This is a genomic window from Cupriavidus sp. UBA2010, assembly GCF_002335265.1.
Lineage (GTDB): Bacteria > Pseudomonadota > Gammaproteobacteria > Burkholderiales > Burkholderiaceae > Cupriavidus > Cupriavidus metallidurans.
Genome location: NZ_DDCI01000013.1, coordinates 56,261 through 111,242 on the forward strand (window position 1 = coordinate 56,261; position 54,982 = coordinate 111,242).

General features: G+C 65.0%; 58 protein-coding genes (2 of these 58 cut by a window edge). 42 read left to right on the forward strand and 16 right to left on the reverse strand.

Going from position 1 to position 54,982, the window contains the following annotated elements; translation table 11 throughout:
* Together pcaD and B2246_RS08860 are read left to right on the forward strand one after the other, a co-directional pair.
* On the forward strand, window positions 1–195 hold the 3' end of the coding sequence (gene pcaD, locus B2246_RS08855; protein WP_035881239.1) for a 3-oxoadipate enol-lactonase. It extends 654 nt beyond the left edge of the window; only the last 195 of its 849 coding nucleotides appear in the window; the start codon falls outside the window, past its left edge; the stop codon is at window positions 193–195.
* 235 nt (window positions 196–430) lie between these two features.
* The gene (locus tag B2246_RS08860; RefSeq protein WP_008644526.1) at window positions 431–688 is read left to right on the forward strand and encodes a BTH_I0359 family protein; all 258 of its coding nucleotides are present in this window, start codon (window positions 431–433) and stop codon (window positions 686–688) included.
* Window positions 689–806: 118 nt separating this feature from the next.
* Here the strand turns inward: B2246_RS08860 and B2246_RS08865 are convergent, their stop codons facing one another.
* Window positions 807–1,199 carry a rhodanese-like domain-containing protein gene (locus B2246_RS08865; RefSeq protein ID WP_008644527.1) on the reverse strand — a complete coding sequence of 131 codons (393 nt, stop codon included), beginning with the start codon at window positions 1,197–1,199 and terminating at the stop codon, window positions 807–809.
* 223 nt (window positions 1,200–1,422) lie between these two features.
* Between B2246_RS08865 and B2246_RS08870 the strand changes: the two genes are divergently transcribed.
* The 5 genes from B2246_RS08870 (at window position 1,423) to B2246_RS08890 (ending at window position 7,404) form a co-directional block, all read left to right on the forward strand.
* Window positions 1,423–2,490 (forward strand): homocysteine S-methyltransferase family protein, encoded by a 1,068-nt coding sequence (locus B2246_RS08870; RefSeq protein WP_008644530.1) that lies wholly within the window; start codon window positions 1,423–1,425, stop codon window positions 2,488–2,490.
* Window positions 2,491–2,518: 28 nt separating this feature from the next.
* Window positions 2,519–5,266, forward strand: coding sequence for a methionine synthase (gene metH, locus B2246_RS08875; protein WP_008644531.1), 2,748 nt, complete (start codon window positions 2,519–2,521; stop codon window positions 5,264–5,266).
* Between the two features lie 306 nt (window positions 5,267–5,572).
* Window positions 5,573–5,911 (forward strand): hypothetical protein, encoded by a 339-nt coding sequence (locus B2246_RS08880; RefSeq protein WP_035881240.1) that lies wholly within the window; start codon window positions 5,573–5,575, stop codon window positions 5,909–5,911.
* A gap of 259 nt (window positions 5,912–6,170) precedes the next feature.
* Window positions 6,171–6,803 carry a response regulator gene (locus B2246_RS08885; RefSeq protein ID WP_008644536.1) on the forward strand — a complete coding sequence of 211 codons (633 nt, stop codon included), beginning with the start codon at window positions 6,171–6,173 and terminating at the stop codon, window positions 6,801–6,803.
* A gap of 193 nt (window positions 6,804–6,996) precedes the next feature.
* On the forward strand, window positions 6,997–7,404 hold the full coding sequence (locus B2246_RS08890; protein WP_011515012.1) for a response regulator: 408 nt from the start codon (window positions 6,997–6,999) through the stop codon (window positions 7,402–7,404).
* A 65-nt stretch (window positions 7,405–7,469) separates the two neighbouring features.
* Here the strand turns inward: B2246_RS08890 and B2246_RS08895 are convergent, their stop codons facing one another.
* A complete protein-coding gene (locus B2246_RS08895; RefSeq protein ID WP_286880075.1) occupies window positions 7,470–8,855 on the reverse strand; it encodes a CHASE3 domain-containing protein in 1,386 nt (461 codons plus the stop codon).
* Between the two features lie 281 nt (window positions 8,856–9,136).
* Here B2246_RS08895 and B2246_RS08900 point away from each other — a divergent pair, with 281 nt between their 5' ends.
* A complete protein-coding gene (locus B2246_RS08900; protein WP_008644540.1) occupies window positions 9,137–9,301 on the forward strand; it encodes a DUF1328 domain-containing protein in 165 nt (54 codons plus the stop codon).
* A gap of 30 nt (window positions 9,302–9,331) precedes the next feature.
* Complete coding sequence (locus B2246_RS08905; RefSeq protein ID WP_008644541.1) at window positions 9,332–9,766, forward strand: DUF883 family protein; 435 nt, start codon at window positions 9,332–9,334, stop codon at window positions 9,764–9,766.
* A gap of 377 nt (window positions 9,767–10,143) precedes the next feature.
* Here B2246_RS08905 and B2246_RS08910 read toward each other — a convergent pair whose 3' ends face one another.
* Window positions 10,144–10,464 (reverse strand): DUF1840 domain-containing protein, encoded by a 321-nt coding sequence (locus tag B2246_RS08910; RefSeq protein WP_008644542.1) that lies wholly within the window; start codon window positions 10,462–10,464, stop codon window positions 10,144–10,146.
* Window positions 10,465–10,641: 177 nt separating this feature from the next.
* Here B2246_RS08910 and argS point away from each other — a divergent pair, with 177 nt between their 5' ends.
* The 5 genes from argS (at window position 10,642) to B2246_RS08935 (ending at window position 15,848) form a co-directional block, all read left to right on the forward strand.
* Window positions 10,642–12,450, forward strand: a complete 1,809-nt coding sequence (gene argS / locus B2246_RS08915) for an arginine--tRNA ligase (protein WP_286880071.1) — start codon at window positions 10,642–10,644, stop codon at window positions 12,448–12,450.
* Between the two features lie 139 nt (window positions 12,451–12,589).
* Complete coding sequence (locus tag B2246_RS08920; protein ID WP_035881243.1) at window positions 12,590–13,333, forward strand: SPOR domain-containing protein; 744 nt, start codon at window positions 12,590–12,592, stop codon at window positions 13,331–13,333.
* A 145-nt stretch (window positions 13,334–13,478) separates the two neighbouring features.
* Window positions 13,479–14,117, forward strand: coding sequence for a thiol:disulfide interchange protein DsbA/DsbL (locus B2246_RS08925; RefSeq protein WP_008642890.1), 639 nt, complete (start codon window positions 13,479–13,481; stop codon window positions 14,115–14,117).
* 91 nt (window positions 14,118–14,208) lie between these two features.
* Complete coding sequence (locus tag B2246_RS08930) at window positions 14,209–15,006, forward strand: SDR family oxidoreductase (RefSeq protein ID WP_035881244.1); 798 nt, start codon at window positions 14,209–14,211, stop codon at window positions 15,004–15,006.
* Window positions 15,006–15,848, forward strand: coding sequence for a helical backbone metal receptor (locus B2246_RS08935; RefSeq protein WP_008642887.1), 843 nt, complete (start codon window positions 15,006–15,008; stop codon window positions 15,846–15,848). The genes B2246_RS08930 and B2246_RS08935 overlap by 1 nt, the downstream gene beginning before the upstream one ends.
* Here the strand turns inward: B2246_RS08935 and B2246_RS08940 are convergent, their stop codons facing one another.
* On the reverse strand, window positions 15,849–16,928 hold the full coding sequence (locus B2246_RS08940; protein WP_286880067.1) for an MBL fold metallo-hydrolase: 1,080 nt from the start codon (window positions 16,926–16,928) through the stop codon (window positions 15,849–15,851).
* 132 nt (window positions 16,929–17,060) lie between these two features.
* Here B2246_RS08940 and B2246_RS08945 point away from each other — a divergent pair, with 132 nt between their 5' ends.
* The 21 genes from B2246_RS08945 to B2246_RS09045 all read left to right on the forward strand — a co-directional run bounded on the left by B2246_RS08945 (window position 17,061) and on the right by B2246_RS09045 (window position 36,268).
* Window positions 17,061–17,495 carry a MerR family transcriptional regulator gene (locus B2246_RS08945; protein WP_286880176.1) on the forward strand — a complete coding sequence of 145 codons (435 nt, stop codon included), beginning with the start codon at window positions 17,061–17,063 and terminating at the stop codon, window positions 17,493–17,495.
* 113 nt (window positions 17,496–17,608) lie between these two features.
* Window positions 17,609–18,790, forward strand: a complete 1,182-nt coding sequence (locus tag B2246_RS08950; protein ID WP_286880066.1) for an isovaleryl-CoA dehydrogenase — start codon at window positions 17,609–17,611, stop codon at window positions 18,788–18,790.
* Between the two features lie 126 nt (window positions 18,791–18,916).
* Entirely contained in the window at window positions 18,917–20,740 is a 1,824-nt protein-coding gene (gene aceK / locus B2246_RS08955; RefSeq protein WP_186425520.1) for a bifunctional isocitrate dehydrogenase kinase/phosphatase, read from the forward strand.
* Window positions 20,737–21,408: a carbonate dehydratase gene (can, locus tag B2246_RS08960; RefSeq protein WP_008642880.1), complete on the forward strand. Its 672-nt coding sequence runs from the start codon at window positions 20,737–20,739 to the stop codon at window positions 21,406–21,408. Before aceK ends, can begins: the two co-directional genes overlap by 4 nt.
* A gap of 41 nt (window positions 21,409–21,449) precedes the next feature.
* Complete coding sequence (locus B2246_RS08965; RefSeq protein WP_008642878.1) at window positions 21,450–22,634, forward strand: acetyl-CoA C-acetyltransferase; 1,185 nt, start codon at window positions 21,450–21,452, stop codon at window positions 22,632–22,634.
* A gap of 49 nt (window positions 22,635–22,683) precedes the next feature.
* Entirely contained in the window at window positions 22,684–23,364 is a 681-nt protein-coding gene (locus tag B2246_RS08970) for an SDR family oxidoreductase (RefSeq protein ID WP_286880065.1), read from the forward strand.
* A 15-nt stretch (window positions 23,365–23,379) separates the two neighbouring features.
* Window positions 23,380–24,510: an acyl-CoA dehydrogenase family protein gene (locus tag B2246_RS08975; RefSeq protein ID WP_286880064.1), complete on the forward strand. Its 1,131-nt coding sequence runs from the start codon at window positions 23,380–23,382 to the stop codon at window positions 24,508–24,510.
* A 77-nt stretch (window positions 24,511–24,587) separates the two neighbouring features.
* On the forward strand, window positions 24,588–25,247 hold the full coding sequence (locus B2246_RS08980) for a 2-hydroxychromene-2-carboxylate isomerase (protein WP_008642872.1): 660 nt from the start codon (window positions 24,588–24,590) through the stop codon (window positions 25,245–25,247).
* Window positions 25,244–25,927 (forward strand): HAD family hydrolase, encoded by a 684-nt coding sequence (locus B2246_RS08985; RefSeq protein ID WP_008642870.1) that lies wholly within the window; start codon window positions 25,244–25,246, stop codon window positions 25,925–25,927. Before B2246_RS08980 ends, B2246_RS08985 begins: the two co-directional genes overlap by 4 nt.
* Complete coding sequence (locus tag B2246_RS08990) at window positions 25,924–26,349, forward strand: YchJ family protein (RefSeq protein ID WP_008642869.1); 426 nt, start codon at window positions 25,924–25,926, stop codon at window positions 26,347–26,349. The genes B2246_RS08985 and B2246_RS08990 overlap by 4 nt, the downstream gene beginning before the upstream one ends.
* A gap of 60 nt (window positions 26,350–26,409) precedes the next feature.
* Window positions 26,410–27,339: a dienelactone hydrolase family protein gene (locus B2246_RS08995; RefSeq protein ID WP_008642867.1), complete on the forward strand. Its 930-nt coding sequence runs from the start codon at window positions 26,410–26,412 to the stop codon at window positions 27,337–27,339.
* A 60-nt stretch (window positions 27,340–27,399) separates the two neighbouring features.
* On the forward strand, window positions 27,400–28,188 hold the full coding sequence (locus B2246_RS09000; RefSeq protein ID WP_008642865.1) for an enoyl-CoA hydratase/isomerase family protein: 789 nt from the start codon (window positions 27,400–27,402) through the stop codon (window positions 28,186–28,188).
* 279 nt (window positions 28,189–28,467) lie between these two features.
* On the forward strand, window positions 28,468–29,874 hold the full coding sequence (bioA, locus tag B2246_RS09005) for an adenosylmethionine--8-amino-7-oxononanoate transaminase (protein ID WP_286880062.1): 1,407 nt from the start codon (window positions 28,468–28,470) through the stop codon (window positions 29,872–29,874).
* Window positions 29,864–31,084 (forward strand): 8-amino-7-oxononanoate synthase, encoded by a 1,221-nt coding sequence (gene bioF, locus B2246_RS09010; RefSeq protein ID WP_286880061.1) that lies wholly within the window; start codon window positions 29,864–29,866, stop codon window positions 31,082–31,084. The genes bioA and bioF overlap by 11 nt, the downstream gene beginning before the upstream one ends.
* Window positions 31,081–31,836: a dethiobiotin synthase gene (gene bioD / locus B2246_RS09015; protein WP_035881250.1), complete on the forward strand. Its 756-nt coding sequence runs from the start codon at window positions 31,081–31,083 to the stop codon at window positions 31,834–31,836. Before bioF ends, bioD begins: the two co-directional genes overlap by 4 nt.
* Before the next feature lie 40 nt (window positions 31,837–31,876).
* Window positions 31,877–32,914, forward strand: a complete 1,038-nt coding sequence (bioB, locus tag B2246_RS09020; RefSeq protein WP_008642857.1) for a biotin synthase BioB — start codon at window positions 31,877–31,879, stop codon at window positions 32,912–32,914.
* Window positions 32,915–33,063: 149 nt separating this feature from the next.
* Window positions 33,064–34,005: a 2-hydroxyacid dehydrogenase gene (locus B2246_RS09025; RefSeq protein ID WP_286880060.1), complete on the forward strand. Its 942-nt coding sequence runs from the start codon at window positions 33,064–33,066 to the stop codon at window positions 34,003–34,005.
* A gap of 34 nt (window positions 34,006–34,039) precedes the next feature.
* Entirely contained in the window at window positions 34,040–34,537 is a 498-nt protein-coding gene (locus B2246_RS09030) for a YbaK/EbsC family protein (protein ID WP_008642855.1), read from the forward strand.
* Entirely contained in the window at window positions 34,534–34,788 is a 255-nt protein-coding gene (locus tag B2246_RS09035; RefSeq protein WP_286880059.1) for a DUF1289 domain-containing protein, read from the forward strand. Before B2246_RS09030 ends, B2246_RS09035 begins: the two co-directional genes overlap by 4 nt.
* A complete protein-coding gene (locus tag B2246_RS09040; RefSeq protein ID WP_286880058.1) occupies window positions 34,785–35,714 on the forward strand; it encodes an MBL fold metallo-hydrolase in 930 nt (309 codons plus the stop codon). The genes B2246_RS09035 and B2246_RS09040 overlap by 4 nt, the downstream gene beginning before the upstream one ends.
* A 2-nt stretch (window positions 35,715–35,716) precedes the next feature.
* Window positions 35,717–36,268, forward strand: coding sequence for a GNAT family N-acetyltransferase (locus B2246_RS09045; RefSeq protein WP_286880057.1), 552 nt, complete (start codon window positions 35,717–35,719; stop codon window positions 36,266–36,268).
* Between the two features lie 54 nt (window positions 36,269–36,322).
* Here the strand turns inward: B2246_RS09045 and B2246_RS09050 are convergent, their stop codons facing one another.
* The 6 genes from B2246_RS09050 to B2246_RS09075 form a co-directional block, all read right to left on the reverse strand.
* The gene (locus tag B2246_RS09050; protein WP_286880056.1) at window positions 36,323–38,470 is read right to left on the reverse strand and encodes a TonB-dependent receptor; all 2,148 of its coding nucleotides are present in this window, start codon (window positions 38,468–38,470) and stop codon (window positions 36,323–36,325) included.
* Between the two features lie 114 nt (window positions 38,471–38,584).
* A complete protein-coding gene (locus tag B2246_RS09055) occupies window positions 38,585–39,034 on the reverse strand; it encodes a hypothetical protein (RefSeq protein WP_080709638.1) in 450 nt (149 codons plus the stop codon).
* Window positions 38,973–40,148: a GTP-binding protein gene (locus B2246_RS09060; RefSeq protein WP_008642845.1), complete on the reverse strand. Its 1,176-nt coding sequence runs from the start codon at window positions 40,146–40,148 to the stop codon at window positions 38,973–38,975. Before B2246_RS09060 ends, B2246_RS09055 begins: the two co-directional genes overlap by 62 nt.
* A 192-nt stretch (window positions 40,149–40,340) precedes the next feature.
* Window positions 40,341–40,760, reverse strand: coding sequence for an RNA polymerase-binding protein DksA (gene dksA / locus B2246_RS09065; RefSeq protein WP_008642844.1), 420 nt, complete (start codon window positions 40,758–40,760; stop codon window positions 40,341–40,343).
* Window positions 40,761–41,348: 588 nt separating this feature from the next.
* Window positions 41,349–42,440 carry a CobW family GTP-binding protein gene (locus B2246_RS09070; protein ID WP_035881253.1) on the reverse strand — a complete coding sequence of 364 codons (1,092 nt, stop codon included), beginning with the start codon at window positions 42,438–42,440 and terminating at the stop codon, window positions 41,349–41,351.
* Window positions 42,441–42,490: 50 nt separating this feature from the next.
* Window positions 42,491–43,000, reverse strand: a complete 510-nt coding sequence (locus tag B2246_RS09075) for a Fur family transcriptional regulator (protein ID WP_040010895.1) — start codon at window positions 42,998–43,000, stop codon at window positions 42,491–42,493.
* A 132-nt stretch (window positions 43,001–43,132) separates the two neighbouring features.
* Between B2246_RS09075 and B2246_RS09080 the strand changes: the two genes are divergently transcribed.
* The 4 genes from B2246_RS09080 (at window position 43,133) to hslU (ending at window position 47,352) form a co-directional block, all read left to right on the forward strand.
* The gene (locus B2246_RS09080) at window positions 43,133–44,032 is read left to right on the forward strand and encodes an alpha/beta fold hydrolase (RefSeq protein WP_008642841.1); all 900 of its coding nucleotides are present in this window, start codon (window positions 43,133–43,135) and stop codon (window positions 44,030–44,032) included.
* Between the two features lie 251 nt (window positions 44,033–44,283).
* The gene (locus B2246_RS09085) at window positions 44,284–45,270 is read left to right on the forward strand and encodes a tripartite tricarboxylate transporter substrate-binding protein (protein WP_008642839.1); all 987 of its coding nucleotides are present in this window, start codon (window positions 44,284–44,286) and stop codon (window positions 45,268–45,270) included.
* A 195-nt stretch (window positions 45,271–45,465) separates the two neighbouring features.
* Window positions 45,466–46,002 (forward strand): ATP-dependent protease subunit HslV, encoded by a 537-nt coding sequence (gene hslV, locus B2246_RS09090; RefSeq protein WP_008642837.1) that lies wholly within the window; start codon window positions 45,466–45,468, stop codon window positions 46,000–46,002.
* 18 nt (window positions 46,003–46,020) lie between these two features.
* Window positions 46,021–47,352, forward strand: a complete 1,332-nt coding sequence (gene hslU, locus B2246_RS09095) for an ATP-dependent protease ATPase subunit HslU (RefSeq protein WP_008642835.1) — start codon at window positions 46,021–46,023, stop codon at window positions 47,350–47,352.
* A gap of 65 nt (window positions 47,353–47,417) precedes the next feature.
* Here hslU and B2246_RS09100 read toward each other — a convergent pair.
* Together B2246_RS09100 and B2246_RS09105 are read right to left on the reverse strand one after the other, a co-directional pair.
* Window positions 47,418–48,784 (reverse strand): IS3 family transposase gene (locus B2246_RS09100; protein WP_286880051.1). Its coding sequence is split into 2 segments (ribosomal slippage): window positions 47,418–48,307 and window positions 48,307–48,784, totalling 1,368 coding nucleotides; the frame shifts between segments, so codons are not numbered across the junction.
* A 97-nt stretch (window positions 48,785–48,881) separates the two neighbouring features.
* On the reverse strand, window positions 48,882–49,409 hold the full coding sequence (locus B2246_RS09105) for a YcnI family protein (RefSeq protein WP_286880049.1): 528 nt from the start codon (window positions 49,407–49,409) through the stop codon (window positions 48,882–48,884).
* Window positions 49,410–49,656: 247 nt separating this feature from the next.
* Between B2246_RS09105 and B2246_RS09110 the strand changes: the two genes are divergently transcribed.
* Entirely contained in the window at window positions 49,657–50,022 is a 366-nt protein-coding gene (locus tag B2246_RS09110) for a hypothetical protein (RefSeq protein WP_035881257.1), read from the forward strand.
* A gap of 41 nt (window positions 50,023–50,063) precedes the next feature.
* Here the strand turns inward: B2246_RS09110 and B2246_RS09115 are convergent, their stop codons facing one another.
* Window positions 50,064–50,657: a response regulator transcription factor gene (locus B2246_RS09115; protein WP_008642829.1), complete on the reverse strand. Its 594-nt coding sequence runs from the start codon at window positions 50,655–50,657 to the stop codon at window positions 50,064–50,066.
* On the reverse strand, window positions 50,657–52,036 hold the full coding sequence (locus B2246_RS09120; protein ID WP_411860081.1) for an ATP-binding protein: 1,380 nt from the start codon (window positions 52,034–52,036) through the stop codon (window positions 50,657–50,659). Before B2246_RS09120 ends, B2246_RS09115 begins: the two co-directional genes overlap by 1 nt.
* A 181-nt stretch (window positions 52,037–52,217) precedes the next feature.
* Between B2246_RS09120 and B2246_RS09125 the strand changes: the two genes are divergently transcribed.
* Window positions 52,218–52,706 (forward strand): copper chaperone PCu(A)C, encoded by a 489-nt coding sequence (locus B2246_RS09125; protein ID WP_008647229.1) that lies wholly within the window; start codon window positions 52,218–52,220, stop codon window positions 52,704–52,706.
* Window positions 52,707–52,793: 87 nt separating this feature from the next.
* On the opposite strand, the gene B2246_RS09130 is transcribed toward B2246_RS09125, so the two are convergent.
* Both B2246_RS09130 and B2246_RS09135 read right to left on the reverse strand, forming a co-directional pair.
* Window positions 52,794–53,729, reverse strand: coding sequence for a LysR substrate-binding domain-containing protein (locus tag B2246_RS09130; RefSeq protein ID WP_008647224.1), 936 nt, complete (start codon window positions 53,727–53,729; stop codon window positions 52,794–52,796).
* 54 nt (window positions 53,730–53,783) lie between these two features.
* Window positions 53,784–54,014 (reverse strand): cysteine-rich CWC family protein, encoded by a 231-nt coding sequence (locus tag B2246_RS09135; protein ID WP_008647222.1) that lies wholly within the window; start codon window positions 54,012–54,014, stop codon window positions 53,784–53,786.
* A 197-nt stretch (window positions 54,015–54,211) separates the two neighbouring features.
* Here B2246_RS09135 and argB point away from each other — a divergent pair, with 197 nt between their 5' ends.
* On the forward strand, window positions 54,212–54,982 hold the 5' portion of the coding sequence (gene argB / locus B2246_RS09140) for an acetylglutamate kinase (RefSeq protein ID WP_024569271.1). Its footprint extends 159 nt past the window's final position; 771 of the gene's 930 nt are visible here — the first part of the coding sequence; the start codon lies at window positions 54,212–54,214; its stop codon lies off the right edge, out of view.

Below are 54,982 nucleotides of genomic sequence, written 5' to 3' on the forward strand. Positions count from 1 at the left end.
GTGGTCGGCGACAAGGACGAGGGCTCGCCGGTGTCGATCGCCGAAGCCATCGCCAATGAGATTCACGGTTCAAGGCTGGAAGTGCTGCCGGACGCGGCGCACCTGTCATTCATCGAACAACCGGAACGCTTCCATGCGATCTTCGACGCGTTCCTGGGACACGCGGCTTGTGGCGGCCAGTGTGATATTCCGTAACGCCATTGGAAATATCGCAACACAGTAGTGCACGGCGCTCAAGAAACTTGCAGGCTGCGCCGATGCCCAATGTAAGAGGGCAGCAATGGCACGACAAGGTCCGCCCGGTCGTACAACTTGAATTACGGGCGACTACCCTCAGCTTGGAGAGGAAATCGCGTCAATTCCACAGGCCTTGTGCCGGGAGCGCAGCAATGCGCGGAGTTGCCGCTAACTATGCCAGGAGGAAAGTGCGATGCAAATGATCTACAACAGCGACAATTACTGCATTGTCGAGTTTGGAGCAGACGTCGAGCATGCGACCCTTGCCTCGGGCGGTTACGAGATCGTCGACAAGAATCTGAAACGCGAAATTTTCCTCGGTGGCCTGATGGCCGAGACCTTCCGCGCCGATGTGACGCGTTTGATCGAGAGCGAACCCTCCGTGGAAGAAGTCGACGAGTTTCTCGGCAAATTCGATACGGTGATGAACAACCCGCTGGTCATGCACTGACCACTGGCGCGTCGCATCACACCGGGAGGCGCGGCAGCGGTAGACCGTTTGTCCGCTTCCAAAAACAAACGCCCGCTTATGCGGGCGTTACTGTCTTCTCAGAAGTCGCGAAATCAGATCAATACTGTTCCCAGGGTAGCCCGTCGTGACGCCAGCCGTTGACCGTGTTGCGATGGCGCTGGGCGTCGAGGTCGCCTTCGAATCCATGCAGTACGCAGTAGATAGTGGCGAATCCGGCGCCTTCCAGCGCGCGAGCGGCTGCGGACGACCGGTTGCCGCTGCGGCAGATCAGCACGACCGGGCGGGCCGAGGCTTGCCCGGCCAGTTTTTTTACCGCCTGCACGAAGTGCGGATTGACTTCCCAGTCGGGGCCGTCGTTCCAGGGAACGTTGTGCGCCCCGCGGGGATGACCGACGAACAGGTATTCCATCTCGCTGCGGCAGTCGATGAACAGTGCATCGGGCTCGCCTTCGAGCAAGGTCCGGGCGTCGTTGGGGCTGAGGGTTTGCATGGTGCGGATAAGCGTGACGAATGCGTCTCTCAGTGTAGGCGCGCGGCCGGTTGCTGACAACTGGCCCAACACCCGGGCCGACACCCGGGCCGACACCCGGCCATCAAAGTGGCAGGGCAAGTCCCTGACCGCCGCAATGCCTTGATCTACCTGATAAAATCGCCGGTTCTGAATTGTCACAAACTGCGCGGCTCCGCCGTCGCATCGAAGATCGAGCCCCACCATGAGCGCCGCCCAATCCCAACCACGCCCCTACACCCGGGCCGCCAGCCTGCCGAAGCTGCTGCGCAACCGCATTCTGATTCTCGACGGCGCGATGGGCACGATGATCCAGCGTTACAAGCTCACGGAAGCTGACTATCGGGGCACGCGCTTCGCTGACCATCGGATCGACGTGAAGGGCAATAACGAATTGCTGCTCCTGACCCGTCCGCAGGTCATCACGGAGATTCACGAGCAGTACCTGGCCGCCGGTGCCGATCTGATCGAGACGAACACGTTCGGCGCCACGCGCGTGGCGCAGGAAGACTACAAGATGGCCGACCTCGCGTACGAGATGAACGTCGAGGCCGCCCGCCTGGCGCGCGCCGCGTGCGACAAGTACAGCACGCTGGACAAGCCGCGCTTCGTGGCCGGCGCGTTCGGTCCGACGCCGAAGACAGCCAGCATCAGCCCGGATGTCAACGACCCGGGCGCGCGCAACGTCACCTTCGAGGAACTGCGCGATTCGTACTACGAACAGGGCAAGGCCCTGCTCGAAGGCGGGGCCGATGTGTTTCTGGTCGAGACAATTTTCGACACGCTCAACGCCAAGGCCGCGCTGTTCGCGATCGACCAGTTGTTCGAGGACACCGGCGAGCGCGTGCCGGTGATGATCTCGGGCACCGTGACCGATGCCTCGGGCCGCATTCTCTCCGGTCAGACCGTGGAGGCGTTCTGGAACAGCCTGCGCCACGCGAAGCCCGTCACATTCGGCCTGAACTGCGCGCTTGGCGCTACGCTGATGCGCCCGTACATCGCCGAACTGGCCAAGGTGTGCGATGCCGCGGTGTCGTGCTACCCGAACGCCGGCCTGCCCAATCCGATGAGCGACACCGGCTTTGATGAAACGCCCGAGGTGACCTCCGCGCTGGTGGAGGAGTTCGCGGCATCCGGCCTGGTGAACCTGGTGGGCGGCTGCTGTGGCACCACGCCCGATCACATCGCTGCCATCGCCAAGAGCGTGGCCAACAAGACGCCACGCGCCTGGCCCGGCCAGTATCGCGAAGACACCGCACAATCGGCCGCCTGAAGCCATCGCACGCAAGAGAACAGAAATCATGAGCCAGCAAAACCTGCCCCCGCGTCCGATGCGCCTGTCCGGTCTGGAACCGTTCACGATCGACGACGACACGCTGTTCGTCAACGTTGGCGAGCGTACCAACGTCACCGGTTCGAAGGCATTCGCCCGCATGATCCTGAACGGCCAGTTCGACGAAGCCCTGGCGGTGGCCCGCCAGCAGGTGGAGAACGGCGCGCAGATCATCGACATCAACATGGACGAGGCGATGCTCGATTCGAAGGCGGCGATGGTGCGCTTCCTGAATCTGATCGCGTCTGAGCCGGACATCGCGCGCGTGCCGATCATGATCGATTCGTCGAAGTGGGACGTGATCGAGGCGGGCCTGCGCTGCGTGCAGGGCAAGGCCGTGGTGAACTCGATCTCGCTCAAGGAAGGCGAGGAGCAGTTCCGCCACCACGCCACGCAGATCCGCCGTTATGGCGCGGCCAGCGTGGTGATGGCATTCGACGAGAAGGGCCAGGCGGACACGTTCGAGCGCAAGACCGAGATCTGCAAGCGCAGCTACGACTTCCTCGTAAACGAAGTGGGCTTCCCGCCCGAGGACATCATCTTCGATCCGAACATCTTCGCGGTGGCCACCGGTATCGAGGAGCACAACAACTACGCGGTGGACTTCATCGAAGCCACGCGCTGGATCAAGCAGAACCTGCCGTACGCCAAGGTCAGCGGCGGGGTGTCGAACGTGTCGTTCTCGTTCCGCGGCAACGACGTGGTGCGCGAGGCGATCCACACCGTGTTCCTGTACCACGCGATCGCGGCGGGCATGGACATGGGCATCGTCAACGCTGGCCAGCTGGGCGTGTATGACCAGCTCGACCCGGAATTGCGCGAGCGTGTGGAAGACGTGGTGCTGAACCGTCGCGACGACGCCACCGATCGCCTGCTGGAGATCGCCGACCGCTTCAAGGGCGGTGGCACGAAGCGGGAAGAGAACCTGGCCTGGCGTGGCACGCCCGAGCAACCGGTGCCAGTGGGTGATCGCCTGGCGCATGCGCTGGTGCACGGCATCACCACGTTCATCGTCGAGGACACCGAGGAAGTGCGCCAGCAGATCGCGGCGCGCGGTGGCCGCCCCATCGAGGTGATCGAGGGGCCGCTGATGGATGGCATGAACATTGTTGGCGACCTGTTTGGCGCGGGCAAGATGTTCCTGCCGCAGGTGGTGAAGAGCGCCCGCGTGATGAAGCAGGCCGTGGCACATCTGCTGCCGTTCATCGAGGAAGAAAAGCGCCTGGTGGCCGAGGCCGGCGGCGACGTGCGCGCGCGCGGCAAGATCGTGATCGCCACCGTGAAGGGCGACGTGCACGACATCGGCAAGAACATCGTGTCGGTGGTGCTCCAGTGCAACAACTTCGAAGTGGTCAACATGGGCGTGATGGTGCCGTGCAACGAGATCCTGGCGCGCGCCAAGGTCGAGGGGGCGGACATCGTCGGGCTGTCCGGCCTGATCACACCGTCGCTCGAGGAAATGGCCTACGTTGCCTCGGAGATGCAGCGCGACGACTACTTCCGCGTGAAGAAGATTCCGCTGCTGATCGGCGGTGCCACTACATCGCGCGTGCATACCGCGGTCAAGATCGCGCCGAACTATGAAGGCCCGGTGGTCTATGTGCCCGATGCCTCGCGCTCGGTCAGCGTGGCGTCGAATCTCTTGTCTGACGAAGGCGCGGCGAAGTACCTGGACGAGCTGAAGTCCGACTACGACCGCATTCGCACGCAGCACGCCAACAAGAAGGCCACGCCGATGGTGTCGCTGGCGCAGGCGCGCGCCAACAAGACGCAGATCGACTGGAGCACCTATGTGCCGCCGAAGCCGAAGTTCATCGGCCGCCGCCTGTTCCGCAACTACGATCTGTCCGAACTGGCCAACTACATCGACTGGGGGCCGTTCTTCCAGACCTGGGATCTGGCCGGCAAATTCCCGGACATCCTCAACGACGAGATCGTCGGCGAATCGGCGCGACGCGTCTTCTCGGATGGCAAGAGCATGCTGGCTCGCCTGATCCAGGGACGCTGGCTGACGGCCAACGGCGTGATGGCGCTGCTGCCGGCCAATACGGTCAATGACGACGACATCGAGATCTATACCGACGAGTCGCGCAGCAAGGTCGCGCTGACCTGGAACAACCTGCGCCAGCAGAGCGAGCGTCCGGTGGTGGATGGCGTGCGTCGCCCGAACCGCTGCCTGGCCGATTTCATCGCGCCGAAGTCGAGCGGCGTGGCCGACTACATTGGCCTGTTCGCGGTCACGGCGGGGATTGGCGTGGACAAGAAGGAGGCGCAGTTCGAGGCCGACCACGACGACTACAGCGCCATCATGCTCAAGGCGCTGGCCGATCGTCTGGCCGAGGCGTTCGCCGAATGCCTGCACGAGCGCGTGCGCAAGGATCTCTGGGGCTACGACGCCGCGGAGTCGCTGAGCAATGATCAGCTCGTCGCCGAAGCGTATCGCGGTATTCGTCCGGCACCCGGCTATCCGGCTTGCCCGGAGCACACGGTCAAGGCGCCGATGTTCACGTTCCTCGATGCTGCCGATATCGGCATGGGCATCACCGAGGCGCTGGCCATGACGCCGGCGGCATCGGTGAGCGGCTTCTACCTGTCGCATCCGGACTCGACCTACTTCAGCATCGGCAAGATCGGTCAGGACCAGCTCGACGATATGGTGGCCCGTCGCGGTGAGGACCGTCTTACGCTCGAACGCGCACTGGCGCCGAACCTGTAGAAGCTGTAACCAGGTGCAAGAGCCGGGATGCCGCGCGCGCGTGGCATCCCGGCTTTTTTCATACTCGGCGTCAGCCGTTGATGGTTGGGGGCAGGCCCGCGATGCCCTCGCATGGCGCGCTGTGCCGAATCGCGTCGAATCGTGCCGATTTGTAGCGGCAATGTCCTCACCTCTGCTTACAGGGCATTACAAGTCCTCACAGAAGCGAGTGGAGCGAGTCCATAGACTGGGCCTCAGTTCACGTGACACCGCGTGAATGCCGCGGCGAATGTTTCGCTGCGGGGCATTCCAGTAAAGGAGTCTTCCATGAACAAGCTGCTGATCTCGCTGTCCGCCCTGTCGATTGCCGCCGCCTCGTCGCTTGCGATGGCGCAAGGCACTGGAGCCACCGCCGGAAGTGCCGGCACACAGGCCGGCGTCGGTGCCGCGGTGAACGCACCGTCCCTGCAAACCGGCACCGGCGCATCGGTCAACGCTTCCGGTGGTGCGGTGACGCCTGGGGCCTCGGCCGACGGCGGTACCGGCGCCCAGATGGACGTGCCGAAGGGCCATCAGGGCAAGCAAGCCAAGGGCAAATCCAAGAAGGGCGAAACCAGCGAATCCAGTGCCAGCGCGGGTGGTCAGGCCGGTACGAAGATGCAGTAATCCTGTCAGGTGCCGGGGCGGGCCCCTCCAGACTGCCCCAGCTCCCACTGTCGACAGACCGCGACAGACCTCGACAAACCGGCAACGGGCGCCTTGTGCGCCCGTTGTGCATTTCCGACAGCGCGCGTGGGGGCAGGTATCCTTCCGGACATGTCAGCCTGAGACTGACATATTTGGCCGCGCGGCAGCACTACAATGCAAAAAAGCCGGCCCGGTCCATCCATCCGAAGCCGGGCCATCCTTCACCGTGGAGACACAGATGATTCGCGTCCTGATCGCCGACGATCACGAGATCGTGCGTGCAGGTCTGCGCCAGTTCATTGCCGAGGAGCCTGACATCGAGGTGACGGGCGAAGCTGGCAGCGGCGACGAAGTGATGGCGCAGTTGCGCGACCGCGAGTTCGACGTGCTCGTGCTCGACATTTCCATGCCGGATCGGAATGGCATCGACGTGCTGAAGCTGATCCGACAGAGACTGCCTGCCTTGCCTGTGCTGATCCTGTCGACCTATCCGGAAGACCAGTACGCCATCAATCTGATACGTGCGGGAGCATCCGGTTACCTGACCAAGGAGTCGGCGCCGGACGACCTCGTCAAGGCGATCCGCACCGTTGCCCAGGGACGACGTTACGTGAGCCCGACCGTGGCCGACCTGCTGATCGGCGGACTGGACAAGCCCACCGATCAGCCCGTGCACCGCACGCTCTCCGAGCGCGAGTTCCAGATCTTCTGCAAGCTGTCGCGCGGGCAATCCGTCTCGGTCATCGCTGACGAACTGTTCCTGAGCGTCAAGACGGTGAGTACCTATCGTTCACGCATCCTGGAGAAGATGGGGATGAAGACTAATGCCGATCTGACGTACTACGCCATCAAGAACGGCCTGGTGGAGTAAAAGGCGCTATCAAAAAGATTCTGGCGTCGTTGCGGGGCGCGCATGTGCTTGCAGGCACATGCCGTTCTGCAGGCGGCTCGCATACGAGCCGAAACCCCTGCTTCACCCTGGCCAGAACCGCTTCGCTTCATTTTGATAGCGCCTCCAAGCAGGCTTCCATAAATCGCTCAATTCTCGGAACCATCATCGCACCATGCCGGAGCAGCCCACTGCCTCCATACCCCGACCACTGCGCGTCCTCCTGATCGAGGACTCGGCCGTGATTCGGAGCATGTTGATGGAGTACCTGACCGCGTTTCCGTTCGTGGAAGCCGTGGATTGGGCCGATACAGAAAGCAAGGCGGTGGGGCTGGCCGCAGCCGGGGCCTATCACGTGGCGATCGTCGATCTGCAACTGCGTCAGGGCAATGGCATCAATGTGCTGCGCGAGATGCAGAAGGCGCGGTTCCCGGGCATCCGCATCGTCTACACGAACCATGCGCAGGTATCGATGTACCGGCGCCAGTGCGCCGAAGCCGGCGCGGACTATTTCTTCGACAAGTCACTCGAAATGGAACAGGTGTTCCGGGTGATCGAGGACTACGCGATGTCGACGCCCTGACGTCGACGTTCATTCCTGCGTCACCTGTTCCGGTGCCCTTGGATCGGCGCCTTCATATCTTCCCCTCACTCGGCCGGCTCTTCCTGCGCCAGCACCGCCGCGGTCAGCGGCACCTCGATCCCGATCGTCACACCGTGTCCCGGCGAGGAATCCACCTGCATCGTGCCGCCCAGCGCCAGTACGCGCTGCTCCATGCCGAGCAGGCCGTGATGGCCGGCAATGCTGCCAGCGTCGAAATCGGGCGGCAGGCCACGGCCGTCGTCGCGCACGGTCAGCACCAGATGTTCGGTCGTGCACGCCAGGGTTACTGACACCTGCTTGGCCTCGGCGTACTTGCTGGCATTCGTCAGCGATTCCTGCACGATGCGGTACAGCGCGATGGCCGCAGGGTCATTCAGTCTTGGCAGCGTCTCGGGCAGGTCCAGCGCGGTATCCCACTGGTTGCGCGTGCCGACGTCCTCCACCAGCTGCACGATGGCCTCGCGCAGGCCCAGGTTCAGCAGCACGGTCGGACGCAGGTCCTCGATCAGTTGCCGCTTGATCTGAATGGCCTGGTCCGCGTGCTGCATCACGCGCGTCAGCTTGTCGCGCGCCTCCGGATGCGTGTCTTGCACGCGCATCCGCACCCAGTGCAGATCCAGCTTGATGGCGGTGAGGATGGCGCCGAGTTCGTCGTGCAGCTCGCGCGCCAGGCGCGTCTTCTCGTCTTCGGTCACGCGTTGCAGGTGAGCGGCCAGGGCGGACAACTGGCGCGTGCGGGCGCGCACCTTGCGGTCGAGCCGCGCGCTTTCCTCTTCCAGTTCGGCCCGGGTGGCATCGGCCATCGCCATGCGGCGCGCGTGGCCCATGCCGAGCGTCACCATCAATGCGATGTTGATGGCCGTGAGCAGCCCAATGCCGTAGCGCGACAGTTGCAGGTCATGCTCGGCCGCTTCGAGATTGTGCGTGACCGTGCCCGACTCGCGCACCTGCAGATGCTCGAGACCGCGCCGGGCATTCTCCATGGTCTGCTTGCCGAAGTCGGTGCGAACCATGTCGAGCGCCACGTCGAAGTCGCGCTTGCCGTAGACCAGCGTCAGTGCCATCTCGTTGAGTTTGCGCGTCACGAACTGGGATGCCTCGCCGAATTGACGCAGGCCTTCCGGATCGTCCGCGTAGTGCTGGCGGATGCGCGACATCAGTTCGTTGATGCGCGGCAGCGCCTTGTAGTACGGGTCGAGGTAGCTGTCTTTTCCGGTCAGCAGGAAGCCGCGCTGGCCGCCCTCGGCATTGACGAGTTCGCCGATCAGGTCGCCCAGGTCGTTCTGAAGCTGCTGCGAACGGATTGCCTCGGTGTATCCCTCGCGCAGGCGCTGGTTGCCGGTCTCGGATGCGATCAGTACGGCCAGCGTCAGCATGATGCCGCTGACCAGCAGCAGTGTGTTTCGCACGAGTAGGGAATGCTTGGCCATTGAGAATTACCGGTTAGAAGACCGTTTCCAGGTGCGCGGCGGCCCGATGGGCGACCATCGCATCACATTGAGGGGGCGGGGTCAATCGTAGCCGTGGCCCGGCCGGTCTCGCACCCGGTGTGGCGCGCGGTGCGCTGTAGGACTTGGCTGACATGGGAATCGGTCTGGATTCGGTGCCTGCTCTGGCGAGCGAACCCTACGATGAGGCTATGAGCTTGCGCGCCGTGGTGCAAGCCGGACGCGCCACTTTCGGCGTGCCCATCATCCGAGGGAGGCTGGACATGCTGTACTACGCACTCGTCTTCTTTATTGTTGCCCTGATCGCGGCGATCTTCGGATTCGGCGGCATTGCCGCCGGCGCGGTAGAAATTGCCAAGATCCTGTTCTTGATATTCCTGGTGGTGGCAATCGTAACGTTTGTAATGGGCCTGGTCCGCCGACGGTAAGTCGCCCCACGTCCGGAAACAGGAGATCCCATGCTCACGCAAAACCCCAAGGTTCGCAAGGAAATCAACCACCTGCACGACAGCGCTGACGCAGCGGTCCGGCAGATCCGCCATGCCGCGCGCGACACCCGCGACGCGGCACGCGATGCCGCCGGCCCGGTGTCGGAGGACGTCAAGGCATTGATCGGGCAGCTTCAGCAAACGATCGACGTGCTGGCGCGTGAGGGTTCGGCGGAAAGCCTGGCGGCGGGGCGCCGACTGCGTGACCGTGCGCAGGATCTGGCCGAACGGCTGCGCGAGCGTGGCCGGGACGGCGTGGACTGGGCGCGTGTGCATGTTGACGATGCCGTCGACCACGGCCGTCAGCGCGTGGTGGAATCCCCGCTGATGGCGGTGGGGATTGCCGCGCTGGTTGGCGCGTTCGTCGGCCTGCTGCTGGCCGGCGGCCGACGTAGCGACGACTAAGAAGCTGTTTCAAAGCGATTCTGGCGTCGTTCCGCAGGTGGCTCGCAAGCGAGCCGAAACTCCTGCTTCACCCTGGCCAGAACCGCTTCGCTTCATGTTGAAGCTGCTTCCAAGGAAACGAAGCCGGAAGGCGCGCGGCAGGCCGCTGCCGCGCGCTTTTCCGCAGTAACCCCCCTTCCCGGATACCAATCCCTGGTCCGGGTCGCCCGGTCGCCCTGCGGCAGCCGGGCGCTTTTTCGTGTGCGACGACCGGATGTCGCAGAACCTTTCAAACGGCTTTCTGGGGCAGGGCGTGTGGAGACCGGCGGCACGGTGTCGCCGGACGAAGGTGGAGCAGGGCGCCAGCGATGGTGGCGCCCCGAGGGGGCGTCAGTGGGTCAGACGCCCCACATCACATCCGCGCCTTCCTTGACGGACTCACGCAGCATGTCGAGGAACGGATAGGCGCGCTGGCCCAGATGGAGCGGTTCCTCTTCGCGCTCGTCATCCTTGCCGGGGTGGACGGTGGCTTCGGCCGGGTGGACTTTCTTGGCGTCCTGGACGGCGGCTTCGAGCTTTCGGATTGCCGCCGGCATTTCGTCGGCCTTGATCACCCCGCGCTCGCCCAGATGCTTGCCGATGATGCCAAGCAGCGTAATGGCAAGATCCTTCATCATGATCAGGTCTTGCGCCGCGTGGGATTTGAAGGTGATCAACATAGTGGTTCCTTTCACGAGTGGCGGTGTCTGGCGCAGGGCGTACAGGCCATCCGCATGATGTCAGCATAGCACCTGATAAAATTCCGCGTTTCCCGATTTCCACTGCCGGTCACGCGGCGCGGCGTTCACTTGCCGACGCATGGCCGGAAGCACCCCAGCCTCAGGGCCCAGATATCCATGCTGCCTGTTCAGACCTCCCAACTTGCCGCCGCGTTCACGGATGCCGTGCGTGCGCTCGCCCCCGCCGATGCCAACCTGCCCGCGGTGACATTCGAGCGACCCAAGGCGGCCGCCCACGGCGACCTGGCCTGCAACATCGCCATGCAGGTGGCCAAGTCGCTCAAGACCAATCCGCGCGAACTGGCGCAGAAGGTCGTCGACGCAGTCAAGGCCGATCCGCGCGCGACCGCGCTCGTGGCCGCGCTTGAGATCGCCGGCCCGGGCTTCATCAACCTGCGCCTGAGCCCCGAGGCCCGCGCGGAAGTCCTGCGTGCCGTGCTGGCCGATGGCGACCGCTACGGCGCGCGTCCGGTCGGCGAGCATGGCCAGGTGCTGGTGGAGTTCGTCTCGGCCAACCCGACCGGGCCGCTGCACGTGGGCCACGGCCGCCAGGCCGCGCTGGGCGATGCGCTGGCGAACCTGCTGGCCTGGCAGGGCTGGTCGGTCCATCGCGAGTTCTACTACAACGACGCCGGCGTGCAGATCCATACGCTGGCCATCTCGGTACAGGCCCGCGCGCGCGGCCTGAAGCCAGGTGACGCCGGCTGGCCCGAGTCCGCCTACAACGGTGACTACATCGCCGATATCGCGGCCGATTTCCTGGCCGGCAAGACCGTGTCCGCCTCGGACGGCGAGCCGGTGACTGCCTCGGGCAACATCGAGGATCTGGAGTCGATCCGCAAGTTCGCGGTGACCTACCTGCGCAATGAGCAGGACATCGACCTGCAGGCGTTTGGCGTCAAGTTCGACCGGTACTACCTGGAATCATCGCTGTACAGCGATGGCCGCGTGGAAGCCGCCGTGCAGTCGCTGATCGCCAAGGGCAAGACGTACGAGAGCGAAGGCGCGCTGTGGCTGCGCACCACCGACGACGGCGACGACAAGGACCGCGTCATGAAGAAGGGCGACGGCACGTACACGTACTTCGTGCCGGACGTGGCGTACCACACCACCAAGTGGGAACGCGGCTTCTCGAAGGTCATCAACGTGCAGGGCAGCGACCACCACGGCACCATCGCCCGCGTGCGTGCCGGCCTGCAGGGCCTGGACATCGGCATTCCGCAGGGCTACCCCGACTACGTGCTGCACAAGATGGTCACCGTCATGAAGAACGGCGAGGAGGTGAAGATCTCCAAGCGCGCTGGCTCGTACGTGACCGTGCGCGACCTGATCGAATGGAGCAACGGCGGCGAAGAGACGATCCGCGGTTGCCTGGAAGCAGGCGTGGCCGACTGGCCCGCGCACTTCACGCGCGGCCGCGACGCGGTGCGCTTCTTCCTGTTGTCGCGCAAGGCCGACACCGAGTTCGTGTTCGACGTGGACCTGGCGCTGAAGCAGAACGACGAGAACCCGGTGTACTACGTCCAGTACGCGCACGCCCGCATCTGCTCGATTTTCGAGGCCTGGGGCGGCGCGGACTGGGAAGCGCGGCTGGGCGAGCTGGCCAGCGTGGACCTGGCCGCCGTGACGGCTGCTGACGTGAGCCCGCAGGCGATCGCGCTGGGCCGCCGTCTGGCCGAGTTCCGCGACATGCTGGCCGCTGCCTCCAGCGAACTGGCCCCGCACGCCGTGGCCTTCTACCTGCGCGACCTGGCTGGCGATTTCCACGCGTTCTACAACGCCGACCGCGTTCTGGTGGACGACGAGACGGTCAAGCGCGCGCGGCTGGCGCTGCTGGCCGCCACGCGCCAGGTGCTCAAGAACGGCCTGGCGGTGATCGGTGTTTCGGCACCGCAGCGCATGGACCGCGAAGCGGCTCCGGCCTGATCGTGGTAGGGGTGGTGGGTTGACGCACCACCCGCCAGCCCATGGCATCGGCGGCCGGCAGTCGACAATTTGCGACGAATCTGAAGCCGTGCGTCATGGGTCTGGCTCTATAATCCCCGGCATCACCGAAGAGGACTTCATGCAACAGATTGCCAAGCGCGCCCCGCGCACCGTCCGCCATACCAAGACGCAGCGTGGCGGCACGTTCCTGGGCCTAGTGCTCGGGTTGATCGTCGGCCTGGCCATTGCCGTGGTGGTGGCGCTGTACATCACCAAGTCTCCTGCGCCGTTCCAGCAGAAGGGCGGCAGTAGTGCCCCGGCCCCGCGTCCCAGCGAGCCTGGCAATGTGGTCAGCACCTTGCCGAGCCCGACGCAACAGGCGCAGCAGCCCGAGGAGCCGTCGGACCCGAACCGGCCGCTCTGGAGCAAGACGCCGGCCAAGCCGGTGGGCCAGCCCGAACAGGCGCAGCCCGGCCAGCCCGCGCCGCAGCCCCCGGTGGCGACCACCCGTCCGGCCGATGCCGGCACCAGCGCCGCAGCCAGCTCCACCGTTGCCGGCAAGACCCCGGAGAAGCCTGCCGCGCGCCCGGCCGAGAAGCCGGTGGCCGACCCGATCGCGGAGATTGCCCAGGCCGATGCCAACAAGGTGGGATACCTGCTGCAGGTAGGGGCGTTCCGGTCGCAGGATGACGCCGATCGTCAGAAAGCCAACCTGGCCATGCAGGGTTTCGAGGCCAAGGTGACGGATCGCGATGTCAACGGCGTGAAGATGTATCGCGTTCGACTGGGACCGTTCAACCGCATCGACGACATGAACCGCGCACGTGACCGCCTGCAATCGGCCGGTTTCGAAGCCTCGGTGATCCGCTTTACCAAGCAGTAACAGGTTCGCGGCGGCAGGCGGTGAACCGCGCGCCGCCGCCGTGGTCATAGCCTGAGATCCGGGGCCCGGCCGGGCGCTGGACAACGCAATCCGCTGCTTCGCTGTACCCTTGCATACCCTCGATAAACCGGAAGGCCCTTCGAACATGAAGAAAATCGCCGCACTGCTTGCCACCGTTGCCGCTGTCAGCGGCCTGCTGATGACCGCGCCCGCCGCCATGGCCGCGCCGACGGAAGGCAAGGACTACACGGTCCTGAAATCGCCGCAGCCCGTGCCGGCCGGCAAGATCGAGGTGACCGAGTTCTTCTGGTACGGCTGCCCGCACTGCTACGACTTCGAGCCCGAGCTCGAGGCGTGGGTCAAGAAGCAGGGCAAGGACGTGGTGTTCAAGCGCGTGCCGGTGGCGTTCCGCGACGACCTGCTGCCCCACACGAAGATCTTCTATGCGCTGGAAGCCATGGGCAAGCTGGACGCGATGCACACCAAGGTGTTCGACGCGATCCACAAGCAGCGCAAGCGCATGCTGACCACCGACGAAATCGCCGATTTCATGGCCCAGAACGGCATCGACAAGAAGCAGTGGCTGGACACCTACAACTCGTTCTCGGTGACCACCAACTCGCAACGTGCCAACAAGATCGCCGACGCCTACAAGATCGACGGCGTGCCGACCGTGGTGGTGCAGGGCAAGTACGAGACCTCGCCTTCGATCGCAGGCACCAAGGCTGGCGCCATCCAGGCCATGGACTTCCTGGTCACGGGCGTGCGCGACAAGAAGCTCTGATCGCCGCGACTTGACCGACGACGGCCCGGCGTACCATGTGGTGCGCCGGGCCGTTCTGCTTTGGAATCTCCGACTTCGCTATATTGACGCGATGCAACCACAGAAAATCTTTATCACCGGCGCCTCCAGCGGCATTGGCCAGGCGCTGGCACGCGCGTACGCGGAGCAGGGCGCCACGCTTGGCCTGGTCGGCCGGCGCGAGGATGCGCTCAGGGCGTTCGCGGGCACGCTGCCCAATCCCGACGCCGTGCGCGTCTATGCCGTGGACGTTCGCGATGTCGACGCCATGGGGGCCGCGGCCGCCGATTTCCTTGCGAACGTGGGCTGTCCCGACGTCGTGATCGCCAACGCGGGCGTCTCGGTGGGTACGGTGGCCAGCGAGCGCGAGGATCTGGAGGTGTTCCGCACGGTCATGGACACCAACTGGTTCGGCACGCTGACTACGTTTCAGCCGTTCCTCGGGCCGATGCGCGAGCAGCCACCCGGACCCGACGGATGGCGTGGCACGCTGGTCGGCATCGCCAGCGTGGCCGGGGTGCGGGGATTGCCCGGCGGCGGGGCCTACAGTGCATCGAAATCGGCGGTGATCAAGCTGCTGGAGAGCCTGCGACTCGAACAGGCGCACGAGAAGATTCGCGTGGTGACGATTGCACCGGGTTACATCCGCACGCCAATGACGTCGCACAACCCGTACCGGATGCCATTCCTGATGGATGCCGAGGTGTTCGCCCAAAAAGCTGTGCGGCGAATTGCCGCAGGCAGCCGCTTCGCGGTGATCCCCTGGCAGATGGGTGTTGTGGCTTCGCTGCTGCACCTGATGCCGCGCTGGCTTTACGACGCGCTGTTCGCGCGCGCGCCGCGCAAGCCGCGCCGCCCCCGGGACGCATGATGTGGACCGACGCAGGCGGGCAGGTACATGAGGCGGCATCCGGCGATGTCCGTATCGCATCGCTCGTGCCATCGATCACCGAACTGCTGTTCGATCTCGGCTTGGCTGACCAGCTTGTGGCGCGTACCGGCTTCTGCATTCATCCGGAGCCGGCAGTGCGCGCCGTTGCCAAGGTCGGCGGCACCAAGGATGTGAAGCTCGATCGCCTGCGCGCACGGGCTCCGACGCACGTGGTGGTCAATATCGATGAAAACCGTCGGGAGACCGTCGACGAAATCCGCACCTTCGTGCCGCACGTGATCGTCACCCATCCGTGTGCGCCAGAAGACAACTTCGCGCTTTACCGGCTGCTGGGCGGCATCTTCGGCCGCCGGCCGCAAGCCGAAGCGCTGGTGGGGCAGTTACGCGGTGAACTCGATGCCATCCAGGCGCAAACCTGGCCGGCCCGGCGCGTGCTCTATGCGATCTGGCAAGACCCCTGGATGACGGTGTCGCGCGCGACCTATATCAGCCGGATGCTGGCGCTGGTGAACTGGGCGACGTGGCCCGATGACGCAGATACGTCGGACACGCCGGCCGCCTGCGTTGACGGCGACTGCAGCCGCCCGAACGCGCCGGGCGAGCGCTATCCGACCTTCCGCTGGAGCGACGCGCTAGTGCGCGAGCTGGATGCCGTGCTGTTGTCGACCGAACCCTATCGCTTTACCGAGGATCATGCCGATGCGCTGGAGCGGCAGATCGGCAAGCCGGTATTGCTGGTCGATGGAGAGATGCTGTCGTGGTACGGCAGCCGCGCCGTGGCCGGCGCGCGCTACCTCAGGTCATTGGCCCAGGGCTTCTGATCAGCCCGCCTTCTTGAACCGGATCACCCCGTCGTCACCTACCACGCGCACCAGCTCGCCGCGGTGCCACAGCGCGTGCAGGTGGGCCAGCGCCTCGCCGATCGCAAACGTGAGCTGGTGAATGTCGAACTGGCGACGGAAGATCACGCTGACGATGTCGTGCGCGTTGCAGGGCTTTTCCGCGCACGCGGCCAGCGTTTCGGCCAGACGATCGACGTGGTGTTCGCGAAGCTGGTTGATGCGAGTGTGAAGATTGCGGAACGGACGACCGTGCGACGGCAGGATCAGCACATCCTTCGGCAGGCCTTCGTACTTGCTGAGCGAGTCCAGGTAGAGCTGCAGCGGATTGGCTTCCGGCTCCATGTCGAACACGCTGACGTTGGTCGAGATACGCGGCAGCACCATGTCGCCGGAAATCAGCACGTTGGTGGCCGGGTTGAACAACGCAACGTGCTCCGGCGCATGGCCGTAACCGGTGATCACGCGCCACGACGCGGTGGCCGGGTCCGCCCCGATCTTGACCGTGTCGCCATCCATCAGTCTGCGGTACTGGGTGGGCAGGTCTGGCACCAGCGACGGGTAGTAGCTCTTGCGGGCCCGCAGCTTTTCGAGGTTGTCGGGATCGACCATGCCGTGACGGGCGAAGTGGCTGGCCGCGAAGTCGCCGCCCGCGTTCGAGCCGACGCCCGAGCCGCCGGCCATCACGCGCGCCGACATGTAGTCACCCAGGCTCATCCACAGCCGCACATCCCAGTGCTTGCAGAGCCAGTGCGCCAGGCCGACGTGGTCGGGGTGGCAGTGCGTGACCAGCACGCGCAGCACGGGCAGGCCTTCGAGTTCGTTGGCGAAAATGGTTTCCCAGTGCGCCTTGATGGTGTCGTTGGTGATGCCGCAGTCCACGATCGTCCAGCCGTCGCGCCCGTCGATGCGGTCACGCAGCAGCCAGAGGTTGATGTGGTCCAGCGCGAACGGTAGCGGCATGCGCAGCCAGTACACGCCAGGTGCGACTTCCTGCCGGGTGCCCGGTTCGGGCATGGTTTCGCCAAACGGGTATTGGAGCTGGTGTTCGAGTGCGTTCATGGGGCTGTCTCTGGTCGTTATAAGGCGCTAGACTTGACGCTAACGTTAACGTCAATTCGCTCTGCTTGTTCGTCATCTTAGACGAAAACTTGATTGCGCAACGAACGATCGTTCACTTTTTCCGGACGCACCATGTCGGCTCAGCCAACAACCGTTACCTACACGATTACCGAACTCGCGCGCGAGTTCGACATTACACCGCGCGCGATACGATTCTACGAGGACCAGGGCCTGCTGGCGCCTGATCGCGAAGGGCCGAGCGGCCGGCGGCGTGTCTACAACAACCGTGAGCGCACCCGGTTGAAGCTGACGCTGCGTGGCAAGAGGTTAGGGCTTACTCTCAATGAGATCCGCGAAATTCTGGATCTGTACGAGTCTCCGCGCGATACCGCTCCCCAACTCGAGCGCTTCCTGCATCTCCTGGCCGGCCACCGTGGCACGCTTGAGCGCCAGTTGGAAGACCTGCAGGCGCAGCTTGCCGAGATCGATCAGCACGAGCGTCAGTGCCAGGCGCTGCTGGCTGCCCAACATGCGAAGAACGCGGGCAACAAGACTCCCACAGCCTGAGATTGCCGCCCCGGCGGCACACCATACGACTTCTAATTGACGTTTACGTAAACGTCAATAAAATAGCCGACACCGACCTCATCGAACCCATCGAACCAACAGGAGACACCACCATGACCGAACTACCCGGCCTGAAATTCGACCTTGGCGAAGACATCGAGATGCTGCGCGAATCGGTGCGCAACTGGGCGCAGGGCGAACTGGCACCGCGCGCCGCGGAGATCGACCGGACCGACCAGTTTCCGATGGATGCCTGGCGGAAGATGGGCGACCTGGGCGTGCTGGGCATCACGGTGGCCGAGGAGTACGGCGGCGCCAACATGGGCTACCTGGCCCATATGATCGCGATGGAGGAAATCAGCCGCGCGTCGGCGTCGGTCGGCTTGTCGTACGGCGCCCATTCGAACCTGTGCGTGAACCAGATCCACCGCAACGGCACGGCGGCCCAGAAGGCGAAGTACCTGCCGAAGCTGGTTTCGGGCGAATGGATCGGCGCGCTGGCCATGAGCGAGCCGAACGCCGGATCGGACGTGGTCAGCATGAAGCTGCGCGCCGATTTCAAGGGCGACCGCTACGTGCTCAACGGCACCAAGATGTGGATCACGAACGGGCCGGACTGCGACGTGCTGGTGGTCTACGCCAAGACCGAGCCGGACCTGGGCGCGCGCGGCATGACCGCCTTCATCGTCGAGAAGGGCATGAAGGGCTTCTCGGTGGCCCAGAAGCTGGACAAGCTCGGCATGCGCGGTTCGCACACTGGCGAACTGGTGTTCCAGGACGTGGAAGTGCCGGTCGAGAACATCCTCGGGGCCGAGAATGGTGGCGCCAAGGTGCTGATGAGCGGCCTGGACTACGAGCGCGCCGTGCTGTCGGGCGGCCCGGTCGGCATCATGCAGGCTTGCATGGACGTGATCACGCCGTACATCCATGATCGCAAGCAGTTTGGCCAGAGCATTGGCGAGTTCCAGCTGATCCAGGGCAAGGTGGCCGACATGTACACCACGCTGCAGGCCGCGCGCAGCTATCTGTACACCGTGGGCAAGAACCTGGACTCGCTGGGCACGGACCACGTGCGCCAGGTCCGCAAGGACTGCGCCGCAGTGATTCTGTACACGGCAGAGAAGGCCACGTGGATGGCAGGTGAGTCGGTGCAGATCCTGGGCGGTAACGGCTACATCAACGAATATCCGGTCGGCCGCCTGTGGCGTGATGCCAAGCTGTACGAGATTGGTGCGGGCACTTCGGAGATCCGCCGCATGCTGATTGGCCGCGAATTGTTCTCCGAAACGATGTAATCCGCTCAGTCGACAGAAAAGTGCTTCATGAGGCGTTCGGCGCCGCCATTGGGCCGGCACCGAACGCCTTTACAATCTCAACATCGCCGCCTGCCCGATTCTCACAGTCTTCGAGCCCTCCGAGCCATGTCCCACTTCCCCAAGCTGCTCTCGTCGCAGATTGCCTACGATGTGGCACGGACCATGCTGGATGGCTTCGACAAGCACTACCGGCTGTTCCGCGAAGTCAGCATCGAGGCCAAGGCGCGCTTCGAGGCCGGTGACTGGCATGGCCTGCAGCAACTGCAGCGGGACCGCATCGCGTTCTACAACCAGCGCGTGCACGAAACCATCGTGACGCTCCAGGACGAGTACGACGCGGAGGACATCGAGGACGAGATCTGGCAGCAAATCAAGCTGCACTACATCGGCCTGCTGACGAACCATCACCAGCCCGAACTGGCCGAGACGTTCTTCAACTCGGTCTTTACGCGGATCCAGCACCGCTCGTACTTCAACAACGATTTCATCTTCGTGCGCCCCGCGATCTCGACCGAGTACATCGAGAACGAGGAGTCACCGATCAAGCCGACCTACCGCGCCTACTACCCGGGCAGCCGCGAGGGCATGGCGGCTTGCTTCGAGCGGATCGTGAACAACTTTCAGCTCGAGCGTCCGTTCGAGGATCTCAAGCGGGATGCCGGCTATGTGGCCCGCGCGATCACCGAGCACTTCGGCGAATTCCGCATTGCGCCGAATTTCCAGGTGCATACGCTGTCGTCGCTGTTCTTCCGCAACAAGACCGCATTCGTCATTGGCCGCGTGATCAACGGCGACCATACCTATCCACTGGTGGTGCCGATCATTCACGCGGCATCGGGCAAGCTCGTGCTGGACACTGTGCTGCTGCACCGGGAGCAGATCCTGATCCTGTTCTCGTTCGCGCACGCCTACTTCATGGTCGACATGGAGATCCCGTCGGCCTACGTGACCTTCCTGCGAGACCTCCTGCCGCGCAAGTCGCGCGCGGAGATCTATACCTCGCTGGGTTTGCAGAAGCAGGGCAAGAACCTGTTCTATCGCGACTTCCTGCATCATCTGCAGCATTCGTCGGACAAATTCATCAGCGCGCCGGGCATCAAGGGGCTGGTGATGCTGGTGTTCACGCTGCCGTCGTTCCCATACGTGTTCAAGGTGATCCGCGATTTCTTCCCGGCGCCGAAGGAGACCACGCGCGAACTGGTGAAATCGAAATACCAGCTCGTCAAGCAGCATGACCGCGTGGGCCGCATGGCCGATACGCTCGAGTACTCCGATGTGGCGTTCCCGCTGTCCCGCTTCGACGACGCGCTGGTGCGCGAGCTGAAGCAGCACGCGCCGTCGATGATCGAGTACCAGCGCAGCAAGCAGGGCGAGGACGAGATCGTCGTGCGCCATGTCTATATCGAACGCCGCATGACGCCGCTGAACATCTGGCTTCAGGAGGGAACGGACGAGCAGGTGGATCACGGCATCCTCGAATACGGCAACGCCGTCAAGGAACTGATCGCCGCGAACATCTTCCCCGGCGACATGCTTTACAAGAATTTCGGCGTAACCCGCCACGGCCGCGTGGTCTTCTACGACTACGACGAGATCGAGTATCTGACCGACTGCAACGTCCGCCGCGTGCCCGCCCCGCGCAACGAGGAAGAGGAAATGTCCGGCGAGGTGTGGTACACCGTACGTCCGCACGACATTTTCCCGGAGACCTACGGCACATTCCTGCTGGGCGATCCGCGTGTGCGCGCCGCTTTCATGCGGCATCACCCCGATTTCTTTGACGCTGCGATGTGGCAGCACCACAAAGACCGGCTCCTGGCCGGCCATGTCCATGACTTTTTTGCGTACCACAGCCAAGAACGCTTCATCCACCGCTACGGGTCCGGCGCAACCGGCCCCGCAACTGAAGAACCAAGGAGGGCAGCATGAGTGACGCCATCGCCCAGCTGTTCCGCAACAACCGCGAATGGGTAGACCGCGTCAACGCGGAAGACCCGGCCTTCTTCACGCGCCTGGCCAACCAGCAGGCCCCCGAGTACCTGTGGATCGGTTGTTCCGATTCGCGCGTGCCGGCTAACCAGATTCTTGGCCTGGCGCCGGGCGAGGTCTTCGTCCATCGCAATATCGCCAACGTGATTTCGCACAGCGATCTGAATGCGCTGTCGGTGCTGCAGTTCGCCGTTGATGTGCTCAAGGTTCGCCACGTCACCGTGGTGGGCCACTACGGCTGCGGCGGCGTGAAGGTGGCGCTCAAGCGCGAGCGTGTCGGCCTGGCCGACAACTGGCTGCGCCACGTGCAGGATGTGGCCGACAAGCACGCGGGCTATCTGGGCACCGTGCTGCGCGAGGACGACGCGCATACCCGCCTGTGCGAGCTGAACGTGATCGAGCAGGTCAACAACGTCTGCCAGACCACCGTGCTCCAGGATGCCTGGGCGCGCGGTCAGGCCGTCACGGTGCATGGCTGGGTCTACGGTGTGTCCGACGGTCTGCTGCGCGATCTCGGCATGGCCGCCAGCAACAACGACGAACTGCACGCGCAGATTGCAGCCGCACTGCGCCAGTACGGCGATCCGCCACAAGCATCGATTCGCTGATTTCAACCCACGAAGCTCCACCCCTGCTTCAGGAGACAGACATGCAGAAGGACCCAGTCGTTATCGTTTCCGCGGTGCGTACCCCGATGGGTGCGTTCCAGAGTGAACTGAGCAGTCTGATGGCGCCGCAGCTTGGCGCCGCCGCGATACGCGCGGCGGTCGAGCGCGCGGGCATCAAGCCTGAGCAGGTGGAGGAGGTGGTGTTCGGCTGCGTGCTGCCAGCCGGACAGGGGCAGGCGCCCGCCCGGCAGGCCGCGCTTGGCGCGGGCCTGCCGCTCGACGTGGCGTGTACCACCGTCAACAAGATGTGCGGCTCCGGCATGCGTGCGGCGATGAGCGTCTACGACGGCCTGCTGGCCGGATCGTTCGATATCGCCGTGGCCGGCGGCATGGAAAGCATGACCAACGCGCCATACCTGGTGCCGAAGGCGCGTGGTGGCTATCGCATCGGCCACGGCATGATCTACGACCACATGATGCTGGACGGCCTGGAAGATGCGTACGACAAGGGCCGGGCCATGGGCACCTTCGGCGAGGACTGCGCCGCCAAGTACCACTTCACGCGCGAACAGCAGGATGCGTTCGCGATGGAGTCGGTGCGCCGCGCCCAGCGTGCCACCGAGCAGGGCGACTTCCGCTGGGAGATCGTGCCGGTGACGGTGTCGGGCAAGGGTGGCGATACCGTCATCGACACCGATGAGGGGCCGCGCCGCATCAAGGTCGACAAGATCCCGTCGCTGAAGCCGGCGTTTGCCAAGGACGGCACGATCACCGCCGCGTCGTCGTCGTCGATCAATGACGGCGCCTCGGCGCTGGTGATGATGCGCGAATCCACCGCGAAATCGCTCGGGTTGCAGCCAATCGCCCGAATGCTCGGTCATACGTCCCACGCGCAGGCGCCGGGCTGGTTCACCACCGCGCCGGTGGAGGCCATCGCCAAGCTGTATCGCAAGCTCGACTGGACCACCGGCAGCGTCGATCTGTTCGAAATCAACGAGGCCTTTGCCGTGGTGCCGATGGCCGCGATGCACGATCTCGACATTCCGCGCGACAAGGTCAACATCCACGGCGGCGCATGTGCGCTGGGCCATCCGATCGGCGCTTCCGGCGCACGTATCATGACCACGCTGATCGGCGCGTTGCGCAAGACCGGCGGCAAGCGCGGCGTGGCCAGCCTCTGCATCGGCGGCGGCGAAGCCACGGCGGTCGGCATCGAACTCTACTGACGTTACTGACTTTCCCGACGCACTCGCAACCATCCACAGGAGGCTGACCATGCCCACCGTTCTCGTCCTCGGCGCCTCGCGCGGCCTGGGTCTCGAATTTGTCCGGCAGTACCGCGCCGATGGCTGGCGCGTCATCGCCGCCGCGCGTAGCGACGAGGGCGTTGATGCGCTCACGGCGCTCGGCGCGGAAGCGCACAAGCTCGACCTGACCGACGCGGCCGCCGTGGCGGGGCTCGCCTGGAAGCTCGATGGCGAGACGCTGGATGTGGCGATCTACAACGCCGGCGTGATCGGCCCGCGTTCGGAAACGGCGGAGCCGGTGACCCGCGAGGAATTCGACGCGGTGATGCACACCAACGTGCTCGGTCCGATGATGGCGCTGCCGGTGCTGCTGCCGTTCGTCGAATCCGGCAATCACGGCCGCGGTGGCGTGCTGGCAGTGCTGTCGTCGCGCATGGGCAGCATCGGCGCGATGGACAGCAACCGTAGCTGGCTCTATCGCGTGAGCAAGGCATCGGTGAACGCCGCGCTGAAGTCCGTTTCGCTCGATGCGCGCCATGCGATCTGCGTGGCACTGCATCCGGGCTGGGTCCAGACCGACATGGGTGGCGCGAAGGCCGACCTCACGCCGCAGCAGAGCGTGACGGGTATGCGCCGCGTGCTGGCCGGCGTAGCGCGTCACGATAACGGCAGCTTCCACAACTACGACGGTACGTCGATTCCCTGGTAAGAGACCCGGTACAACATGCTGCTGACCCCTGAACAGGAAATGATCCGTGACGCCGTGCGGCAGTTCGCGCAGGATGTCATCGCACCGCAGGCCGCCCGATGGGATCGCGACAAGACGTTCCCGAAGGACGTGCACAAGGAGCTGGCGCGTCTGGGTGCCTGCGGCGTGGCCGTGCCCGAAGCCCTTGGCGGCGCCGGGCTCGACTATCTGTCGCTCGCGCTGATCCTGGAAGAGATCGCGGCCGGAGATGGCGGCACCTCCACCGTCATCAGCGTCAACAACTGCCCGGTGTGCAGCATGTTGATGGCCTTCGCCAGCGATGCGCAGAAGCAGCAGTGGCTGGTGCCGCTGGCGCAAGGTGACATGCTCGGCGCGTTCTGCCTGACCGAGCCGCACGTCGGTTCCGACGCATCGGCGCTGCGCACCACGGCCACGCGCGATGGCGACCACTACGTGCTCAACGGTGTGAAGCAGTTCATCACCAGTGGCAAACATGCCGACGTGGCGATCGTGATGGCCGTGACCGACAAGGCCGCGGGCAAGCGCGGCATCAGCGCGTTCCTGGTGCCGACGTCAACCCCCGGCTATATCGTCGCGCGTCTGGAGGAAAAGCTGGGCCAGCATTCTTCCGACACCGCGCAGATCGTGTTCGAGAACTGCCGGATTCCGGCCGCGAACATGCTTGGCGAGGAGGGCGCGGGCTACAAGATGGCGCTCTCCGGTCTCGAAGGCGGTCGCATCGGTATCGCGTCGCAAAGCATCGGCATGGCGCGCGCGGCATTCGAGGCGGCGCTGGCCTACGCCAAGGAGCGCGAGAGCTTCGGGCAGCCGCTATTCCAGCACCAGGCCGTGCAGTTCCGGCTTGCCGATATGGCGACGCAGATCGATGTGGCGCGCCAGATGGTGTGGCATGCCGCATCGCTCAAGGATGCCGGCCGGCCCTGCCTGAAGGAAGCGGCCATGGCCAAGCTGTTCGCCAGCGAGATGGCGGAGCGGGTATGCTCGGATGCCATCCAGGTGTTCGGCGGCTACGGCTACGTGACCGATTTCCCCGTCGAGCGCATCTATCGCGATGTGCGCGTGTGCCAGATCTATGAAGGGACCAGCGATATCCAGAAGATCCTGATCGCCCGCGCGCTTGGCTGACAGGCATCTCGAATACGAATACGAACACGAATATCCGCACTTTCCTCAACCGTTGTCTGTGAACCGGAGCCTTTGCGATGACCGCCCCCATCGACTTCTACTTCGATTTCTCCTCGCCCTATGGCTACTTCGCCAGCACGCGCATCGACGATATTGCCCAGAAGTACGGCCGCTATGTGATCTGGCATCCGATCCTGCTCGGCGTGGTGTTCAAGACAACCGGCTCGTCGCCGCTTCCCAGCATTCCGCTCAAGGGTGATTACTGCTGGCGTGATTTCGAGCGGACCTCGGAATTCAACCATATCGACTACAAGCGGCCCACGCATTTCCCACTGCCGACGCAACATGCAGCGCGCGCGATGCTATGGCTGCAGAACAACCACGGTGCGGATGTGGCCACGGCGTTTGCCAAGGCCGTGTATCGCGCGCTGTTTGTCGACGACATCAACATTGCCGAACCCGCCGAGCTGGCGAAGCTGGCCGAACCGCTCGGCGTCGACCCGATCGCCATGAATGAAGGCGCCAACAACTACCAGATCAAGGACCAGCTCAAGGCCGAGATCGACGTGGCGATGGCCAAGGGCGTGTTCGGCTCGCCGTTCGTGATCGTCGACGGCGAACCGTTCTGGGGCTTCGACCGCTTCGACCAGGTCGAGGCCTATCTGAAGAGCCGGCGGCAGACCGAACTGCGCGCCGTCGGCGGTAACGAACTCAACAAGGAAAAGAAACCCGCATGACCGCAGCAAACCAGGCCGCACGCTTCGATTGCGTGATTTTCGATTGTGACGGCGTGCTCGTCGATAGCGAACCGATCGTGCATCGCGTGCTCAATCGCGTGCTGAACGAGATTGGCATCGAGATCACGCTCGAGGAATCCATGAAGTGGTTCCTCGGACGCGCGGTGCGTGACGAGCTTGGCAATATCGAGGCGCGCCTGGGCAAGCCATTGCCCAGGAATTTCCTGTCCGAGTGGTTCGTGCGTCGCGACGCGGCGCTCATCGAGGAACTGGAAGCCGTGCCGCACGTCCGTCAGGCGATCGAAGCCATCAAGGCACGTGGCCTGCCGGTGTGCGTGGCGTCCGGCGCCGACCGCATCAAGGTCAAGCTGCAGTTGAACCACACGAAGCTGGTGGAACTGTTCACCGACGATGCCGCGCGCGAGCACATCTTCTCGGCCACCGAGGTGGAGCACAGCAAGCCCGCGCCCGATGTGTACCTGCTGGCCGCGCGCACAATGGGCGTCGATCCGTCGCGCTGCGCGGTGATCGAGGACAGTCCCACCGGCGCCACGGCGGGCGTCGCTGCCGGCATGACGGTGTTTGGCTACGCCGCGAGCACCAACGCCGACGCCTTGCGCGCGGTCGGCGTGACGACGATCTTCACTGACATGCGCCAGTTGCCGGGGCTGATCGGATGACGAACAAGCGTCGGGCCGGCGCAGGCCCGGCACCGTGCCCCTGCGGCAACGGCGCCTACGACACGTGCTGCGGCCGCTTCCATCGCGGCGAGGCATCGCCACCCACGGCGGAGGCGCTGATGCGGTCGCGTTACAGCGCCTATGTGCTGGGTGACGCGAGCTGGCTGCGCCAGACCTGGCACGCGTCGACCTGCCCGCAGGACCTCTCGGCCGATCCCGGCACGAACTGGCTCGGGCTGACCGTGAAGTCCCACGCGCAGCAGGACGCCACGCATGCCACAGTCGAGTTCGTCGCACGCTACAAGGTGGGTGGCCGCGCGCACCGGCTGCATGAGCTGAGCCGTTTTGTATTCGAGTCGCGTGAGCCGGGCGAAGCGTCGCGCTGGCTCTACGTGGATGGTGACCTGCACGAACCGGCTTGACCGGCGCTGCAATGCATCCTGGCGAATTGCGCCAGTAACGTTTTCTGAAGAAGGTTGGTTGTGAAGTCTCGCGTCGTCTCCTCCATCTGCGGCATCGCAGCCGCGCTCGCTGGCCTGATCTGGTGCGCGACGGCCATCGCTCAGGTGGCTCTGCCCGCGCATACGATCGAGCAGGTCGTGATGGTGCCGAAGGTCGGCGCGGAGGACACGGTGGATCTGGAAACGACGATCTTCCGGCCACCCGGCGAAGGACGCCGGCCGCTCGTGGTGATCAACCACGGCAAGACGCCGGGCAAACCGGCGTTTCAGCGGCGCGCGCGCTTTGCCGCGCAGACCGCCGAATTCGTGCGGCGCGGTTTCGTGGTGGCGCTGCCGATGCGGCAAGGCTTTTCGAAGTCTGGCGGCAAGTACGTCGGCGGAAGCTGCGATGTCGGCGCGAACGGCATGGCGCAGGCCGAGGATGTGATCGCCGCGCTCGATTACCTCGTGGAGCAGCCCTACGTGGACCCGACGCGCATCGTCGTCATTGGCCAGTCGTTTGGCGGCCTGTCGACCATGGCGCTGTCCACGATCGGCTATCCGGGCGTGGTCGGCGTGATCAACTTCGCCGGCGGGCTGCGCAATGAAAGCTGCAGCGGATGGGAAAACAACCTGGTCGATGTGTTCGGCGACTACGGCCGCGGCGCGCGCTATCCGTCGCTCTGGATCTATGGCGACAACGACCGCTTCTGGCCGTGGCCGTTGCCGGAGCGGATGTTCAACAGCTACAAGGCCAACGTGAGCGGCGCGGCAAAGGACACGCGCTTTGTCGACGTCGGCGAGTTCGATGGCGATTCGCACCAGCTTTTCAGCGACAGCGCGGGCATCGCCGTATGGCTGCCAGAGGTGGAAGCCTTCTTCCGCGACCACGGCCTGCCTTTCGACGTGCAGCCGCCGGAGTCCGAGCCCGTCACGCGTGGCGTGACCAGCAACCGGCGCCAGAAATCCTGAGTTGGCCGGATTCGACGGAATTCGGCCCCGTCCATTACACATCCGTTTCTCGGAGGAGACATGCAATTCACCACGCTTACGGTTACCGCTGAACGTCACGTCGCGACGGTCACGCTCAATCGGCCCGACGTCCGCAACGCATTCAACGAGACGGTCATCGCGGAACTGACCGGCGCGTTCCGTGCGCTTGGCGATACGCCCGACGTGCGTGCGATCGTGCTGGCGGGTAACGGCCCGGCCTTCTGTGCCGGCGCGGACCTGAACTGGATGAAGAAGATGGCCGGTTACTCGAATGACGAGAACCGCGCCGACGCGCTGACGCTGGCGCAGATGCTGCACACGATCTGGTCCTGCCCGAAGCCCGTGATCGCGCGTGTGCACGGCGATACCTATGCCGGTGGCGTGGGTCTGGTGGCGGCGTGCGATGTGGCGGTAGCGGCCGAGGGCGTGAACTTCTGCCTGTCCGAAGCGCGCCTGGGCCTGTTGCCGGCGACGATCAGCCCGTATGTGATTCGCGCGATGGGCGAACAGGCCGCGCGCCGCTACTTCATCACCGCCGAGCGGTTCGATGCGGCGGAAGCGCTGCGCATCGGCTTCGTCCATGCCACGGTGCCGGCAGCGGGGCTCGACGCCAAGGTGGCCGAACTGGCCGCGGCGCTGGTCGGCAACAGCCCGAATGCCGTGCGCGAAAGCAAGCGGCTGGTGCAGGACGTGGCCGGCCGCGCCATCGACAAGGACCTGCTGACCGATACCGCGGACCGGATCGCGGTCATCCGCGCGTCGGAGGAGGGCCGCGAAGGCGTGCGTTCGTTCCTGGAAAAGCGCGCGCCTGCGTGGAAGCCGCAGTAACGGCAATCGGGCGCCAGCCCTCTCGCGCTTGCGGGAGGGTGCGGCCCCGCCACATCGAGAGATTTTTTTTGTAGCGCGTTAGCCGATGTTATCGGCGCGTAGCAGGTAGCAGGGCGAAGTGCACGGCACTGCGGGCGACAAGATCGTCCAACGTCTGTGAAATTGCACTCAACTGGCTGAGTGCGGCCGGTTTGCCAATCCGGCGGGGACCTTCCTACCATGAGCTTCCCACATCCGGCCGTGCGTGATGCGCGGGCGGACACTCATAGGAGAGTCCCTTTGACACATCCTGTCCTCGATTCCGGAGGCGGTGACACGTCGCTCGCGGCACGCAGCCAGCGCGCCGTGTGGCATCCGTGCACGCGCCTGCGTCCCGACGCCAGCGCCAACGAGCCGCCGCTCGCCATCGCACGTGGCGAAGGGCCCTGGCTGATCGACGCTGGCGACAAGCGCTACTTCGATGCCATCAGCTCCTGGTGGGTCAATCTGTTCGGCCATGCCAACCCGGCCATCAACGCCGCCATCGGCGAACAACTGCAGACACTGGAACACGTGATGCTGGCCGGCTGCACGCACGCACCGGCCGTGGAACTGGCCGAGCGGCTGACGGCGCTTACCGGTGGCGCGCTCGGCAACGCGTTCTATGCGTCTGATGGCGCCTCTGCCGTCGAGATCGCGCTCAAGATGAGCTTCCACTACTGGCGCAACACCGGCCTCACGGCCAAGCGCGAGTTTGTCTGTCTGCGCCATGGCTATCACGGCGAAACCGTGGGCGCACTGGCCGTGACCGACGTGGAGATCTTCCGCGATGCCTACGATCCGCTGACGCGCCGCGCCCACGTGGTGATGTCTCCCGATGCACGCCAGGCCGCGCGCGGTGAATCCGCCGCCGATGTGGCCACCCGGGCGCTGGCTGAACTCGAAGCACTGCTGCGCGAGCGTGCCGGCCAGATCGCGGCGCTGATCGTCGAGCCGCTGGTGCAGGGCGCGGCTGGCATGGCGATGTACGACCCGTCATATCTCGAAGGCGCGCGCGCGTTGTGCGATCGCTATCGCGTGCACCTGATCGCCGACGAGATCGCCGTGGGCTGTGGCCGCACCGGCACGTTCTTCGCCTGGGAGCAGGCACGCGGCGGCGACGCCGTGCCCGCGCATGCCTGGCCGGATTTCCTGTGTCTGTCGAAGGGCATTACCGGCGGCTACCTGCCGCTGTCGCTGGTGCTGTCGCGTCCCGAGATCCAGCGTGCGTTCGTGGCCGACGATATCGCGCGCAGCTTCCTGCATTCGCATTCGTACACGGGCAATCCGCTGGCCTGCCGGGCCGCGCTGGCCACGCTGGACCTGTTCGAATCCGAAGACGCGCTCGCCAGCAACCGTGAGCGCGCGCAATGGCTTGGCACGGCGATGGCCGGTATTGCCGCCGACCCGCGCGTCAGCCACGTGCGCCAGCGCGGCATGATCTGGGCCGCCGACATCGACCCGCAGGCAGCGGGGGCGAACTTTGCCGGACGCTTCCATCTGGCCGCGCGCGAACGCGGCGTGCTGGCGCGCCCGATCGGGCACACGCTCTACGTGATGCCGCCGTATGTTTTCGATGCCGGGCTGGCCAACTGGCTCGGTGAACAATTGCTGGACACGCTGCAGGCAGTGCTCGATCCGGCGGAGGAGGCACGCCATGTTGCTTGATCACCTGAAACGCGTGGCCGCGGAACGCGAAGCCCAGTCGCTGACGCGCCGTCGCCGCATTGCTCACACGGCCTGCGCGCCGCACCAGTCGGTGGGCGGGATCGACGCCACACCCACGCCGCTGCTCACGTTCTGCAGCAACGACTACCTGGGCCTGGCCAATCACGGCTCGATCGCGCACGCGCTGGCCGAAGGCGCGCATCGCTACGGTGCGGGCAGCGGGGCATCGCACCTGGTCAGCGGGCATTCGCTGGCGCATGCGCAGCTCGAGCGCGAACTGGCGCGCTGGCTGGCGCCATACATCCCGCAGGCGCAGGCGCTGTATTTCTGCACCGGCTACATGGCGAACCTGGCGGTGCTGACGTCGCTCGGCGCGGCGGGTGCGACGCTGTTCTGCGAATCGCTCAACCATGCCTCGCTGATCGACGGCGCGCGTCTGGCACGTGCCGATGTCCAGCGCTACCCACATGGTGATACCGGGGCGCTTGACGCGCTGCTGGCGGCCAGCACGACTGCCTTGAAGCTGATCGTGACCGATAGCGTCTTCAGCATGGATGGCGATATCGCGCCGCTGGCGGCGCTGCTGGAAGTCGCCGATCGCCATGATGCATGGATCATCGTCGACGACGCGCACGGCTTTGGCGTGCTCGGCGAGAACGGCCATGGCGTGTTCGAACACCTGGGCCTGCGTTCGGAGCGGCTGATCTACATCGGCACGCTCGGCAAGGCCGCTGGCGTGGCGGGCGCATTCGTCGCCGCGCACGAGACGATCGTCGAACACCTGATCAACACGGCGCGCCCGTACATCTACACCACGGCAGCACCGCCAGCGGTGGCCCACGCGTTGCTGACGAGCCTGGAAATCATCGCCGGCGAGGAGGGCCGCTCCCGCCGGGCGCATCTGGCCGGGCTGATCGCGCAACTGCGCGTGGGGCTCGCGGTGCTGGCCGCCCAGGCGGGGTGGTCGCTCGGTGAGAGCGAGACCGCTATCCAGCCGCTGATCGTTGGCGACAATGCCGCCGCGCTGGCGCTGTCGGCCGCGCTCGAAGCCGAAGGCATTCGCGTTGGGGCGATTCGCCCGCCGACGGTGCCTGCCGGTACCGCGCGGCTGCGCATCACGCTGTCGGCATCGCATTCGGCAGCCGACGTGACGCGGCTGCTGGAGGCCATCGCGCGCGCCGTGCCTCAACTGCACAAGGAGGCCGCATGACCGGCATCGCCGACCGGCCAGAACGCTTCGCCTGCTTTATCACCGGTACCGATACTGGCGTGGGCAAGACGCATGCGACCGCCACGCTGCTGCACGCGCTGCATGGCGCGGGTTACAGCACGGTGGGCATGAAGCCCATCGCCGCGGGCGGAGAATGGCTCGACGACCAGTGGCAGAACGACGACGTCGATCAGCTTCGCGCGGCCGGCTCGGTGATCGTGCCGCAGGAAGAGATGTGCCCGTTCTTCTTTCGCACGCCGGTATCGCCGCACCTGGCCGCCGCGCTGGAAGGCGCGCGCATTACGCCCGAGCCGATCCGCGATGCATTCGAGTCGTTGCGCCAGCACGCCGAGGCCGTGGTGGTCGAAGGTGTGGGCGGCTTCATCGTGCCGCTCGACATGGGCGCCGCGCGCTGGAACACGGCGGACCTGGCCGTGATGCTCGACCTGCCGGTGATCATGGTGGTCGGCATCCGCCTGGGTTGCCTCAGTCACGCCATGGTGACCGCCGAAGCGATTCGCGCGCGCGGTCTCAGGCTGGCAGGCTGGATCGCCAACCGTATCGACCCCGACATGCTGCTGCCGAGCGAGAACATCGTCACGCTGCAGGATGCGCTCGAAGTACCGCTGCTGGGCGAACTGCCGTGGCAGGTCGCGCCCGCCGTGGCAGCCCAGTACCTCGACCTCGCGCCGCTGCTATCGGCCGCGCCATCCGTTGTTCCCCATCACAGTGCCGCGACGCCTCGCGCGTGAAGTGGCCAAGCCGAATCCACTACCGAACCCCATACCGATCATGACGCAACAAGCCAACCAGACCGTCGCCACCATTTCCGCCGAAGCCCTGCGCCAGTCGGCCCGCAATATCGCGGCCGCCGCGCCGAAGGAGGGCGATGCATGGCGTGTCGACGATGTCGCCGCACTGTTCGCACTGCCGTTCAACGACCTGCTGTTCCGCGCCCAGCAAGTGCATCGCGAGCACTTCGATGCCAACACCGTGCAGCTTTCCACGCTGCTGTCGATCAAGACCGGTGGTTGCGAGGAGGACTGCGGCTACTGCCCGCAGAGCGCCCACCACGATGCGGGCGTGAAGGCCGAGAAGTTGATGGACCTGGAGGCCGTGCTCGACGCCGCCAAGGCGGCCAAGGCCAACGGCGCCACGCGCTTCTGCATGGGCGCGGCCTGGCGCGAGCCGAAGGAGCGTCACCTCGAGCCCGTGATCGACATGGTGCGCGAGGTCAAGGCGATGGGCCTGGAAACCTGCGTGACACTGGGGATGCTCAAGGCCGAGCAGGCGCAGCGTCTGAAGGACGCGGGCCTCGACTACTACAACCACAACCTCGATACCTCGCCCGAGTTCTACGGCAAGATCATCACCACACGCACGTACCAGGATCGCCTGGACACCATCGGCCATGTGCGCGAAGCCGGCATCAACGTCTGCTGTGGCGGCATCGTTGGCATGGGCGAAGCCCGTGAGGCGCGTGCCGGCCTGATCGCACAACTGGCCAATATGGACCCGTACCCGGAGTCGGTGCCCATCAACAACCTGGTGCAGGTGGAAGGCACGCCGCTGGCGGGTACCGAGGCGCTGGACCCGTTCGAGTTTGTCCGCACGATCGCGGTGGCCCGTATCACGATGCCGCGCGCGATGGTGCGCCTGTCCGCCGGCCGTGAGGCCATGGATGAGGCGCTGCAGGCACTGTGCTTTATGGCGGGCGCGAACTCGATCTTCTACGGCGAGAAGCTGCTGACCACCGGCAATCCCCAGGCTGACCGTGACCGCGCGCTGCTGGCGCGTCTGGATATCCGCGCCGAAGGCTACGCGGGGTAAGCCGTCCTGGCGCCTGTTTCCCACAACGTGGGAAACAGGTGCCTCCCATCGATCCGCTATGCGGAACGCGCTTCCGCAATCCAACCGCTGACCCGCGACCTCTGCCAAAATACTTCATCCCATCCCCCAAAAAGAAAACTGGAGTCGAGATGAAGTTGCAGCTGTACGTGCCGGATGGCCGCTATGCCCCGTGGATCGATGGTTTTGCCGAAGTACTGCCGGAAGCGCAGTGCGTGACCTGGGAAGACAGCCAGGGCCAGTCCGTGGACTACGCAGTGGTGTGGCGTCCGCCGGTGGAAATGCTGAGCGGCCGTACCGATCTCAAGGCCATCTTCAATCTCGGCGCCGGTGTGGACGGCATCCTGAAGCTGAATGCCCAGCATCCCGACGCCCTGCCGGCCGGCGTGCCGATCGTCCGGCTCGATGACGCCGGCATGGCGGCCCAGATGGCCGAGTACGTCACGGCCGCCGCGCTGCGTTACTTCCGCCGGCTCGATGTGTACGACGCGCAGGAACGCGCCGGCACGTGGAAATTCCAGAAACCGCATCGTCGTGCCGATTTCACGATCGGCGTGATGGGCGTTGGCACGCTCGGTGCCCATATCGCCCGCACGCTGGCTGGCTTCGGCTTCCCGGTGCGCGGATGGAGCCGCTCGCCGAAGGCGGTGGACGGCGTGCAATCGTTCCACGGTGAAGACGGGCAGGCCGCCTTCCTTGATGGCTTGTGCGTGCTGGTCAACGTGTTGCCGCTGACGCCCGAGACCCAGGACATTATCGACACGGGCCTGCTGCATCGCCTGGCGCACGGCGCCTACCTGATCAATGTGGCGCGTGGCCAGCACCTCGTGGAAGAGGATCTGCTCGCCGCCGTGCGTGAAGGACAGATCGCGGGTGCCACGCTTGACGTGTTCCGCACAGAGCCGCTGCCTGCCGATCATCCATACTGGCAGGAGCCGCGCATCACGATCACACCGCATATCTCGGCGCTGACGCTGCGCGAGGACAGCATTGCGCAGATCGCCGGCAAGATTCGCCTGCTTGAGTCGGGCAAGCCGATCGCCGGCGTGGTGGACCTGCTGCGCGGCTACTAGACCGCGACGCGCCCAGACAAAGGAGACACGATCCATGAGCGAGAGCCCCACGCTTCCCGATGCCGCGCAACGCGTGGCCGATCTGTTGGTCGGCATCGGCCACGACCGCCCCGTGGTAATGCTGCCGGCCACCGGCAAGACCTCGGCGGAAGCGGCCGCCGGTCTGGGCTGCACCGTGGCCGAGATCGCGAAGTCCATCATCTTCCGCCGCGTGGAAGACGATGTGCCGGTGCTGGTGATCGCCAGCGGCAGCAACCGCGTCGACGAGGCCAAGGTGGCGGCACGCGTGGGCGCGCTGGGCAAGGCCGACGCCAAGTTCGTGCGCGAGAAGACCGGCTACGCGATTGGCGGTGTCTGCCCGATCGGGCACGCCGTCGCACCCGTGATGTTGCTCGATCAGGACCTGTTCCAGTACGACAGCGTGTGGGCAGCCGCGGGACATCCGCATGCGGTCTTCAACCTGACGCCGCAACAGCTTCAGGCGATGACCGGAGCGGAAGTCGCGGACGTGGCCCAGGTGACTTCGGCATGACCGCCGCGCAACGCCGTCTGCTGGCCGATCTGGTGCGTGGCGCTGCCGCGGCACAGATCGTCGCGCCGGTGCCGTCGCCCTGCCGCAACGTCTGCAAGATGGACGCGGCCAGCGGCTATTGCGAAGGCTGCCTGCGCACGATTCCGGAGATCGCGGGTTGGTCGAAGGCCGATGACGAGGAACGCCGCCGCATCTGGGCCCTGCTGCCCGAGCGCGTGCCGCGTCTGTGCGCCGCGGGGAGCGAAGCATGAGCACGCCTCCGTTGCTGCCATCGACGATGCGCGTGTTCGAGCGCGGCTGGCTATCGGCAAACAACATTCTGTTCATTGACGATGCCGCCCGGGAGTCGGCGCTCGTCGATACGGGCTACGTCACACACGCAGCGCAGACCGAGGCGCTCGTGGCGGCGGCGCTCGATGGCCGGCCGCTGACTCATATCATCAATACGCATCTGCACTCCGACCATTGCGGCGGTAACGCGGCATTGCAGGCACGCTGGCAGCCCCGCACGGCGATTCCGGCGGCGGAGGCCGCGGCGGTCGCGTCCTGGGACCATGTCGCGCTGTCGTTCGATGCCACGGGTCAGCAGTGCGCACGCTTCGGCTTCGATGCCGTGCTGCAGGATGGGGGCCGTCTGCGGCTCGGCGGAATCGATTGGGACGTGGTGGCTGCTCCGGGCCATGATCCACACGCGGTGATGCTGTTCGCGCCGTCGCACGGCATTCTGATTTCAGGCGATGCGCTCTGGGAACGCGGCTTCGGCGTGATCTTTCCGGAGCTCGATGGCGAAAGCGGCTTCGTCGAGCAGGCCGCCGTGCTCGACCGCATCGCGGCGCTTGATGCGCGCATCGTGATCCCCGGACACGGGCGGCCGTTTGACGATGCGAAAGGCGCCATCTCGCACGCCAGAAGCCGGCTCGACTACCTGCAAGCCGACGGCGCGCGCAATGCCATCCACGCCGTGCGCGTGCTTGTGAAATTCAAGCTGCTGGAACTGCAGACGGTTTCGCGCGAGGCGCTGTTCGCATGGATGCGCGACACACCGCTGATGCAGCGCATTCACGCGCGCTTCATGGCGGCGCAATCCATCGAGGATGTGTTCGACCAGACGTTGCGCGCGCTGGCCAAGGCGGGTGCGCTGACGACCGAAGGCGATCAGGTCCGCAACCAGGACTGAGAATGCAGCCGCTGCGGGGCAAGGACTTCCTGTTGCGACCGTTCCGCGCCAGCGACGTGGACCCGTTCGTTGCCGCCGTGCGGGAGTCGATGGGCACCGTGGGCGCGTGGATGCCATGGGCCCACCCGGACTACAACACGCTCGATGCGCAGGAGTGGTTCGCGCGCTGCGCGACGTGCATGGACGAGGGCACCGCGTATGACGTCGGCGTGTTCTCGGCCGACGGGCGCACGCTGTACGGTGGCGTGGCCATCAACCAGATCCGTCGCGAGGACAACCTTGGCAATCTCGGTTACTGGATTCGCCAGAGCCATCAGCGGCAGGGCCTGGCGTCGGGCGCGGCAACGATGATGGCTTGCCACGGATTCCACGCGCTGGGCCTCACGCGGATCGAGATCGTGGCAGCCGAGACCAACCTCGCAAGCCGCGGCGTCGCCGAGAAGATCGGTGCAGCGTTCGAATGCATCGCCCGCAACCGCCTGATCCTGGGCGGCCGGCCCGTGGCGGCCGCCGTGTATTCGCTCGTGCCCGAGTCATTTGATTTCGGCCGATAGCCGTCGTTATGCGCGCCCCTCCCCCGTGCGCGGGAGAGGGGCGCTTCCAGATCGTCAGAACATCGTCCGCATTCCGATCTTGACACTGCGACCCGGCAGCGGCGCGATGTCGCGCAGGATCGACGTGGCGCTGCGGGCTTCCGTATTGGTCAGGTTGTCGCCGCGGAGGTAGAGCAGCGTCTGGGTACCCGACACCTTGAGCTTGTATGTCAGCGATACGCCCAGCATCGTGTATGCGTCGGTCGGCGTGTCGCCGGTCGGCACGCGGGTCTGGCGCGCGTTCCAGTCCACATTGATGCGCGCGCCCCACGGGCCGGCCGCATAGACCAGCGATCCACCCAGGCGCAGCGGTGCCAGTCGCGGCAGCGGCTCGCCGTTGTTGCGGTTTTCGCCATGCACGTAGTCGGCGCGGGCCTCGAAGTCGAGGGTGTCGCCGGTGGTCAGCATCTTCTGCAGCAGGCGCGTCTTGCCTTCCGCCTCGAAGCCATACAGCGTGGCCGGCACGCCCGCGTATTGCAGGACAGGCAGCGCGCCGTCGCTGCCGGCCGTCACCACATTGCCTTCGGCATCGCGGAACGTGCCCGTGTTCAGCAGCGCAAGGTAGTTCTGGAAGCGGCTGTAGTAGCCCGACACGCTGCCGCTATGATCCCCTTGCTTGAAGCGCATGCCGAGGTCGATCGACGTGGCGCGTTCCTTGTTCGCATTCGGGTCGCCGATTTCGTAGGCGTTGGTGGCCAGGTGCGGACCGTTGGCGTACAGCTCGTAGAACGTTGGCGCGCGCTCGGTGTACGACAGGTTCGACGTGACGGTCCAGATCGGATTGAGCTTGTACAGCAGCCCGGCCGACGCGCTGCCCGCGTTGAAGCTGCGGTTGTCGTCGGTGAAGCGATCGTTGCCGTTGGCGCTGGCCTTGACGCTGCTGTGGTCGATGCGGCCGCCAAGGTTGAGCTTGAGATCACCCGACGAAATCAGCGGCAGTTCCTCGAAGACGAAGAGCGCGGCGTTGTCGGTGGTGGTGCTCGGGACGAAGGCTTCCTCCCCCAGCGCCGAGAAATCGGAATGGCCGAACTGCGTGCCGATCACGCCGCTCATGTTCCCGATCTTGCCGTGCGTGGCCTCGATGCGCGTATCCCAGCCACGGTTCTTGAACGTCGTGCCGGTCACGCCGTTTTCGAGTTCGCGGTGTTCGTAGTCGGTGTAGTTGAAGCTGCCCTTCACCGATTCGATGATGCCGTTGGTATTGCCGGCCAGATTGCGCGCCTCGCCCGCCAGGCCGATGCGGTCCTGTCGCATCTTGATGCGGGCGTCGGCCTCGGCCGGGGTGCCGTAATCGTTGCGGTAGGTCGAGTAGTTGGCGCCGAGGAAACCGTCCGCCCAGGTGTAGGAGCCGCCCATCGAGCCGCCTTCCTGATGGGAGCTCGTATTCGGCAGCGTGCCGTAGGCCTCGCTCTCTCCTGCGGGCAGCGGCTGCGTGGCACGCAGGTTGGCGCTGCGCGCGAATCCGGGAATGCGCAGGTCGCTGGTCTGGCGGACAAAGGCGTCGGCGTGCACGGCGAAAGTGCCATTGCCCGCTTCCAGCAGGCCGCTGGCGTTGCGCCCCTTGTCACCACCGATCGTGCCACTGACATCGGCCGCGCCGGATACCCCGGTGACGGGGTCGCGCGGGATGCGGTTGTCGATCACATTGACCACGCCGCCCAGTGCATTGCCGCCGTACATCAGCGCCGCGGGGCCGCGCACCACTTCCACTTTCTCGGCAACCAGCGGGTCGATCGGCACCGCGTGGTCATAGGACAGCGACGATGCGTCGAGCGTGGAGCCGCCGCTCTGCAGCAACTTGATGCGGTCGCCATCGAGGCCGCGGATGGAAGGACGGCTCGCGTTCGGACCGAAGTAGGTGGAGGTGACGCCGGGCATGCCGTTCAGCGTCTCGCCAAGCGTGCTGGTCTGGCGCACGGTCAGCGCGTCGCCACCGAGCGTGGAGACGGGCGCGACCATCTCGTTCAGGTCGCTGCCGAGCGGATTGGCCGTGACCACCACTTCCTTCAGCGTTTGCGGTTGCGTTTGCGGCGCGGCCGGCGCGGCTGCAGCGTTGTCCTGGGCCATCGCGTGCGAGGCAGCGCCGGAAGTGACGATCAGGGCGGCAAGCGCCGCCAGCGGGGTGCGACGCACCGCCGGAATACGGGTGTTGTTCGAGAACATGGCTCGCGATTTTCGTTTTCGTTCATGCGTGCGCGGTGCTGCGCGGGCGAGATGCCCGGCACCGCGCCGTGAGGCAGGCGCGAGCGCGCGGCAAGATACCGCGCTCCCGGCCAATCAGGCGAAAGCGAATGCGGCCGGTGGGGCGCGCGAGCGGAATGGTTGCGCGGACGGCAGGTCCGGCCAGCGCCAGGCCAGGTTGGCCGGCTTGACCGGCTTGCCGAAGGCGAGCAGCGGCAGATGGAAGCTGCCGACGTGAATGTCGGCCACGGTTGCGCCGTCGAACAGCACGCAGGAGTGAAGGCCGAGCTTCAGGGAAAACGGTTCGGTGTGCGTTGCATCGTCGGACGTCACCGTCAGCGCCGGCTGCGAGGCGTTGGGCAGGCCACCATGCAACACGCGGTGGACCAGACCCGCGTGCTGGGCGAGCAGCAGGCAAGCGACCAGCCACAGCACGGCCCAGAGGCTCGGGCCGCGCGCGCGCAAGCGAGAGAGGGTGCAGGGCTCAGTGCGCATGTCCGCAATCGCACGGCCCGTCGCCATGATCGTGGTCGTGGCCGTGATCATGGTCGTGGTCGTCATCGAACGCGTTACCCCAGTCGGGGAACGGATCGGGGTAGGCCGCCCACGCCTCGGGGCCGGCGGCCATTTCGTCGTCGGTCAGCAGGCACGCATCGAGTTGCGCTTCGAGCGCGTGCGCGTCGAGATCCAGGCCGATCAGCACCAGTTCCTGGCGACGGTCGCCGTACTCTGCGGGCAGGCCGTCCTCGATCAGGTCGGCCTCGATGGCGGCGCGTGCCGGACCTTCGGGCGGCCACTCCTCGGCGTCGATCGCTGCCCACCATGCACCGGCGGCGCCGGGACGGCACACGCCGCCTGCCTGGCTCCAGTCGCCGGCGATGTCCATGCGGCTGGCGAGCCAGAACAGGCCTTTCGAACGCAGCACGTCGCCATGCTCGCGCATCCATTCGGTATGGATCAGGTCCGCGAAACGCTGCGGGTGAAACGGGCGGCGCCGGCGGTAGACCAGCGTCGACACGCCGGCGGCATCGGGCACCGTATCGCCCTGCAGCGCGGCTTGCCAGCCGGCGGCGTTGGGTGTGGCGTCGATGTCGAAGCGTCCGGTGCCCAGCACGCGCGCGGCGGGCACCTGGCCGTGGCTCGCATCGACGATGTCGGCGCGCGGATTGAGCGCATGGAGCATCACGTGCAGGCGCCCAAGCTGGCCGGCATCGACGAGGTCGATCTTGTTGACGACGAGGACGTCGCATACCTCGACCTGGTCGATCAGCACGTCGACGACCGTGCGGTCGTCGTCATCGTGCGCGGCCAGCCCGCGGGCCGACAGGAAGTCGGCGTCGTGGTAGTCCTGCAGGAAGCGGCTGGCGTCGATCACCGTGACCAGCGTGTCGAGGTGCGCCACGCTGGTGGTCTCGCCGTGCTCGTCCTCGAAGGCGAAGCCCTCGGCCAGGCCCAGCGGTTCATCGGTGGCGCCGGCTTCGATCACCACATGGTCGTACTGGCCGGTCTGGGCCAGCCGTTCGACTTCGGCAAGCAGGTCGCCATGGCTGTCGACCACGGCCACGCGCGCGCCGGCCTGGGCTTCCAGGTGGCGCAGCACGGTGGTCTTGCCGGCGCCGGTAAAACCGGACAGCACGGTGACGGGCAGACGAACGGCCATGATGATCGATGTTGATGCAACAAAGTTGCGACTGTAGCAGAAAGCCTGTCCCGGGGACAGGCGGTCATTCTGAAATCATTCTGCAATGGTAGTGTCGCAATCGTTACACCATCAAGGCAAATACGACTCCGGAAAAGAAAAAGCGGCCCGGATCACCGGGCCGCCGAGTTTTCCGCCTCTCGAAGGATCGAATCAGTCCCCGAACAGCTTTTGGCGCAGTTCGCGGCGCTGTTGCGCTTCCAGCGACAGCGTGGCGGTCGGACGGGCCAGCAGGCGCGGCACGCCGATCGGCTCGCCTGTTTCTTCGCACCAGCCATAGTCGCCGGATTCGATGCGCTGCAGCGATTGCTCGACCTTCTTCAGCAGCTTGCGCTCGCGGTCGCGCGTGCGCAGTTCCAGGGCGTGTTCTTCCTCGATCGTGGCGCGGTCGGCCGGATCCGGCACGATGACCGTTTCGCGCAGGTGTTCCGTCGTCTGGTCCGCATTCTTGAGGATTTCGTCGCGAAGCTGCTCAAGGCGATTTTTGAAGAAGGCGAGTTGCGCCTCGTTCATGTAATCCTTGTCGCTCATCTTCAGGATTTCAGCTTCAGTCAGAAGTTTGTTGCTGCTCATGGTCCCTGCTGATTCTCTTGTTGATGCGACCGGCGGCGTCGTCGTCCGCTCGGGTGCAGTGGCCGTCCGCTTGCGCGGGGCGGCTGTTTCACTCTGGCTGGCTGCAGTCTTGCTGCTTCGCGTGCCTCCCTTGGCCTCGCCCGCATCGGCGTGCGCCGCCGTACTGCCGCGAGGAGCTGGCGTCGCCTTTGCAGGCGCTGCCTTGCGCGTCTCCACCGCAGCGCTACCAGTCTTGCTGCGGCTTTCCTTCGTCTTTGTTGCGGCTGTCATGGGGACACCTCTCTACGCGTCGAAGAGTGACGGCGCATTGTCGAGGCGACCCCAGGCGGAGGGCGGTCTCCGCACAAAGCCCACGACCGCGCCTGCTGGCGGCCCCGCCTCATGCTGACGACGACTGCCGCCCTGCGGATACGGATGCGGCCAAAACGTGCGCCGTCCGTATCAAATCCGGCCTATTGTACTTGAACAACTTTCCGGTAGATATGGGAGAAAACCGGACAAAAGCCACGAGTTTTCCCTGTACCCCCTTTCGGGAGGGATTATCGGGCCGGATTTACGCAAGTGTCTGATGATGCACTAAACGCAAAGTCAGGCGAGGCAGGCCGTCAGTCCCTTCAGAATTGCGTCACGTGGCAGGTCCACGCCAATGAAGACCATCTTCGTGCACGGTTGTTCATCTTCCCACTTGGCGCCGATATCGCTGCCCATGAGCTGGTGCACGCCCTGGAACACCACCTTGCGGTCCACGCCTTCCATATAGAGCACGCCCTTGTAGCGCAGCAGCTTCTCGCCATACACGGACAGGATGCCTGACAGGAATTCCTCGAGCTTGCCGTAATGGAACGGCTTGTCGCTGCGGAAGACGAACGACGCGATCCGGTCGGTGTGGTGGTGATGGTGGTGGTGGTCGTGCGCGTGGCCGTGCCCATGATCGTGGCCATGTTCATGGCCGTGGTCGTGACCGCAATCGGCGCCGCAGTGTTCGCCGTGCTCGTGGTCATGGTCATGTTCGTGCTCGTCGGCGCGCAGGAAATCGGGGTCGATCTCGAGCTTTTCGTTCAGGTTGAAGCCGCGCAGGTCGAAGATCAGGTCGATCGGCGCTTCGCCGAAGTGCGCGGCGTTGATCGGCGCGCGCGGGTTCATGTGCAGCAGGCGATGACGCAGATCCGCCACCTCGGCTTCGCTCACCAGGTCGGCCTTGGTGATGAAGATCGCGTCGGCAAAGCCCACCTGGCGCTGTGCTTCTTCCTGCTTGTCGAGCTGCAGGTTGGCGTGCTTGGCGTCGACCAGCGTGATCACGGCGTCCAGCAGGTAGCGCGAGGCGATTTCCTCGTCCATGAAGAACGTCTGCGCCACCGGGCCCGGATTGGCCACGCCCGTGGTTTCGATCACCACGCGATCGAACGCGATCTTGCCCTCATCGCGCTGGGTGACCAGATCGGAAAGCGCCTGCACCAGATCGCCGCGGATCGTGCAGCAAATGCAGCCGTTGCTCATCTGCACGATCTGCTCGCGGCCGTCCTGCACCAGGATCTCGTTGTCGATGTTTTCTTCGCCGAACTCGTTTTCGATCACGGCGATCTTCATGCCGTGCTGCTCGTTGAGGATACGCTTGAGCAGCGTGGTCTTGCCGCTGCCGAGGAAGCCGGTAAGGATCGTGACCGGAATCAGTTTGGACATGTTGTTGTACTCCGAGAAAAGGTCTCGCCGTCGAAAGGTGTCTGGATGTGTCAGTGCGCGGATGCGTCGCCGTGCGATCGGCCGCATTCGGCGCAGATGCCGTTGACCGTCAGTTCCACATGTTCGATCGCAAATCCGTTGGGTACCCGGGGGGCCACGGATTTCCCGGCCGACTCCAGGCAGAACGTGCGATCGCAGCGTGTGCAGTGAAAGTGGCTGTGCTGTCGATGGACTTCAGCGCGCGCCGCTTCGTGCTCCACAAGCGAGAAGCGGAACACGCGGTCGCTGCCGGCGCGTTTCTGTGCCAGGCCCTGGTCCACCAGCCAGTCCAGCACGCGGTACACGGTCACGCGGTCCACGTCGCCTTCGGCCGGCAGGTGATCGATCACGGCCTGGTGGGTGAGTGGCTCGGGTGCTTCGATCAGGCAGGCCAGAATTGCCAGGCGCGGTTGCGTCACACGTGCGCCAAGCTGGCGCAGACGCAATTGCGCCGCGGCCAGCGGATCTCCGGGCATGACTGCGTCATCGGACGCAGCCGCATGTGGGGTGGTGCGTGTCATGCGAAGGATTTAACCATAGGCCCCTACCCGATGCAATTCAGTTGCACCAGCAGGGTCTTCGAGACGGCGGTGCGCCGGGATTCCGCCTATGATCGGCACAAAGCGCCAAAAAAGGCGCCCGGAGACAAAGTCATGCAGAACGATGCCAGTGCGTTGCTGTTTCCCAATTTCGAGTGGTTCCGGCTGAAGGTGGACGAGGTGGAGATCGCTGGCGTGCGTGGTGGCTCCGGCCCGCCGCTGCTGTTGCTGCACGGGTTTCCGCAAAGCCACCTGATCTGGCACAAGGTGGCCCCGGCGCTGGCCGACCGCTTCACGGTGATTGCCACCGACCTGCGCGGATATGGCAGCAGCAGCGCGCCACCGGCCAGCCCTGGGCACGAGGCCTACAGCAAGCGCGAGATGGCGCGGGACCAGGTGGAGGTCATGCGCCAGCTCGGTTTTTCCCGTTTCGCGCTGTGCGCCCACGACCGTGGCGCGCGTGTGGCGCATCGGCTCTGCATCGACCACCCCGAGGCGGTCAGCCGCGCGATGCTGCTCGATATTGCGCCGACGCTGGCGATGTACGAGGCCACCAGCATGGCCTTTGCCGCCGCCTACTGGCACTGGTTCTTCCTGATTCAGCCGGCGCCGTTTCCGGAAACCTTGATCAACGCCGAGCCCGCGTTCTTCATCGACAAGCTGCTGGGCTTGCGCCACGCCGGCCCGAGCCCATTCGCCCCCGATGCGATGGCTGCGTATGTCGCCGCGATGCAGGACCCGGCGCGCGTCCATGCGATGTGCGAGGACTATCGCGCCGCCGCTACCATCGATCTGGACCACGACCGCGCCGACCGCGAGGCCGGGCGCAAGCTGGCCATGCCCGTACGCGTGCTATGGGGCGAACACGGCGTGGTGGCGCGCTGCTTCGAGCCGCTGGCGCTCTGGCAGGCCCTGGGCGACGCAGTCAGCGGCGCGACGTTGCCGTGTGGCCACTATGTTCCGGAAGAGGTGCCCGAGCCGCTGCTTGAGGAAATGCTCGAATTCTTCCGCTAGATGATAGTGGATCACATTCTCACGGGTTAGCCCCTATACCTCGCAATTGTCCGGGGTTGCTAACATCCACCTCCGGCTCCGCCTGTCGGCGGGGTTCGCTGCCGCTTATCACCACTTACATAGATAGATGCCGATGGTCATCGTGGCGATTCCACCCGGATCGCCACGTTCGGGCGTGCCATGAAGACTGGCCTGCCCGGCGGCATACGCGGCATTGGTACGGGGTATAGAGGGAATCAGGAGAGACGTATATGAAACGAGTTGCATTGAAATTCGCGGCCGTGCTGGCTGTTGCCGGCGTGGGCGTTTTCTCGGGAGCGCAGGCGGAGGAATATCCGGCCGGCAAGCCTGTGCAGGCGGTAGTGCCGTTTGCTGCTGGCGGCCCGACCGACAAGGTCGCGCGTGAACTGACGATGGTGATGTCCAAGCACCTGGGCACCACGATCGTGATCGAAAACCTGGGTGGCGCTGGCGGCACGATCGGCGCGAAGAAGGTGGCTCAGTCCAAGGGTGACGGCTACACGATCCTGATTCACCACATCGGCATGTCCACCGCCCCGGCGCTGTACCGCAACCTGGGCTTCGATCCGCTCAAGGACTTCGAGATGGTCGGCGAGATCGCCGACGTGCCGATGGTGCTGGTGGGTAACAAGCAACTGCCGCCGGCCAGCTTCAAGGAACTGGTGCCGTACATCAAGGCCAATTCCAGCAAGCTGTCGCTGGCCAACGCCGGTATCGGCTCGGCCTCGCACCTGTGCGGCCTGCTGTTCCAGAGCGCAATCCAGACCGAACTGACCACCGTGCCGTACAAGGGTACTGCTCCGGCACTGACCGACATCCTCGGCGGCCAGGTGAACCTGATGTGCGACCAGACCACCAACATCGCCGGCCAGCTCAAGGCGGGCGCGCTCAAGCCGTACGCGGCAATGCAGCCGCGTCGCGTCGAAGCGTTCAAGGACATCCCGACCGCCGCCGAGCAGGGCCTGCCGGGTGTGGAGGTGAAGATCTGGCACGCGATGTACGCACCGAAGGGCACGCCGAAGCCGGTGATCGACAAGCTGTCGGCCGCGCTGCAGAAGTCGGTGGCCGACCCGAACTTCCGCGCCAAGATGGCTGAACTCGGTGCCGAGGCCGTGCCGGCCCAGCGCGCCACGCCGGATTCGCTGCGCCCGTTCCTGGCGTCGGAAATCAACAAGTGGACGCCGGTGATCAAGAAGGCGGGTGTCTACGCGGACTGATCGGCAATCGCTGCTCCGTGCCGCAAAGGCCACGCGTATCGCGTGGCCTTTTTTATTGTCCGTCCCGTCCGCAGATAGGGATGGCGGCGGGAAAACGGGCGATTTCCTATATTGGAGAACCGTATCGGCGCCGGGCTCTTGAAAGCGGCTGAGCCGACGCCACCTACGCGGCTGACACCTATCACGGAAGGCACCATGGAACAGTATCACGGCACCACCATCGTCAGCGTCCGCCGCGGCAATCAGGTCGCACTGGGCGGTGACGGCCAGGTCACGCTGGGCAATATCGTGATGAAGGGCACCGCGCGCAAGGTACGCCGCATCTACAACGGCAAGGTGCTGGTCGGGTTTGCCGGCAGCACGGCCGATGCTTTCTCACTGCTCGACCGCTTCGAAGCCAAGCTCGAGAAGTACCAGGGCAACCTGACCCGCGCCGCGGTGGATCTCGCCAAGGACTGGCGCTCGGATCGCGCGCTGCGCCGCCTGGAAGCCATGCTGATCACGGCAGACAAGGACACCACGCTGGTCATCACTGGCAACGGTGATGTGCTCGACCCCGAAGGCGGCATCGCCGCGATCGGCTCGGGTGGCGCCTACGCGCAGTCCGCGGCCAAGGCACTCGTGGAGAACACGGAGCTGCCGCCGAAGGACGTGGTCGAAAAGGCCCTGACCATCGCGGGCGAGCTCTGCATCTACACGAACACCAATTTCGTTATCGAAACCCTCGACTGACGCGCTGAACGGATTCCCATGTCGCACACCATGACCCCGTCGGAAATCGTTTCCGAACTCGACAAGCACATCATCGGCCAGAACAAGGCCAAGAAGGCCGTGGCCGTGGCGCTGCGCAACCGCTGGCGCCGCCAGCAGGTGGCAGAGCCGCTGCGCCAGGAAATCACGCCGAAGAACATCCTGATGATCGGGCCGACTGGCGTCGGCAAGACCGAAATCGCGCGCCGTCTGGCCAAGCTGGCCGATGCGCCGTTCATCAAGATCGAGGCAACCAAGTTCACTGAAGTCGGCTACGTCGGCCGCGACGTGGACACGATCGTGCGTGATCTGGCCGAAATGGCCGTCAAGCAGACGCGCGAATCGGAAATGAAGAAGGTGCGCACCAAGGCCGAGGAAGCAGCCGAGGACCGCCTGCTGGACGTGCTGCTGCCGCCGCCGCGCGACATCGGCTTTGCCCAGCACGAGGAGAAGGACTCGAACACGCGCCAGGTCTTCCGCAAGAAACTGCGCGAGGGCGAGCTCGACGAGAAGGACATCGAGCTCGAGGTCTCCGCCGGGATGCCGAACATGGACATCATGGGTCCCCCGGGCATGGAAGACATGACCGAGCAGATCCGCTCGATGTTCGCGGGTCTGGGCCAGGGCAAGAAGGCGCGCCGCAAGATGAAGGTCAAGGACGCATTCAAGCTGCTGATCGATGAAGAGGCCGCCAAGCTCGTCAATGAAGAAGAGCTCAAGCACAAGGCCATCGCCAACGTCGAACAGAACGGCATCGTGTTCCTGGACGAGATCGACAAGATCGCCAGCCGCAGCGAAGTGGGCGGCGGCGAAGTGTCGCGCCAGGGCGTGCAGCGAGACCTGCTGCCGCTGGTCGAAGGCACCACGGTGAACACGAAGTACGGGATGATCAAGACCGACCACATCCTGTTCATCGCGTCCGGCGCGTTCCATCTGTCGAAGCCGAGTGACCTGATTCCGGAACTGCAGGGTCGCTTCCCGATCCGCGTGGAACTCGAATCGCTGTCGGTGCAGGACTTCGAGGCCATCCTCACGCAGACCGATGCCAGCCTGACCAAGCAGTACCAGGCGCTGCTGAAGACCGAGGAAGTGGAGCTGCAGTTCTCGCCGGATGGCATCCGCCGCCTGGCCGAGATCGCGTTCTCGGTCAACGAGAAGGTCGAGAACATCGGCGCGCGTCGTCTGTACACAGTGATGGAGCGCCTGCTCGAGGACCTGTCGTTCCACGCAACGAAGTCGTCGGGGGAAACCGTGACAGTCGATGCGGCATACGTCGATGCGCGCCTGGGTGACCTGGCGGGCAACGAGGATCTGTCGCGCTACGTGCTGTAACGCGGGCCGAAGCCTGAAAGTAAAAGAGCCGGGTTGAACTGACCCCGTAAAGTTGGACGGGTAAGTTATGCGGCCAAGGGCTGAGTCCTGTATTGCACAGGACTCAGCCCTTTTAGCTTGAGCTTGATGCGGTCGTGATTGTAATAGTGGATGTATTCGGCAATGCCGTGACGCAGTTGATCGACATCGGCGAAGCGTTCTAGCCGGAAGCATTCTGACTTGAGCGTGCCGAAGAAACTCTCCATCGACGCGTTGTCCAGACAGTTGCCCTTGCGGGACATGCTCTGGCGCAGCCCCCGCGAGGCCAGTTTGCTGCGATACGCTGCCATTTGATAGGCCCAGCCTTGATCCGAGTGCAGCATTGGCGTCTCGCCCGGGCGCAGCTTTCGCAGCGCCTTGTCGAGCATTTCTCGGATCAGCGTGTAGTCAGGCCGCTCACTGGTTTGCCAGGCGATGATCTCCCCGTTGTACAGGTCGAGGACGGGCGACAGGTATAGCTTCTTGCCGCCAACGTTGAACTCCGTCACGTCCGTTACCCACTTCTCGTTCGGCTTGCTCGCCTCAAACTCGCGTTGTAGCAAATTGGGGGCGACCTGCCCGACTTGCCCGCAGTAAGAGCGGTATCTCTTTGGCCGCACGAGCGACTTCAACTGCAGCTCCGACATCAGTCGTTGTATGGTCTTGTGATTCACCAACGTCCCTGCCTGACGTAGCGTCGCCGTGATCCGGCGATAGCCATATCGGCCCTTGTGCTGGGCATAGATCTGCTGAATGCGCTCCTTGAGCTCGCCGTAGCGATCCTCTGCCTGGCTGGCCGCCATCTGGTAGTAGTACGTGCTGCGCGCGAGGTTCGCGGCGTTGAGCAACATCGACAGCGAATGATGCTCGCGCAGCGCGCTCACGACTCGCGCCTTTTCTTTGGCGCCGCTTGCTCCTTGGCCCGGAGCAGGGCATCCAACTTTTTTAGGTACGCCACCTCCGCGCGCAGGTATTCGATTTCCTTGAGCAAGTCTTCGCGTGAGCGCTCGTCCTGAGTGGGCTCGGGGGTAGATTGGGGCGGCTGTTTGGGCTGGGTCAATTTGGGTGGCCGGCCTTTGCGGCGCGGCTTGAGGGCTTCGAAACCGCCCTCATGATACTGGCGCTCCCAGCGGCTGATCCCGCCCGCGTCACGAAGATCGAACAGCGCGCTCACCTGTCGATAGGACAACTCGTCGCGCCACATGCGTCGCAGCACCTTCAGCTTGAACTCGGCGCTGTACGCTTCATGCTTCCGGCGCAGCCCAGATTCCCCATGATGCTCCCACGCGCCGATCCACCGCTGGAGCACCGCACGGCCCACACCGTACTTCTGACTTAGCGCCCGCGTCCCGCCTCCGTCCGTCAAATACTCCTGAACTACTCCGCGCTTAAATGCCTCGTCGTACTTCGTCATGAAAAACACCCCAAAGGTTGGATGGGTGTCCAACTTTTGGGGTGCAGTTCAGGTGACCGGCTCTTTTCGCTTGGGGTGGCGTCGGACGCCCGGTTGCTCAGTGCGAGTGCACGTGGCCGCCGGCAGGTGGCAACACCTCAAGCTCCGCTGCCGGGGTCTTCAGGTCCCGGGTGGTCTGCCCATCGGCGGGAATCTGGGTCCATTCGGACTTGCCGCTCTCGCATTCCTGCAGCACCGGGAAGTAGAGCTTGCCGCCTTGTTCGGGCAGCTTCATCAGCATGCGGAACTCGTCGAAGTGTTCGTCGGCGAGCGTGTTGCCGAACCACCGGATCGTATGCACGTCCTCGTCGATGGTCTTGCCATGCGAGGTATAGGGCTTGGCGAGCTTCGCCCGTTTGATCTCGAGTTGCCAGCCCGGCTTCGGTTGCGGATGCACGCCCTGCACGCCATCTGGGATCGTCACCGTTACCGCGCGCGTCGCGCTGCCGTTGCAGCCATGGCCGACCAGCAGCGTGCCCTTGTAGTAGCTGCCCGCGGGCGCCTGCTTCTGCTCGAAAACGATATGGGCCGAAGCCATGGGGGCGGCAATGATAAGCAACGATGCCAGCAGGGTGCGGATGTTCATGGGGAAAGGTCGGAATGGCGAGCCGTGATAGCGCGCCAGTCTAGCGCCAAAGCGCGTTCGCACCGTGCGACCTGGTGACGCAGCGCATGGCGTGAGGGCGTTCACGTCCTCGGCTGGGCGTTGATGTCAGCGCGATGTATTGCCTCTGCTCACGCCGGTAAGGTTGGTAAGCATTGGTAAGCACACTGGCGCGGTCCTATCGGGAAATGAGACCCTTGCGCATCTTGATGGTCCTGGGAGTCTGCCCATGTCGCAGAACATTTCGCGAACCCCCTTTTTCCATCGCAACCAGGTGCGCAAGCGCCGAGTGGCGATGGCCACTGTTGGCGTCATGGCCGGCATTACCGCGGCAACGTTGTTCCTGTGTGTTCGTCCGACGATGGCGCAGCAGGGTGTCGCCGCATTGCCGGTGACAGATTCGGCCCACGCCGATCAGCCCGAACGTCGCGCCATGCACGAAGGCCAGGCCGCGGTGGCGGCCCTGGCGATGGCGTCCGGCGCGATGGTGACGCTGGCCGATCGCCATGCGACCGATGCCGTGCGCATTGCCGATGCGTCTGCGTCGACGGATGCCGACGATCTTGGTTGGGACTACGTCCAGTTGCGCCTGTAAGCCAGTGCGATGGCTGCGCGGCTGGCGCGAGCCGGCCGGATTCAGCGTGAAACCGGCCGCTTGCCCAGCTTGCGCTGCAAGGTGCGCCGATGCATGTTCAGCGCGCGCGCCGTGGCCGAGATATTGCCCCCATGCTCGGTGAGCACACGTTGAATATGCTCCCATTCGAGCCGTGCCACCGATAGCGGCACCGGTTCCTCCAGCGCGGCCTCGGCCGCATCCTCGGAAACACCCGCCATCAGCGCGGTCAGGATCGAGTCGACATTGGCCGGCTTGGCCAGATACTCGTCAGCCCCTTGTTTGACCGCGGCCACGGCCGTGGCGATGCTTGCGTAGCCGGTCAGCACCAGGATGCGCGCATCGGGCAACGCCGCGCGCAGCGGCGCCACCAGATGCAATCCCGATTCCGACGCTGACGTGCCGCCCGACTCCGGCGGCGGTCCAAGATGCAGATCCAGCGTGACGTAGGCGAATGGTGTCCTGCCGGCCAGGGCCAGCGCTTCGGCGCCGTTATGGGCGACCTGCACAGCATAGCCGCGGCGCGTGAGGGCGCGGGCCAGGGTGCCGGAAAATACTTCGTCGTCATCGATGACGAGGAAGGGCATGGCGTCGTTGGAGGCGGTGACGTCGGTCATCACGGTTGGAAGTCGGGTTGTGCGGCGATGGCGCGTTCGGATGCGGCCGTGAGCGGAAGGCGAAGTTCGAGCACCGTGCCCCCCGCCGGATTGTCATGCCACGAGATCTGGCCACCGAGCTGGCGCGCGGCGCTCTGCGCGAGGTACAGGCCGATGCCCTGGCCACCATGGGCGCTGGCCACCGGCGATTCGCCCAGCCTTGCGCGCAGCCCCGGCGGAAGGCCGTGGCCGTGATCGGTGACGCGGTACACCAGCGCATCCGCCTCGCGCGCGATGTCCAGCCGCAGCGGCGGCCCCTGGCGATGGTCGTGCCCGGCGGCCTGCTGGCTGCGCGCGGCATTGTCGAGCGCGATCGTCAGGATCTGGCTGATGCGTGCCGTGTCCACGGCCTGCGCGGCCGCATCGGGCGCGGCACTGGCCTGCAGGCTTGCCTGCGGATGACGCAGTTGCCAGCGTTCGACGAACGGCGCCAGCCACGCATCGATCCGCTGCGGTGCCAGTGTTTCATGGTCGGCGCGCAGCCGGGCCAGGATCGAACGGCAGAGTTCGAGCTGCTGCTCCATCGTGCGGAGGTCGGCCTGGTAGTCGGCCACCGGTGTGTCGCTGCGATTCGTGTTCTCGGCATCGGCACGCAGTTCCCCGGCGATCACGGCCAGCGTGGCCAGAGGGGTGCCGATCTCGTGCGCCACGGCGGCGGCCTGGTCGTTGAGCGCCTCCACGCGCGCCTCGCGCAGCAGCAGCTCGCGTGCCTCGTTCAGTTGCGCGTCGCGCTGGCGCAGCGCGTTGGACAGCCGCGCCACGAAGAACGCGATCATCACCGCACTGGCCACAAAGTTGAGCCACATCCCGGCCAGGTGATAGTTCACCGCGTTGTCGGGGTTGTGCAGATCGAGCGGTATGTACTCGAGCAGCAGCATCGAATAGCAGGCCAGCGCGTACGCCGCGAGCGTTACCACCAGCCGCCACGGCAGGATGGCCGAGGCAATCGCCAGTCCGGGCAGGTAGAACGACACGAATGGATTGGTTGCGCCGCCCGTGTAGAACAAGATGGCCGACAGCGCGGTCAGGTCGACCATCATCTGCACCATCAGCTCGGCGTCGGACGGCACCGTGCCGTGGCGCGTGTGCCAGTGCAGGCGCGCCACGGTGAACACGTTGAACACGGTCTGAACGGCGAACAGGAACAGCAGCGGCTTGTAGGGCAGGGCGATGCCGGCCAGCGACTCGCATGACACCAGCAGCATGGCCTGGCCTGCCAGCAGCGCCCAGCGCAGCCAGCTAAGGCGGCGCAGGCTCACCAGGCTGTGACGCTGCGGCGCCGTGCCGATGGGCGGGGCGACGGAGGGCGGTAGGGTGGACATGACGATCGGGGGATGCATGGCGCGAGTGTAGCAATGCCGCGGATCGGCGCTTGCAACGTGCGACACAGTGCCGCATTCTGAACGGCGGGCGGCGCTGCCAGACTGCGAGGTTCAGATCGCGGCAAGACACGCGGGGTGCCGCGTGATCTAATGACCGCCCTCAACACCCAATTCGTGCTGAATCGTGGAGATGTTCCCTATGCAAGCCAAGTTCCGCGCGGCCCGCGCCGCATCGATCGCAACCCTCGCCCTGGCCGGTCTGCTGGCCAGCGCCCAGGCCATGGCGCAAGTCGACGTCAGCGACGCCTGGGTGCGCGGCACCGTGCCGGCGCAGACCGCATCTGGCGCATTCATGACGCTGCACGCGCATCAGGACGCCAAGCTGGTCGGCGTGTCGTCGCCGGTGGGCACCGCCGAACTGCATGAAATGAAGATGGAAAACAACGTCATGCGGATGCGCCAGATCCCCTCGCTGGATCTGCCGAAGATGCAGGACGTGCAACTGAAGCCGGGCGGCTATCACGTGATGCTGATGGGCCTGAAGCAGCAGCTCAAGGCGGGCGACACGGTGCCCATCACGCTGAAGTTCGAGCAGAACGGCAAGGTGATCGAGCAGCAGGTGAACGCGCAGGTTCGCGACATGACCGCTTCCGCGCAGGGTGGCGGCCACGGCGATCACAAGCACTGAAGCACTGAAGCGCTGATTTCCGGTGCTGATCCGGGTACGTTGAGCGTCGGCACCGGACCCCGCGTCAGGGGTCATCGGACCGGGTGGTCAGCCGCGCAGGCTGATCGCGTCCGAGCTTTCCGCTTCCGGCGCGACCGCTTGCAGTACCCGTTCGCGCAGCCAGGTCAGTCCCGGGTCCGCATCGGCCTTCGCCGGCCAGATCATGCAGAACGCGAAGCCGGGGATCGTGAACGGCGCCTCGAAGATCGCCAGACGGTCGTCTGCCAGCGCTTCCAGCGAGCGGCGCGCGGTGGTGAGGACCATGTTGGTGCCAAGGATCAGGCCGGGCGCCACGCTCCAGTGCGGCACGGTGCAGGCGATCTTGCGTCGCCCGCCCAGTCGGGTCACGGCCGCGTCGATGGCGTCCCCGCGCTCGGTGGCTGCGGTCACCAGCACGTGCGAGCGCGCCAGATAGGCCACGTGATCTAGCCGGCCCGTGTCGCGTACCGTTGCGGCGTCCACGGCACATGCAAAATCGTCGTCAAACAGCACGGCGGTGCGCACGCCTTCCGGCTCGAACGCGAAGGCGCCGAATGCCAGATCGATCTGGCCATCCGCCACCTGGGCGGTCATCGTTTCCAGGCTGCCCTGCGTGACGGTGAGGTCGATATTGGGCGCGGCCTTGCGCACCGTGCGCAGCAGGCGCGGCAACACCACCAGCGAACCATAGTCGGACATCGCCAGCTTGAATGTGCGCCGGGCCGTGGCGGGCTGAAAGCCTCCGGGCCCCAGCAGGATGCGGACCTGCGCGAGCGCCTCGGCCAGCGGTGCGGCCAGTTCGTGGGCGCGCGCGGTCAGCACCAGGCCGCCCTGGCCGCGTACCAGCAAGGGATCGTCGAGCAACTGGCGCAGCCGCGCCAGCGAGTGGCTCACGGCGGGCTGACTGAGCTGCAGGCGCAGTGCGGCGCGCGAAATATGGCGTTCCGCCAGCAGCGCTTCCAGCACCACCAGAAGGTTGAGGTCGATTCCACGAAGGCTATTCATGCCGCGAATGTTAAACCGAACTTGGGGTGTTTGGGCATTCGCTGCTCTAAAAATTCAATCTGGAGCAACGGCGTCCTGAGGGACGTCGTCCTGCCGCTGCCGAAGGCAGGTCGGACACAGGCAATGCTGGCCCGCCACGATCGTGCGCGACGGCAGCAACGGCAGGCTGGCGCACCAGCATTCGGGCAGCCCGGCCACGTAGCCACAGACGAACGCGGTGCCGCAACGGCTGCAATGTTCGACCGGGCGCAACTGGCCTGTCTGGATTGTCGACGGATCGGTCATCGTATGCCACTCATCCGGATTGCAATGTGGTCGCGGGTTTCTTGTAAAATCGGCGCCTGCCGTGGCCGGATAGCGCACCCGGGGGGATCCCTGTGACGCGCTGCTTCCCAGACGGCTATTGCCGCAACGCCGGCCTCGCGCGTCCTTTGCCTGTCCGGCGGACGATTAGTCATGATACCTGCTCCACATCACACGGAATGTCCAAAGCCATGAACGCTGACAATCCTGAGCCTGCGACCAAGTCGGTTGCGGCCATCGCTCCCTCCCTCAAGGCTGAAATCCTTGCCGAGGCGCTGCCTTATATCCGGAAGTTCCACGGCAAGACCATCGTGGTCAAGTACGGTGGCAACGCGATGACGGAAGAGAAACTCAAGCACGGATTCGCGCGCGACGTGATCCTGCTGAAGCTCGTCGGCATGAACCCGGTGGTCGTGCACGGCGGTGGCCCGCAGATCGACGAGGCGCTCAAGAAGGTCGGCAAGGTCGGCACGTTCATCCAGGGGATGCGCGTGACGGACGAAGAGACGATGGAAGTGGTCGAATGGGTGCTCGGCGGCGAAGTCCAGCAGGACATCGTCATGCTGATCAATCAGTACGGCGGCCAGGCCGTGGGCCTGACCGGCAAGGACGGCGGCCTGATCCGCGCCAAGCGTCTGCAGATGCCGGACCGCGAGAACCCGGGCACCTTCATCGACATCGGCTACGTGGGCGATATCGAGGCGATCAACCCGGCCGTGGTGAAGGCGCTGCAGGACGATGCCTTCATCCCCGTGATCTCGCCGATCGGTTTCTCCGACGATGGCCAGGCCTACAACATCAACGCCGATGTGGTGGCTGGCAAGATGGCCGAGATCCTCAAGGCCGAGAAGCTCGTCATGATGACGAACATCCCGGGCGTGATGGACAAGAAGGGCAACCTGCTGACCGACCTGTCCGCGCGCGAGATCGAGGAACTGTTCGCCGACGGC

What these genes read in the sequence shown, in the direction of transcription:
- B2246_RS08860 (WP_008644526.1), top strand. Translation starts at nt 431, where the DNA reads ATGCAAATGATCTACAACAGCGACAATTACTGCATTGTCGAGTTTGGA.
- B2246_RS08865 (WP_008644527.1), bottom strand. Translation starts at nt 1,199, where the DNA reads ATGCAAACCCTCAGCCCCAACGACGCCCGGACCTTGCTCGAAGGCGAG.
- B2246_RS08870 (WP_008644530.1), top strand. Translation starts at nt 1,423, where the DNA reads ATGAGCGCCGCCCAATCCCAACCACGCCCCTACACCCGGGCCGCCAGC.
- metH (WP_008644531.1), top strand. Translation starts at nt 2,519, where the DNA reads ATGAGCCAGCAAAACCTGCCCCCGCGTCCGATGCGCCTGTCCGGTCTG.
- B2246_RS08880 (WP_035881240.1), top strand. Translation starts at nt 5,573, where the DNA reads ATGAACAAGCTGCTGATCTCGCTGTCCGCCCTGTCGATTGCCGCCGCC.
- B2246_RS08885 (WP_008644536.1), top strand. Translation starts at nt 6,171, where the DNA reads ATGATTCGCGTCCTGATCGCCGACGATCACGAGATCGTGCGTGCAGGT.
- B2246_RS08890 (WP_011515012.1), top strand. Translation starts at nt 6,997, where the DNA reads ATGCCGGAGCAGCCCACTGCCTCCATACCCCGACCACTGCGCGTCCTC.
- B2246_RS08895 (WP_286880075.1), bottom strand. Translation starts at nt 8,855, where the DNA reads ATGGCCAAGCATTCCCTACTCGTGCGAAACACACTGCTGCTGGTCAGC.
- B2246_RS08900 (WP_008644540.1), top strand. Translation starts at nt 9,137, where the DNA reads ATGCTGTACTACGCACTCGTCTTCTTTATTGTTGCCCTGATCGCGGCG.
- B2246_RS08905 (WP_008644541.1), top strand. Translation starts at nt 9,332, where the DNA reads ATGCTCACGCAAAACCCCAAGGTTCGCAAGGAAATCAACCACCTGCAC.
- B2246_RS08910 (WP_008644542.1), bottom strand. Translation starts at nt 10,464, where the DNA reads ATGTTGATCACCTTCAAATCCCACGCGGCGCAAGACCTGATCATGATG.
- argS (WP_286880071.1), top strand. Translation starts at nt 10,642, where the DNA reads ATGCTGCCTGTTCAGACCTCCCAACTTGCCGCCGCGTTCACGGATGCC.
- B2246_RS08920 (WP_035881243.1), top strand. Translation starts at nt 12,590, where the DNA reads ATGCAACAGATTGCCAAGCGCGCCCCGCGCACCGTCCGCCATACCAAG.
- B2246_RS08925 (WP_008642890.1), top strand. Translation starts at nt 13,479, where the DNA reads ATGAAGAAAATCGCCGCACTGCTTGCCACCGTTGCCGCTGTCAGCGGC.
- B2246_RS08930 (WP_035881244.1), top strand. Translation starts at nt 14,209, where the DNA reads ATGCAACCACAGAAAATCTTTATCACCGGCGCCTCCAGCGGCATTGGC.
- B2246_RS08935 (WP_008642887.1), top strand. Translation starts at nt 15,006, where the DNA reads ATGTGGACCGACGCAGGCGGGCAGGTACATGAGGCGGCATCCGGCGAT.
- B2246_RS08940 (WP_286880067.1), bottom strand. Translation starts at nt 16,928, where the DNA reads ATGAACGCACTCGAACACCAGCTCCAATACCCGTTTGGCGAAACCATG.
- B2246_RS08945 (WP_286880176.1), top strand. Translation starts at nt 17,061, where the DNA reads ATGTCGGCTCAGCCAACAACCGTTACCTACACGATTACCGAACTCGCG.
- B2246_RS08950 (WP_286880066.1), top strand. Translation starts at nt 17,609, where the DNA reads ATGACCGAACTACCCGGCCTGAAATTCGACCTTGGCGAAGACATCGAG.
- aceK (WP_186425520.1), top strand. Translation starts at nt 18,917, where the DNA reads ATGTCCCACTTCCCCAAGCTGCTCTCGTCGCAGATTGCCTACGATGTG.
- can (WP_008642880.1), top strand. Translation starts at nt 20,737, where the DNA reads ATGAGTGACGCCATCGCCCAGCTGTTCCGCAACAACCGCGAATGGGTA.
- B2246_RS08965 (WP_008642878.1), top strand. Translation starts at nt 21,450, where the DNA reads ATGCAGAAGGACCCAGTCGTTATCGTTTCCGCGGTGCGTACCCCGATG.
- B2246_RS08970 (WP_286880065.1), top strand. Translation starts at nt 22,684, where the DNA reads ATGCCCACCGTTCTCGTCCTCGGCGCCTCGCGCGGCCTGGGTCTCGAA.
- B2246_RS08975 (WP_286880064.1), top strand. Translation starts at nt 23,380, where the DNA reads ATGCTGCTGACCCCTGAACAGGAAATGATCCGTGACGCCGTGCGGCAG.
- B2246_RS08980 (WP_008642872.1), top strand. Translation starts at nt 24,588, where the DNA reads ATGACCGCCCCCATCGACTTCTACTTCGATTTCTCCTCGCCCTATGGC.
- B2246_RS08985 (WP_008642870.1), top strand. Translation starts at nt 25,244, where the DNA reads ATGACCGCAGCAAACCAGGCCGCACGCTTCGATTGCGTGATTTTCGAT.
- B2246_RS08990 (WP_008642869.1), top strand. Translation starts at nt 25,924, where the DNA reads ATGACGAACAAGCGTCGGGCCGGCGCAGGCCCGGCACCGTGCCCCTGC.
- B2246_RS09000 (WP_008642865.1), top strand. Translation starts at nt 27,400, where the DNA reads ATGCAATTCACCACGCTTACGGTTACCGCTGAACGTCACGTCGCGACG.
- bioF (WP_286880061.1), top strand. Translation starts at nt 29,864, where the DNA reads ATGTTGCTTGATCACCTGAAACGCGTGGCCGCGGAACGCGAAGCCCAG.
- bioD (WP_035881250.1), top strand. Translation starts at nt 31,081, where the DNA reads ATGACCGGCATCGCCGACCGGCCAGAACGCTTCGCCTGCTTTATCACC.
- bioB (WP_008642857.1), top strand. Translation starts at nt 31,877, where the DNA reads ATGACGCAACAAGCCAACCAGACCGTCGCCACCATTTCCGCCGAAGCC.
- B2246_RS09025 (WP_286880060.1), top strand. Translation starts at nt 33,064, where the DNA reads ATGAAGTTGCAGCTGTACGTGCCGGATGGCCGCTATGCCCCGTGGATC.
- B2246_RS09030 (WP_008642855.1), top strand. Translation starts at nt 34,040, where the DNA reads ATGAGCGAGAGCCCCACGCTTCCCGATGCCGCGCAACGCGTGGCCGAT.
- B2246_RS09035 (WP_286880059.1), top strand. Translation starts at nt 34,534, where the DNA reads ATGACCGCCGCGCAACGCCGTCTGCTGGCCGATCTGGTGCGTGGCGCT.
- B2246_RS09040 (WP_286880058.1), top strand. Translation starts at nt 34,785, where the DNA reads ATGAGCACGCCTCCGTTGCTGCCATCGACGATGCGCGTGTTCGAGCGC.
- B2246_RS09045 (WP_286880057.1), top strand. Translation starts at nt 35,717, where the DNA reads ATGCAGCCGCTGCGGGGCAAGGACTTCCTGTTGCGACCGTTCCGCGCC.
- B2246_RS09050 (WP_286880056.1), bottom strand. Translation starts at nt 38,470, where the DNA reads ATGTTCTCGAACAACACCCGTATTCCGGCGGTGCGTCGCACCCCGCTG.
- B2246_RS09055 (WP_080709638.1), bottom strand. Translation starts at nt 39,034, where the DNA reads ATGATCACGGCCACGACCACGATCATGGCGACGGGCCGTGCGATTGCG.
- B2246_RS09060 (WP_008642845.1), bottom strand. Translation starts at nt 40,148, where the DNA reads ATGGCCGTTCGTCTGCCCGTCACCGTGCTGTCCGGTTTTACCGGCGCC.
- dksA (WP_008642844.1), bottom strand. Translation starts at nt 40,760, where the DNA reads ATGAGCAGCAACAAACTTCTGACTGAAGCTGAAATCCTGAAGATGAGC.
- B2246_RS09070 (WP_035881253.1), bottom strand. Translation starts at nt 42,440, where the DNA reads ATGTCCAAACTGATTCCGGTCACGATCCTTACCGGCTTCCTCGGCAGC.
- B2246_RS09075 (WP_040010895.1), bottom strand. Translation starts at nt 43,000, where the DNA reads ATGACACGCACCACCCCACATGCGGCTGCGTCCGATGACGCAGTCATG.
- B2246_RS09080 (WP_008642841.1), top strand. Translation starts at nt 43,133, where the DNA reads ATGCAGAACGATGCCAGTGCGTTGCTGTTTCCCAATTTCGAGTGGTTC.
- B2246_RS09085 (WP_008642839.1), top strand. Translation starts at nt 44,284, where the DNA reads ATGAAACGAGTTGCATTGAAATTCGCGGCCGTGCTGGCTGTTGCCGGC.
- hslV (WP_008642837.1), top strand. Translation starts at nt 45,466, where the DNA reads ATGGAACAGTATCACGGCACCACCATCGTCAGCGTCCGCCGCGGCAAT.
- hslU (WP_008642835.1), top strand. Translation starts at nt 46,021, where the DNA reads ATGTCGCACACCATGACCCCGTCGGAAATCGTTTCCGAACTCGACAAG.
- B2246_RS09105 (WP_286880049.1), bottom strand. Translation starts at nt 49,409, where the DNA reads ATGAACATCCGCACCCTGCTGGCATCGTTGCTTATCATTGCCGCCCCC.
- B2246_RS09110 (WP_035881257.1), top strand. Translation starts at nt 49,657, where the DNA reads ATGTCGCAGAACATTTCGCGAACCCCCTTTTTCCATCGCAACCAGGTG.
- B2246_RS09115 (WP_008642829.1), bottom strand. Translation starts at nt 50,657, where the DNA reads ATGACCGACGTCACCGCCTCCAACGACGCCATGCCCTTCCTCGTCATC.
- B2246_RS09120 (WP_411860081.1), bottom strand. Translation starts at nt 52,036, where the DNA reads ATGCATCCCCCGATCGTCATGTCCACCCTACCGCCCTCCGTCGCCCCG.
- B2246_RS09125 (WP_008647229.1), top strand. Translation starts at nt 52,218, where the DNA reads ATGCAAGCCAAGTTCCGCGCGGCCCGCGCCGCATCGATCGCAACCCTC.
- B2246_RS09130 (WP_008647224.1), bottom strand. Translation starts at nt 53,729, where the DNA reads ATGAATAGCCTTCGTGGAATCGACCTCAACCTTCTGGTGGTGCTGGAA.
- B2246_RS09135 (WP_008647222.1), bottom strand. Translation starts at nt 54,014, where the DNA reads ATGACCGATCCGTCGACAATCCAGACAGGCCAGTTGCGCCCGGTCGAA.